Here is a 53,598-nt window from a genome sequence, read left to right on the forward strand (position 1 = left end):
GATGAAAGGGTCAGAGGCTGGCTGCGACCATCCGCGCGATGTCGGCCAGCCGGCAGGCATAGCCCCATTCGTTGTCGTACCAGGCATAGATTTTCACCTGGGTGCCGCCCGTGACCATGGTCGAAGGGCCATCGACGATCGAGGACCGCGGGTCGTTGGTGAAATCGCAGGACACGAGGGAGCGCGTCTCGTAGCCGAGGATCCCCTTCAGCGGGCCTTCGGCAGCGGCGGCGAAGAGGGCGTTGACCTCTTCCGCCGTGGTGGGCCGTTCGACCTCGAACACGCAATCGGTCAGCGAGGCGTTCAAGAGCGGCACCCGCACGGCATGGCCGTTCAGGCGCCCCTTGAGTTCCGGGTAGATCAGCGTGATCGCGGTGGCGCTGCCCGTGGTGGTAGGGATCAGGTTCATCAGCGCCGAACGCGCCCGGCGCATGTCCTTGGCGGGGCGGTCCACGATGGTCTGGGTGTTGGTCACGTCATGGATCGTGGTGATCGAGCCGTGCCGGATGCCAAGGCTTTCATGGATCACCTTGACCACCGGCGCGAGGCAGTTCGTCGTGCAGGAGGCCGCCGTCACCAGCGCCTGCGACCCGTCGTAGAGGTGGTGGTTCACCCCATAGACCAGGTTCAAGGCGCCGCCGTCCTTGACCGGGGCAGAGACGACGACCTTCTTCACCCCGGCGGCGTAATAGGGCGCGACCTTTGCGCCCGTCTTGAAGACCCCGGTGCAGTCGATCACCAGATCGACGCCAAGCTCGGCCAGCGGCAGGGCCTCGATGGTCTTCTCATGCGTCAGGCGGATGGATCGGCCATTGAGCAACAGCGCGCCTTCCCCGGCCGAAACCGGGGTGCGCCAGCGTCCGTGGACAGAGTCGAACTCCATCAGCAGCGCGTGCTGTTCGGCATCGCCGACCGGATCGTTCAGCAGCACGATCTCTCCGCCCGCGCCGGTATCGATCAGGTCGCGGAGGGCAAGTTTTCCGATCCGGCCAAGGCCGTTGAGCGCAATTCGGGGCATCTTTCAGGCCTTCGCTTCGGTATCGGCACCGATGGCATCCACGCGGGCCTGCAAGGACAGGCGGCTGAGGCTTTCGAACGGCAGTTCGACGAAGGCCGCGATCCGGCGGCGCAGGGCGGCATAGGTCTGGGCGAAGACCAGTGCCTTTTCCGCATCGGTCCCGGTCGCCTTCACCGGGTCGGGCAGGCCCCAGTGGCCGGTGATCGGCTGGCCCGGCCAGGGCGGACATTCCTCGGCCGCCGCCGTGTCGCAGACGGTGAAGACGAAATCCATCACGATGGAACCGGGTTTCTGGAACTCCGAGATATGCTTGGACCGCAGGCCCGAGATGTCATGGCCGTTGCGCTTGAGGATCTCGATGGCGAAGGGGTTCAGCTCGGTGCCGGGCCTGTAGCCGGCCGAGAAGGCCTGGAACCTGCCCTTGCCCAGGTCGCGCAAGAGCGCCTCGGCGAAGATCGACCGGGCCGAGTTGCCCGAGCAGATGAATAGCACGTCGAAATCGGTGTCACGCATGGCAGGATCCTTCTGCGCGGGGAAAAGGGGGGCGATGAGTTCGGGGCGGGCGCGGCCGACATCCAGCGCGAGGTAGCCGATCAGCGCCTCGGTCGCGTCAAGGTCGGCGGCGTAGAACAGCGACCGGCCGTCGCGGGTGACATGGACAAGCCCCGCCGAGGTCAGATCAGCCAGATGGTGCGACAGGGTGTTCTGTTTCAGGCCCAGCGCCTCGGCGATCTCGGTAGGACGCACGCCGCGCGGGGCAAAGCGCATCAGCAGCCGGAACACGACCAGTCGGCCGGGATGGCCAAGCGTCGCAAAGGCATGGACGGCGCGATTCTGTTCCATGTTTCCAGAAATCCGGAAACATCGCGCGCTGTCGAGTGAAGTTTTCATGACAGGCCGGGGCTGCCCGGCCATGGGTCAGGGTTCGACGCCGCCCAGCCGGCAGATGATCTGCCATTCCTCGGGGCGCACGGGCTGTACCGACAGGCGGGTGTTGTTGACCAGCACCATCTGTTCCAGCCCCGGCGTGACCTTGCATTCTTCAAGGCTGATCGGGCGCTGCAAGGGCTTGACCGCCTTGATCCAGACGCAGTCCCAGCGCGGGTCGTCGGTGGTGCTGTCCGGGGCGCTTTCGCGGCAGACCTCGACGATCCCGACGATCTCCTTCCCGATGTTGGAGTGGTAGAAGAAGCCCCGGTCGCCCAGCTTCATCGCCCGCATGTTGTTGCGCGCCTGATAGTTGCGCACGCCATGCCATTCCTCGCCGGCCTCGCCCTTGGCGACCTGATGCTCCCAGCCCCAGACATCGGGTTCGGACTTGAACAGCCAGTAGTTCATCCGATCACCCGCTTCCATTCCTGCACCATCACCGACTGGAACAGGCCCGCCTTGGCATAGGGATCGCCCGCCGCCCAGGCATCGGCCTCGGCCTTGGACCCGACCGACAGGATGATGAGGCTGCCGCACATCTGGCCGGCGGCGTCGATGAAGGGGCCGGCCTGCTCGACCGCGCCGGTGGCCTGTATATACTCCAGATGCGCCTGACGGTTCTCGGTCCGGGTCTGCAGGGCGTTCGGCTTGTCGATACAGATCAGGGCATAGCGCATGGTCATTCCTGTTTCAGCGGCCGGCTCATCAGCCGGGCGACGGCATCATCCAGCGCGATCCGGCCCGAGGCAAGGGCATCGACCATCGCCGTCACCGGCATGTCGATGCCCCGGCCCTCGGCCAGCCGCAGCACGGCGCGGGCGGTGGCAATGCCCTCGACCGTGACCCAGGGATCGAAGCCTTCGCCCCGGCCAAGCGCCTGGCCATAGCGGAAGTTGCGCGATTGCGTGGAGGTGCAGGTCAGGACCAGATCGCCCAGACCCGACAGGCCGGCCAGCGTCTCGGGCCGCGCCCCCAAAGCAGCCGACAACCGCAGCATCTCGGCATAGCCCCGCGTCATCAGCGCGGCCCGGGCGCTGTCGCCCAGACCCGCACCGATCACCACCCCGGCGGCGATGGCGATCACGTTCTTCAGTGCCCCGCCCAGTTCGGCCCCGACGATGTCGTCCGTCCGGTAGAGCCGCAGCGTCGGGGTGGACAGCAGATCCTGCAACGCCGCGCCCCGGTCGGTCGCGGCCAGCGTCAGGGCGGTCGGCAGGCCCCGGGCGATGTCGGCGGCAAAGCTCGGTCCGGTCAGGATCGCTGCGACGGCCCCCGGCCGCCGGTCCCGGATCAGCGCCACCGGGCCGCGCAGGCTGGTCAGATCCACGCCCTTGCAGCAGGCGACCAGCGGTTGCGCCTCGCCGATCTCAGGATGGCTGGACAAGAGCGACCCCAGAGCCTGCATCGGCACGGCCAGAAGCAGCGCCTCGCCGCCTGTCGTCTCGCCGATCTCCGCATGAACCGAGACGGCGTCCGGCAGATCGACACCCGGCAGCGCCCGGTCGTTGCGCCGTGTCCGGCGCATGTCGTCCACCTGCGCGGCATCCCGCGCCCAGAGCCGCACCTCCCGACCGGCCCGGCCCAGCGCCACCGCCAGCGCCGTCCCGAAGGCCCCCGCGCCAAGCACGCCGATCATGCCTTGGCCCCCTTCTTGCCAGAGCCGAGCAAGGCCGGCGCCGTCTGGTCCAGCGGCCAGCGCGGCCGCGCGACGAAATCGGGCGGGTTCTCCAGACCGGCGCGCATCCGTTCGATCCCCGCCCAGGCGATCATCGCCGCGTTGTCCGTGCACAGCCGCAGGGGCGGCGCGAGGAAGGGCAGCCCGGCCTGCTCCGACACGGTCTCTAGCATGGCCCGAATCGTCTTGTTTGCGGCCACCCCCCCGGCAACGGCAAGCGTGGTCGGATGCTCCCCCGCCACCATGGCCAGCGCGCGCGCAGTTTTCTCGGCCAGAACCTCGGCCACCGCCAGCTGGAACCCGGCGCAAAGGTCGCGGCGGTCCTGCACCGTGATCCCGCCCTTCTCCGCCACCAGCGCATCGCGCGCCCGCAAGAGCGCCGTCTTCAGCCCCGAAAAGGACATGTCGCAGCCCTCGCGGTCCAGGAGCGGCCTCGGGAAGCGGAACCGCGCGGGATCGCCCAGCGCCGCCTCGGCCTCGACCGAGGGGCCGCCCGGCTGCGGCAGGCCCAGAAGCTTGGCCGTCTTGTCGAAGGCCTCGCCCGGGGCGTCGTCGATCGTGCCGCCCAGCCGCCGGAAACTGTCGGCACCCATGACCAGCAGGAACTGGCAATGCCCGCCCGAGACCAGCAGCATCAGGTAGGGAAAGCCGATCCCGTCGGTCAGCCGCGGGGTCAGGGCATGTCCTGCCAGATGGTTCACCGCCACCAGCGGCAGCCCGCGCGCCGCTGCAAGGCCGCGGGCCAGCATCACCCCCGACAGGACGCCCCCGATCAACCCCGGCCCTGCCGTCACCGCGATCGCGTCGATTGCGCCCAGCCCGACCCCGGCGCGGGCGAGGGCCGTCTCGACCACCACATCCAGCCGCTCGGCATGCGCGCGCGCGGCGATCTCGGGCACCACGCCGCCATAGGCTTCGTGCAGCGCCGTCTGCCCCAGGACTTCGCTCGACAGGATCTCGGGTCCACCTTGTGCAGGTGCACGGACGACCGCGGCCGCGGTGTCGTCGCAGCTCGTCTCTATCCCCAGAAGTGTCAGCGTCCGGTCCATGGCCTGCCGTTGCGCGAAAGGTCATCGGCAGGTAACACCATGGGCATGGCGAGACAATCCGATGCGTCCCCCGATCTTTCCGGCGACCCGGTCTCGGCTGTCCCCGTGCTGGTCACCCGGCCCCGGGACCAGGCCGACTCCTTCGCGGCCCGTCTGATCGCCCGGTTCGACAGCCGGGTGCAGCCGGTCATCGCTCCGCTCATGGCGCCGGAATACCTTTCGCCCACGGTGCCTGAAGGCCGCTTTGCCGCCGTGGTCTTCACGTCCGCGCAGGGTGTCGCCGGCGCGGTCAGGCTGGGGGCAAGCTTGCCACGGCTGGCCTGGTGCGTCGGCCGTTCCACCGCAGCCGCCGCGGCCGCAGCCGGGTTCGAGACCCGGTCCGCCGATGGCGATGCAAAGGCCCTGATTGCCGCCATCCTGAAAGATCCGCCGGATGGCAGAATTCTATATCTACACGGCGTAGATACATCAGGAGATGTAGATAACCAATTGCAAAACAACGAGATTTCTACAGTATCTTTACAGGTGTATCTACAGAAGGCCATTCCTCTTGAGGGCGAGGCGACCCAGCTTCTGCGTCGACATGGCCCGGTGATCCTGCCCTTGTTCTCGCCCCGCAGCGCGCGATTGTTCCGCGCCGCAATGCCCGCCGACACGCGCGCCGACCTGCGGATCGCGGCGATGAGCGCCGCCGTCGCCGAAGCCTGCCTTGATATCCCCAGGTCCCGGCTGGTGATCGCCGCGCGACCGGATGCCGAGGCGATGCTGGATGCGGTCGAAAGCTTGCTTGCCGCACCCCCTCCGCCTTGAACCGACCGGCCGCCAGTGCTTAGGTTGGGACCAGCGAGGATGAAGGGCTGCAAGGGGCTGACGCATGACCAGACGCAAGGATCCCCCGCCCGAGGCAACGGCCGAACCGACCGCGCCCGAGACCGTCGAACCAGAGGCAGCGACGGTCGAGGCCGTCGAGTCCACCGTGACCGAACCGCCGCCCGCAGCGGTGGCGGACGCTCCTCCGCCCCGGACGCACCCGGCGCAGGCGCCGCGCCGTCCGGGTATCCTCGGCCCGCTCCTCGGCGGGGCCCTGGCAGCCGTCGGAGGCTTTGCGCTGTCGCATTTCAACCTGCTCGGCCTGAATGCGCCCGCCGTTCCGCAAGACCTTGCTGCGATCGAGAGCAGGATCGACGCTCTTGCGGTCGAACAGGCCCGATCGGCCGATGCCGTGACCGCCGAGGTCGCCACCCTCGCCGCGCGGATTTCGGCCCTGGAGTCTGCGCCCGGCCCCGCCGCTCCCGACCTCTCCCGGCTTGACGGTCTCGAGCAGAGACTGGCCGCAATCGAAGCCGTGCCGGCAGGTGGCACCGGCAGCACCGCCGCCCTCACCGCCAAGCTGGCCGAGATCGAACGCAAACTCGCCGCGCTTCCCGCAGGCGGAGCCTCGGCGGAGGTCCAGCAGCAACTGGACGAGGCTCTGGCCCGGCTGAATGCCGCGGAGTCCGAGGCCAAGGCGCGCGCCGCCGAAGCCGAGACCGCAGCGGCAGCCGCCCGTCGGGCTGCGGCGCTGGACGCCCTCACTGCCGCTGTCAGCGGGGGGCGCCCCTTCGCCGCCGAGCTTCAGGCGCTGGACGACCCCGACCTGTCGGCCGCGCTTGGCACCGTCGCGGAAACCGGAGTTCCCACGCTGGCCGCGCTACAGGAAGGCTTCCCCGATGCCGCCCGCGAAGCCCTGCAGATCGCCCGCGCCACCAGTGCCGAGGATGGCTGGACCGACCGGGTCCTCGACTTCCTCGCCGCGCAGACCGAGGCGCGCCCCCTGACACCGCAGGCCGGCACCACGCCGGACGCGATCCTGTCCCGGGCCGAATTCGCCTTGTCCGAGGGCCGCGTCGCCGACGCCCTGACCGAGCTTGCCGCGCTTGACCCCGCGGTAAAGGCACCACTGGAGGCCTGGATCGGCGCGGCCACCGCACATGTCGATGCCGCCGCCGCCCTGCGCTCGGCACGGGGGGAATGATGCTCTGGTCGCTGACAAAGGTCGTCCTCTTCGTGGTGCTCGTCGCCGGCCTTGCGCTTGGGGCGGGCCTTCTGGCGGAAAGCGGCGATTCGCTGCGCATCATCGTGGCCGGGTGGGAGTTCACCATCGGTCCGGTGCAGGCGCTGGTCCTGGGCCTGCTTCTGATCCTCGCGGTCTGGCTGCTGCTTAAGGCCCTGGGGCTGCTCGGCGCCACCTTCCGCTTCCTCAACGGCGACGAAACCGCGCTGTCGCGCTATTTCGACCGCAATCGCGAACGCAAGGGCTATCGTGCCCTGTCCGAGGCGATGATGGCGCTGGCCTCGGGCGAGCCGCGCCTTGCGCTCAGCCGCGCGCAGAACGCCGAGCGGCTGCTGGGCAAGCCGGAACTGACCACGCTTCTGGTGGCCCAGGCCGCCGAGGCCGCCGGCGACCGCAAGCGCGCGACCGAGGCCTACAAGACCCTGCTGTCCGACGATGCCACGCGCTTTGTCGGCGTCCGGGGCCTCTTGCAGCAGAAACTGGCCGAGGGCGACCGCGAGGTGGCACTGAAGCTGGCCGAGAAGGCATTCCAGCTGCGGCCGAAGCACGCGGAGACGCAGGATATCCTCCTGAAGCTGCAATCGGATGCCGGCGACTGGTCCGGCGCGCGCGAGACGCTGGGTGCCAAGCTGAAATCCGGCGGCCTGCCGAAGGATGTCTATCGCCGCCGCGATGCGGTTCTGGCGCTGCAACAGGCCAGGACGGTGTTCGACGATACCGCCAGCATCGAGGCCCGCGAGGCCGCCATCGAGGCGAACCGCCTGTCCCCCGACCTGATTCCCGCCGCCGCGATGGCCGCGCGCGGCTATATCGCCAAGGGCGATCGCAAGAATGCGACCCGGGTGTTGAAGAAGGCCTGGGAGGTCATGCCGCATCCCGACCTCGCAGCCGCCTTCGCAGAGATCGAGCCGGACGAGAGTCCGCAGGACCGCCTCAAACGGTTCCGCAACCTGACGAACCTGCGCCCGGACAACGACGAGACCCGGATGCTTCTGGCCGAGCTTCTGATTGCCGCCGAGGATTTTCCGGCGGCCCGCCGTGCGCTCGAAGATGTCGCAACCCGGGCGCCGACCCAACGGTCGCTGGCGATCCTGGCCGCCATCGCGCGCGGTGAAGGCGCAGACGATCTGATCGTGCGCGATCTTGTCGCCAAGGCAATTTCTGCCCCTCGCGGTCCGCAATGGGTTTGCGACAAGTGCCATGCGATCCATGACGGCTGGCAACCGGTCTGCGACAACTGCGGCAGCTTCGACACGCTGTCCTGGAAGACACCGCCGGCCAGTGCCACCACCTCGCCGGCTCTGGCTGAGCTCCTGCCGCTGATGGACGCCCGCCCCGAACCCGAACCCGGACCTGCTCTGCCCGAGCCAGAGCCCCTCGCACCGGACGAGATCGCACGCCGCGCAAATTAGGGCTACACAGTCCGGATGGGCGATGCTAATAGCCCGCCCAGGAAGAATGCCGGTGTAGCTCAGCTGGTAGAGCACGTCATTCGTAATGATGGGGTCGGGGGTTCGAGTCCCTTCACCGGCACCATTCTTCCAAGGCAAAGGCCGCCGGTCCATCGGACCTGGCGGCCTTGTCCTTTCTGACGTCTGTTCAAGAGCAAGACACCTCACCCCGCGCTTCCCTCCCCCTTGTGGGGAGGGAGAGGGTGGGGGGTTCCCGGCCCGATATCAGCGCTTCGGCCCTTTCGGCGGCACGAACCGCTTGGACGTATCCCGCGCATCCGCCCTGGGCTTGGCCGGACGATCCGACCCACCGGCCCGCTCGAACGGCTTCTTCGTCACGAAACTCTTGCCCGCCGGCTTGCCCGCGCCCTCGCGCTTCACATAGGGCCGCGCGTCGTCGCCCTTGGGCGCGTAGGTCTTCTTCGGCCGGTCGCCATCTTCCCGCGGCCGGAAGCCCTCGCCCTTCGGAGCATAAGGCTTCTTGGGCCGCTCGCCGTCTTCCCGGGGCTTGTACTCCCCGCGCGGCTTGTATCCTTCCGACTTGCCCGCATAAGGCTTCCGTGCCGGACGCTCGCCATCCTCGGTCCGCTCGCGCGGTTTCCAGCCCTCGGGCTTCGGCGCATAGGGCTTCTTCGGCCGATCCCCGTCCTCGCGCGGCTTCCAGCCCTCGGACTTGCCCTTGTAACCGCCCTCGCTGGCATGGCTCTTGTAGCCCGCCGCCCGACCGGGGCGGTCCGCCGACCCACCATGGCTCTTGTAGCCGGCCGACTTGGGCGCGGCCTTCTGGTCCGGCGACCAGCGCGGCTTGCGCGGACGCTCCTCTTCCCCCTCGGGACGGGGCGCCCGCTCCTGATAGGTCCGCGCCGGACGCTCGACCCGCTCGGGACGTGCTTCGGACGGCGTCACCCGGGGGCGTGGCTCGTACTTCGGCTTCGGCGCATCCTCCGCCGCATCCTCCTCCACTACCCGGGGCGGCTTCGGCGTATAGGCCGGTTTCTCGGCCCGCGCCGGACGCTCTGCCCGCTCCAGGCGCGCGGGGCGCTCGAACTTCGGCTTGTCAAGGCGCGGACGGTCAAAGTCCGGCTCACCCTCGATCCGCTCCATCAGCAGGCCCTTGTCGAGGTCGATCTGGCTGCGGAACTTTTCCGCCACGCCCTCGGCGATCTGGACGAAGGTCTCCTCCTCGCGCACCCGGATTGCGCCGATGGAATCCTTCCCGATCGACCCCGCATCGCAGATCTTCGGCAACAGCCACCGCGCCTCGGCCCGACCGGCCCGGCCCACATTGATGCGGAACCAGACCGAAGGCCCGAACTCCCCGCGTTCGCGCGGCGCGGCAGGCGCCGGCATCGGGTTGTCGGTGGACAAGACCTCGGGCGCCGACCGCCCCTCGCGCCACAGCCGCACGAAGGCCGCCGCCAGCGCCTCGGGGCCGAACTGCTCCAGAAGCTCTCCGGCAATCCCGGCCTCCTCGCCCAGGGGCGCCGTCAGCGCCGGATGTTCCAGGATCCGCAGGTCGTCCTTGGCCTGCACGTCATCCGCGCCGGGGGCCGCGCCCCATTCCGCCACGACCTTGGCGCCGGACAAGAGCCGCTGCGCCTTCTTGAACTCGGCCGGAGTCACGATCAGCGCCGAAACGCCCTTCTTCCCCGCGCGCCCCGTCCGGCCCGACCGGTGCAGCAGCGTTTCCGAGTTGGACGGAAGGTCGGCGTGAACTACCAGCTCCAGCCCCGGAAGGTCGATCCCCCGCGCGGCCACGTCCGTAGCGATACAGACCCGCGCCCGCCCGTCCCGCAGCGCCTGAAGCGCATGGGTCCGCTCCTGCTGGCTCAACTCGCCCGACAGCGCAACGACCTGGAACCCACGGTTGCCCATCCGCGCCAGAAGGTGGTTCACGTTCACCCGCGTCTTGCAGAAGACGATGGCCGTCCGCGCCTCGTAGAACCGCAGCACGTTGAAGATCGCATGCTCCCGGTCGCGCACCGCCACCGAGAATGCCTTGTACTCGATGTCCACATGCTGCTTCGCCTCGCCCTGCGCCACGATCCGCAGCGCGTCCTTCTGGAACTCACCGGCCAGCTTCTCGATCTCCTTCGGCACGGTGGCCGAAAACATCAGCGTCCGCCGATCCTCGGGCGCGGCGGCCAGGATGAACTCCAGATCCTCCGCGAACCCGAGGTCCAGCATCTCGTCCGCCTCGTCCAGCACCACGGCCCGGAGGCCCGACAGGTCCAGCGACCCCCGCTCGATATGGTCGCGCAGACGCCCCGGAGTGCCGACGACGATATGCGCCCCGCGCTCCAGCGCCCGCCGCTCCGTCCGGTAGTCCATCCCGCCGACGCAGGTCGCAAGCTTGGCCTGAGCGCCCGCATACAGCCACTCCAACTCGCGCGCGACCTGCAAGGCCAGCTCCCGCGTGGGGGCAATCGCCAGCGCGATGGGCTTGTCGGCGTAAAGCAGCACGTCCTGCCCGCCCAGGATCTCGGGTGCGATGGCAAGGCCAAAGGCCACCGTCTTGCCCGACCCCGTCTGCGCAGAAACCAGCGCATCACGCCCCGCCACGCCTTCGGCCAGCACGGCCTCCTGCACCGAAGTCAGCGCTTCATAGCCCTTCAGGGCCAAAGCCTGCGCCAGCGGCGCGGCCACGTTTTCAATCGTCATGATGTCTTTCCAAAGGGGGCGAAGCCATGCGCCCATCAAAGCCAAACGGCCTCTGTCCCCTCGGGTCGCGGGCCTCCTCGCCCGCAGTCGCAGGAATCTCGACCGTGGGGCGCACCTATCCCAGATCGGGCGGCCTGTATAGACCTAACCCCTGAGGCGCGCCAAAGCCTCGGCATGCAGGCCCGCAGGCAGCGCCAGCACCCCCTTCGCCTGCGCGCCCGGGCTGTTGAACGTCAGCGCGGCCCCGGTCTGGTCGGTCACCACCGCCCCCGCCCGCTCCGCGATCAGGGCGCCGGCCGCGATGTCCCACTCCCAGGCATCGCGCAGCGTCAGCATCCCGTCGAACCGCCCCTCCGCCGCCAGACACATCCGGTATGCCAGCGAGGCGCGAAAGCCGCGGATGATCTCCGGCACCCCGCCGGGCCACTTCTCCGGCGCCATGTTTGCCTTTGTCGTCAGGATGTTGGCCCCTTCCAGCCGGTCCCGACCGCTGCACCGGATCACCTGACCGTCCCGCATCGGCTCCGAGCTCAGCGAGGCCGTGTATATACGGTCCAGCGCCGGCAGATGCACCACCCCCGCCGTCACCTTGCCCTTGTGCGCCACGGCCAGCGAATGCGCCCAGGTTTCCTCGCCCGCGATGAAGGCGCGCGTGCCGTCGATGGGGTCCAGGATGAACACCGTATCTACGGCCAGCCGGTCGGTGGAATCCGGCGTCTCCTCCGACAGCCAGCCATAGTCCGGCCGCGCGTCCATCAGCCGCGCCTTCAGCATGTCGTTGACCGCGAGGTCCGCCTCGCTGACCGGCCCATGCTCGCCGCCCTTGTCCCAGACCTTCGGGTCCTTGCGCCAATAGCGCAGCGCGATCCGCCCCGCCTCGCGCGCCGCCTCGGTCAGAAGGGCCAGGTCACGCGCCGGCAAGGGTCATCCCGTCCACAAGGATCGACGGCACCCGCGTCGAAAGATGCGGCCGCGCGTCATTGGCCGGGATGATCCGCAGCAGCATGTCGCGCAGGTTCCCCGCGATGGTGCATTCATGCACCGGATAGGCGAGTTCCCCATTCTCCACCCAGAAGCCACTCGCCCCGCGCGAATAATCCCCGGTCGTCGGGTTAATGGTGGACCCGATCATCGAGGTCACCAGGAGCCCCGTCCCCATCTGCTTCAAGAGGTCCGCGCGGCCAATAACCCCTTGCGTCAGGTCGATATTCGTCGTGGATGGCGAAGGCGGCGCCGAAGTCCCCCGCGAGGCATTTGCCGTGGACGGCATCCCCAGCTTTCGCCCTGTCGCCAGGTCCAGCACCCAGCCGGTGAGCACCCCGTCAGCCACGATCTCGCGCCGCCGCGTCGCCAACCCCTCGCCGTCGAACGGCCGGGACGACCCGATCCGCACCCGATGCGGGTCCTCGACCAGCGACAGACCCTTGGGCAGCACCTGCTTGCCCAGAAGATCCCGCGCCCAGCTTGACCCCCGCGCGATCGAGGTCCCGTTGATCGCCGACAACAGATGCCCGACCAGCGAGGCCGCCACCCGTTCGTCATAGACCACCGGATAGGTCCCCGTCCGCGGCTTCACCGACCCGACCCGCGCCAGGGTCCGCTCTGCCGCCAGCCGCCCGATTTCCTCGGCACTGGGCATGTCGGAGGCGTATATACGCCCCTCCCCGGCATAGTCCCGCTGCATCTCGGTGCCTTGTCCGGTGAAGGCCACCGCCGACAGGCTGGTCGAGGTCCGCCCATACCCGCCCGAAAAACCGTTCGTCGCCGCCAGGTGCAGCGCCCGCTGGCTGTAGCTCGCCGCCGCCTCGACCTGGGTGATGCCTTTGGCCTCCAGCGCCGCCGCCTCGACCGCCCGGGCCTGCGCCTCCAGCGCCGCCGCCCCCGGCTCACCGGCCGGATCGGCCAGGTCCAGCGCGGCCGCGTCCCAGCCCTGCGCCAGTTGACCGGGGTCGGCCAGCCCGACCGTCGCATCCTCCGGCGCTTCCCGCGCCATCGCGACCGCCCGTTCGGCCAGCGCCCGGATCGTCGCCTCCGAAGTGTCGGAGGCCGACACGCAGGCCTGCCGCCGCCCGATCAGCACGCGCAGCCCGATCTCCACGTTCTCCGACCGCTCCGCCGTCTCCAGCGCGCCCTTGCGGATTTCGATCGACACCGCCGTGCCCGCCACGGCCAGCGCGTCGGCTGCGTCGGCGCCAGCCTTGCGGGCGGCGTCCAGAAGGGCATGGCTCAGGTCGGCAAGGTTGGGCGTCATTGCGGGGTTCCCTGTGATCTGCCGATCAGGTAGCCCCACCCGCGACCCTACGCAAGGTCGCGGGAGATTTCGGCGTCGCTACTGCAGCCGCTGGCCATTGGCGAACAGGCCGCCCTCCTTGAACTCGATCTCCGAGGTCAGCTCGTCCGGCCCGGCCCCCGGCCGCGCGAACATCGCCAGCCCCATGCGGAAACCCATCGCGTCGTCCTCGCTCAGGATGCCCAGCGCGATCAGATTCTCGACCAGCTTGTTCGCCCCCTTGATCCCGATGCTGATCTTGCCATCCGGCCGCGGCATGCCAGCGAAGGTCGTCATGTCGCTGTTGTCGAAGGTCAGCCCGCCGGTCGCCGAAACCTCGGCGCCGGCCGCCTTGGCCAGCACCTGCGTCACGTCCAGGCTGTTCAGCTCGCCCGGAGGCTCGGCCCCGTCCATCTGCACCGCGGGATCCATGATGTCCTGCTTCCACTTGCCGGTGCCCTTCAGGTCCACGATCACCGTCGCCGGTTCGCGCGACAGCGTGGCACCGGGATCGACCATGGCCCAGATATCCTCGGACACGGTGAAATCGACGAACTTGGTCAGGAAGGCGAAATCCTGCGGGCTGTCCGATTTCGATACCGGCATCAGCAGGTTGAAGCCGCTTTCGGCAAAGGCCATCTCGACCTGCGGGAAGGGGATCTCCGGTCCCGAGACGGTGAACCTCCCGCCGTTCAGCGAGGTCCCGTAGTTCATCCGGGTCTTGTCCATCGCCAGCACGAAGCCGCCACCCGTGGCAGTCGCCCCCACCTTGGTCGGGCCCGCCGCCTCCTCGACATCGACGTTCATTGTCATGGCGCCGAAGTTGAACGACGAGTCCATCGTGAAGCCGGAATTCAGCGCGACCGCCATGTTGGCCATCACGTCGGCGCCCAGGAAGGTGCCCTTGGTCGCACCGCTCAGGTCCGACAGCTTCAGCGCAAGTGTGCCGCGGCCGCCGCCCTCGTCCTCCATGTCCGCGCCCGAAAGGTTGAACTGCATCGAGTCCGCCTGGAAGCTCGAATCCAGATTGGTCTTGTCGCCGTCCAGCGCCACCAGATAGCGGGCCGTCATCCCGGCCACCGTCAGATCGCCCTTGGTGTCCAGCACCTTGCCGTCCTCGTCGGTGATCTCGTCCAGCGTCACGGTGACACTGGGCGCGGCGAAGTCATAGCTGGTCTCGGTCGCGCTGCCCCCCGCCACGATCTTCATGCCGGGCTGCGCGACGGTCAGCTTCAGCGAGCCCGGTCCGTCGCCCTCGGCCGGGAAGGCCATCTGCAGCGGGTAACTCTCCGGCATCGTCACCGTCACCGTGCCGTCGCCATTGGCCGCGAAGCTCAGCTTGTCGAACGAGACCGAGGCGCTGCCGCCCATCTGGTCCTTGAAGGCCACCACCACGCCGGTCACGTCCACCGTGTTCCCGCTGTCGGCGGTGTTGCCGACCGTCAGCTCCTGCCCGGCAGAGGTCAGCATGGCCTGCCAGCTTGCCCAGACCTCCTGCGGGGTCACATCGGCGCCGGCCGAGGTTGCAAGGAAAACAAGACCGATCGCGGAGGAACAGGTGAGCGCGCGGGACATGGCTTGTGCCTTTCGGGTTGAATTCGCGGGCGCAACCTTTCTATCTCGTCCGGCGTGCGTCAAGGGATTCTCGAAGGCCAGGGCGCGCGGGTCGGGAATGTCGGACGGGGGACGGATGATACGGGTCGAAGACCGGGGCGATTGCCGCACAATCACGCTCGCCCGTCCCGAAAAGGCGAACGCGCTGACCGAGCCGATGCTGCACGACATCGCCGCCGCCGTCTCGCAGAGCACCGCCAGGGTCCTGATCCTGACCGGCGAGGGCCGCGTCTTCTCTGCCGGGGCCGACCTCGACGGGATGAAGGCGGGCCTTGGCCTCTCGCCTGCTTGGGAGGCCGCCTCGGGCGCCATCGCCGCCTTCCCCGGCCTCTCCATCGCCGCGCTGAACGGCACGCTCGCCGGGGGTGCCATGGGGGCGGCGCTGGCCTGCGACATCCGCATCGCCGTGCCTGGGGCGACCTTCTTCTACCCCGTCATGCGGCTGGGCTACCGCCCGCAACCCTCGGACCCCGGACGCCTCGCCGCCCTGATCGGCCCGTCGCGCGCGAAGATGATCCTCCTCGCCGGCCAAAGGATCGACGCCGAGACCGCGCTTGGCTGGGGCCTGATCGACCGGATCTGCGAGGCCCAGGCTCTGATCGACTCCGCCATGTCGCTCGCCGAACATGCGCTTTCCGCCGATCCGAGGCATGTTGCCGCCCTGAAACGCATGACCAACGGGGATACGCCATGACCAACGCCTACGACAAAGGCCGCCTGAACCTGCCCTTCGTCGGTATCCCGACCTTCGGCAAGAACCCCTACCAGCCCGACTGGTCAGCCATCGACGCCGACTTCGCCATTCTCGGCGCTCCCTTCGACTTCGGCACCCAGTTCCGCGCCGGAGCCCGCTTCGGCCCCCGCGCCATACGCGAGGCCTCGACCCTCTTCTCCTTCGGCCACGCCGGGGCCTACGACCACGAGGACGACGTGACCTACCTCGAAGGTGTCCGCATCCTCGACATCGGCGATGCCGACATCGTCCACACCGACACCGAAACCTCGCACGCCAACATCGAAACCGGCGTCCGCGCCATCCTCGCCGCCGGGGCCGTCCCCGTGGTCCTTGGCGGCGACCACTCCATCAACATCCCCTGCATCCGCGCCTTCGCGGGCCGGCCCCTGCACATCGTCCAGATCGACGCCCACCTCGATTTCGTCGATGTCCGCCACGGCGTCCGCCACGGCCACGGCAACCCGATGCGCCGCGCCGCCGAACAGGACCACGTCAAGGGCATCACCGCGCTGGGCATCCGCAACGTCTCCTCCACCGCCAAGGACGGGTATGAGGCCGCCCGCGCCATGGGCGACGACATCCTCTCGGTCCGCCAGGTCCGCAAGCTGGGGGTCGAAGCCACCCTCGCCCGCATCCCCAAGGGCGTGGACTACTACCTCACCCTCGACATCGACGGCTTCGACCCCTCGATCGCGCCGGGCACCGGAACCCCCTCGCACGGCGGGTTCCTCTATTACGAGGTCCTCGAACTGATCGACGGCCTGACCAAGCAGGGCAACATCATCGGCATCGACCTGGTCGAGGTCGCCCCCGACTACGACCACACCGGCACAACCGCGATCCTTGCCGCGCAAGTCCTGCTCAACACCATCGGGCGCATCGCCCATAACCGGAGGTAAGCCTTGGACCGGCTGCAACTCTGGCTGCAAGAGGCGGTGGACATCGCGCTCGGCTGGCTCTCCTCGCCGCCCGCGCTGATGCAGTTCGGCCTTCTGATCGCCGCCTACATCCTTGCCACCCTCCTGTCCCGCCGCCTGACGCCCGCCCTCGAGCGCACCCTCACCCCGAAGCCCGAGGCGACGCACCCCATCGCCCGCCTCCGCCGCTTTGCGCTGCAATTCCTGCCGCTGCTCCTGCCCCTCCTCGCCTATGCCCTGACCGCCGTGGGTGAGGGGCTGACCCGCGCCACCTTCGGCACGGGCGAGGTCATCGCCTTCGGCAAGCGCGTCTTCCTCTTCCTCGCCGCCCTCGAACTCGTCCGCCGCATCCTGCCCCCCGGCCTCCTGAAATTCATGGGCCGCTACATCCTTTTGCCCGTCATGGCGCTGAACGCGCTGGGCGTGCTGGACGAGGTCACAGCCTGGCTCGACGCCGCGCAGGTAAACCTCGGAGACATCCGTTTCACCGCGCTGGGCCTGATCCGCGGCGCCATCGCCGGTGCGCTTCTCTTCTGGCTCGGCTCCTGGTCGAACCGGCAAAGCTCGGGCTACATCAAGGCCCAGGCCGACCTGCGCCCCGCCACCCGCGAACTGGCGATCAAGGCCTCCGAAGTCGCCATCTTCGGCGCGGCCTTCCTTCTGCTCATGTCGATCATGGGCATCGACCTGACTGCCGTCGCCGTCCTAGGCGGTGCCCTCGGCGTCGGGATCGGCCTTGGCCTGCAACAGATCGCCGCAAACTTCGTCTCCGGCATCATCCTCCTCCTCGAAGGCCAGACCACCGTGGGCGACTACGTCGAACTCGACGGGGGCGAGAAGGGCACCATCGTCAAGATGACCGCCCGCGCCTGCGTGCTGGAAACCTTCGACGGCAAATGGATCGTCGTCCCGAACGAACATTTCATCACCAGCCGCGTCGTCAACTACTCCGACCAGGGCAGCGCCAACCGCTACGAGGCCGAGTTTTCAGTGAGTTACGACATCGACATCAACATCGTGCCCGATATAATCGAGCGCGCGGTATCGCAGCTTCCCTTCGTCCTGCAACAGCCCGACGGCCCCGACTGCGAGCTGCGCGGCTTTGGCGAATCCTCGGTGGACTTCGCGGTGGAATACTGGGTCTCGGGCATAGACGACGGCAAGAACAAGTATGGCTCGGCCGTCCTCTTCGCGATCTGGAACGCGCTGAAGGAGGCCGGGATCCAGATGCCCTATCCCCACCGCGTCGTCGAACTGCGCAATGCCGCCACCTAACGTCGCCCCGGATGCCCTCGTCATCGGCGCAGGTCCCGCCGGCCTGATGGCCGCCGAGGAACTTGTGAAGTCCGGCGCACAAGTCGTTGTCATTGAGGCCAAACCCACCGTCGCCCGCAAGTTCCTGATGGCCGGGAAGTCCGGCCTGAACGTCACCAAGGACGAGGATTGGGAGACCTTCGTCTCCCGCTACGACTGCCCCCACCTCCGCCCGATCCTGCAAGACTTCGGCCCAAAGGAGGTGCAGGCCTGGTGCCGCGCCCTCGGACAGGAGGTATATACAGGCTCCTCCGGCCGCGTCTTCCCCGTCGCGATGAAGGCCTCGCCCCTTCTCCGCGCCTGGCTGCAACGCCTGACCTCCCGGGGTGTCGAGATCAGCACCCGCTGGCGCTGGACCGGGTTCGACGGCAGCGCCCTCACTTTCGACACCCCCGCCGGCCCGCATACCCTTGCCCCCAAGGTCACGATCCTCGCCCTCGGCGGCGCCAGCTGGTCCCGCCTCGGTTCCGACGGCGCCTGGGTCCCCTGGCTGCGCGAGAAGGGCGTCGAGGTCACCGACTGGCAGCCCGCCAACATGGGTTTCCGCGTGGACTGGTCGTCGCACATGACCCCGTACTTCGGCCAGCCCGTCAAGGGCGTCGCCCTCAAGGTCTGCTCGTCGAGGATTTCATCCACTCCTCGCACCACCCCTCCGCGAGGAGTGCACGAAGTGCTCGACGAGCAGCGCGGAGAATTCGTCATCTCCGCCAAGGGGTTGGAGGGCGGCGGCATTTACAGTATATACAAGTATCTACGCGACGCATATACACTCTCCATCGACCTCCTCCCCGACCTCGGCCAGGACGAGATCACCCGCCGCCTGTCGAAAATAAAACCCGGCGACAGCGTCACCAACCGCTTGCGCAAGCTCGGCCTCGACCCCACCCGGATCGCCCTGGTGATGGAGTTCTCTCGCGCCGAGCCCTTCGCCCACCTGAAAAACCTGCCCATCCCCCTGCAAGGCCCGCGCCCGCTGGACGAGGCGATCAGCGTCGCCGGCGGCATCGCCTGGGACGCCCTCACCCCCGACCTGGAACTGAAGGCCCTCCCGGGCATCTTCGCCGCCGGGGAAATGCTGGACTGGGAGGCCCCGACCGGCGGCTACCTTCTCACCGCCGCCTGGGCCACCGGCCGCTGGGCCGGCCAGGCAGCGGCACGGCGCTTGCAGGAAACCCCGCCCCGGACTTGATCCGGGGCCTCGTGGTTGCGGGAGGCCCCGGATCAAGTCCGGGGCGGGTGGTCCTGATGCAAGGCCTCGAACCAGGGCAGCACCTGCTCGCGCAGGATGTCCACCGCCTGATCCAGGCAATCTGGCCGCTCCAGCACATCGACAAAGGCCAGCGTCCCGGGATCGCTGGCCGCCTGCTCGAAGAACGCGGCCAGCGCCACATCCTCGCCGCCCGGCCAGTCGGGATGATCCGGCACCTCGCCATCGGGCGTCACGAACCGCAGCACGATCCGCACGTCCCAACCATAGCGGTCCCGCTGCAGATGCACCGCCGACTTCCCCGCCGCCGTCACCCTGTTCCAGGTCGTCCGCGCCAGCACATAGCCCGCTGGCCCCAGCACCCCGTCCAGCGCCGCGACGATCCGGCCCCAGGCTTCCTCGCGCTGCGCCGGAAAGGCCGGATCATTCGCGGCCCGATACTTGCGCGCTGAAAGGTCCGGGTCCTCCATTCAGGCAGAAAGTCCGCCCGCCAGGTCCGGCACGTCCAGCGCGCTGAACCCGTAGTGCCTGAGCCAGCGCAGATCGGCCTCGAAGAAGGCCCGCAGGTCCGGGATGCCATATTTCAGCATCGCGATCCGGTCGATCCCCATGCCGAAGGCAAAGCCCTGCCATTGGGTCGGATCGACCCCCGCCGCCGTCAGCACCTTGGGATGCACCATCCCGGACCCCAGGATCTCCATCCACTTGTCGCCCTCGCCGATCTTCAGCTGGCCACCGACGTTGGAATAGCGGATGTCCACCTCGGCCGAGGGCTCCGTGAACGGGAAATGGCTGGCGCGGAACCGCAGCTCGACCTTGTCCACCTCGAAGAAGGCGCGGCAGAACTCCTCCAGCGTCCATTTCAGGTTCGCCATGGAAATCGACCGATCGATCGCCAGCCCCTCGACCTGGTGGAACATCGGCGTATGCGTCTGGTCCATGTCCATCCGGTAGACCCGGCCCGGCGCGATCACCCGGATCGGCGCGCCCTGCGCCATCATCGCCCGGATCTGCACCGGAGACGTGTGCGTCCGCAGCACATGCGGCGGGCGGCTGTCGCCCTCGGCGCGGGCCATGAAGAACGTGTCATGTTCCTGCCGCGCGGGGTGTTCCGGCGGGATGTTCAGGGCGTCGAAGTTGTACCAGTCGCTTTCGACCTGCGGCCCCTCGGCCACCGAAAAGCCCATGTCGGCGAAGATCGCGGTCAGCTCTTCCATGACCTGCGATACCGGGTGGATCGTCCCCCGCGGCCGGGGCCGCCCCGGCAGCGTCACGTCCAGCCACTCCGACTTCAGCCGCTCGTCCAAAGCCGCATCGGCCAGCGCCACCTTGCGCGCGCGCAGGGCCGCGTCGATCTCGTCCTTCAGCGCGTTCAGGCTCGCCCCCGCCGCCTTCCGCGCCTCGGGGTCCATCTTCCCCAGCCCCGCCATCAGCGCCGAGATCTCGCCTTTCTTGCCCAAGGCACCCACGCGGACCTCTTCCAGCCCGGCCTCGTCCGCCGCACCGGCCACCGCCGCCAGATACTTGGCCTTCAGCGTGTCGATCCCGTCCATCGCGCCTCTCCTGCGAAACCGCCCCTCTGCTAAAGGCGAAGCCCCCGCAATGCAAGGTTCAGAAGATCGACCGCCGCCCCCGGATCTCCAGCATCCTGCGCGACCGCGTGACCTTCCCACACTGCGCCGTGATCGAGACCGGCGGCTCCTTCAATCGTTTCTCGATCACCACCAGGCTGTCGTGGAACCGGATCGACCCGATCTCGCGCGCCAGGGGATGCAGCGGAAAGCCCGCGTCGTCTTCGGTGTACCAGGAATGCATCCGGTCGATCAGGTCCTTGGCGAATTCGATGAAACTCGCGGGCTCGCGGAACCCGCCGCCGAAGCCCGGCCAATAGCTCGTGTGCACATCCTCGACGATGTACAGCCCCCGGTCGCGCAGCCGGGGCCAGAGATGGCGGAAACTGGCGATCTGCTGGTGCATCTTGTGCCCGCCGTCATCCACGATCAGGTCGAAGGGCCCGTGGTGGCGGCCGACCCGCTCCAGGAACTCCGGATCCGCCTGATCGCCGATCTCGACCGAGGTGCCCGGCAGCGCCAGCTCGCGGCAGGCCGGGTCGATGTCCAGGAACACCAGCCGCGACGCCGGCCCGAGGAACCCCTGCCACAGCGGCAGCGACCCGCCCTTGAAGATCCCGATCTCCAGGAAGGACACATCGCGCCCCTGCCAATCGGCCAGAAGCTCGTCATAGACCTCCAGGTAATGCTCCATCTTCAAGAGCATCCGGGCGCCGCTGCGGGCGGGAAAGTCTCGGAAATAGCGCGTGGTCGCCATGGATGCCCCCTCCGGACCGGACCTGCCATCCTGCTAGCCGGTCCAGCGCGCCCGAGGCAAGGCTACATGATCGGCGCGTCCGAGGTCTCGAAGACCAGAGCCGCGCCCGCCGCCGACCCCTCGCCCGGGGCCGGGCGGGTCACGATCAGCCGCTGGCTCCAGATCGTCTTCCGGTCCGACTGGGCGACCAGCCGCAGCTTCAGATGGGCGCGGTCCTCGCTCCAGGCGCCCTCGATCTGCAGGTCCAGCCCCTCGGGCCGCTCGCCCCGCGATGCCCCGAAGGCCGCGGCCCTGTCGCGCAACAGGTACTCGGCCGCAAGTCGCGCGACGGCTTCGCCAAGATCGCGGGCCAGCTCGGCCCCGGTGCCTTCCGGCATGGCTCCGATCCGCAGACGGAACGGCTGGCTGGCCGCGCGGCCCGGGCCACCCGCCTCGGCTGCGCCGAACTGCCGGGCCAGGCGCTGGCGTTCCTCGGCCAGCCAGGCGCAGAACGCCGGGTCGATCACGTCGATCCCCTCCAGGAACTCGCGTCCGGCGGCAAGCGCCAGCTGCACGGCCCGGGGATCGCCTTCGATATCGGTGGTGAACCCGGACAGGGCCACGCAGTCGCGGTCGCTGTGCAGGTGCGATGCCAGCGGCCCAAGGCTCTTGCGCAACTCGGTCAGCGCCTGGCGCAAGCTGCCCGAGGCCTGCTCCTGTCCGCGATCCGACCAGAGCCGGCTTTCCAGCCAGCGCCGAGGGCGACTGTGGCCGGGCGTCTGGCACAGAAGCGCCAGCATGGCCCGCGCCTTCGCGCCGCGGGGCGTAAGGTCGCGCCCCTCTGCATCCTGCACCTGGAACAGCCCTATCAGCCGGATGAACATCGTCTTGGCCCCGCTTTTTCTTGCCTGTCGTGGTTCGGGACGACTTTCCGGGGGCCAGCGTGAAATCTTCGTCAATCGCCGCGGCCGGCTCTTGGCGCTCGCCAGAAAATCGTGAAATCGCGTGAAAACCCGGCCTTCCCGGGGCCCGGTCGGCCGTCGATTCGCGGGTCTCGGGCGGCCTCGGGCGGGCCAGATCTCGGAAACGGGGCGTTTCACGGGGAATTAACGCGCGTTTCTCCCCCTTGATCCCAGGCTTGCTGCACGCCGTGCGGTCCAGCCGCCGCCAGTAACCGATTCGCGAACCCGCAGGAGGCGACGACATGCCAGGACCAGTGCCTTCCCCCCGGTTCCTCTCGGGCCGCGCCGAAGCCGACAGCCTGTTCCATCTGCCGGGGGACGGGCCCGCCCATGACCGCACCGCGGCAAACCTGTCGCCTCAGGGGCCGCGGTTCGATTTCGTCACCCGCGATCCGCTTGGGCTGCGCGATCTCTCCCTGTCCGACATCGTCCGGCCCGGAGCCGAAACCGATCCGGTCGATGCGCTCCGGTCCGTCCTGACGGCGGAACTCGGGGCTGCCGGCGCCCTGGTCTTTCCGTCTGCCGCCGATGCCATCCGCGGCACGCTGCCGGCGTTCCTCGGACCCGGCGACGACGTGCTGGTCGATTCCTGCGCGGATCCCGTCCTGTTCGAGACCGTTGCCCTGACCGGCGCCCGGCTGCACCGCTATCCCTCCGCTTCGCTGGACGGGGTCGAGCGTCGCCTGCGCCGGCTGGCCCGAAACCTTGGCGCGGGCCGGTTGGTGATCGTCGCGCCGGCCGTCTCGGCGCGCTGCGCGCGGGTCACGGACGTGGCGGGGCTCGTCGAGCTCGCCCGTCAGCACGGGGCCGCGCTGGTGGTGGACGTGGCGGAGGATTTCGGGGTCATGGGCCAGGACGGGCGCGGCGTGATGGAGATCCAGTCCTGCCTCGGTCGTGTCGATCTTGTGCTCGGCTGCCTCGCAGGAGCGTTCGGCACGACCGGAGGTTTCGTGGCCTGGGGCGATGCGGGCCGCGATGCCGGACTGCGCCGGAGCCGGCCGGCATCCGCGTCCCTGCCCGCCGACCGCGCCCGCACCGCGCTGGCCGCCGCGACGCTGGTGTTCGGCGCAGAGGGCCGCCGGCGGCGGCGGCGGCTGCACGGCCTGTCGCTGCGGCTCCGCAATCAGCTGAAGGCCGCCGGGTTGCGGGTGCCCGGCGGGGCCGTGCCCTTCGTTCCGGTGCTGCTGCCGTTGCAGACGGCCCTGCCGCGGACCGCGCTTCTGGAAAGTGCCGGCCCGAGGGTCGGCCTGCTCATGGCGCCGAAGGTTCCCCTGCACGCCCCGCGCTGGCGGATCGAACTGTCCGCCCTGCACGGCCTTGCCGATATCGACGACCTGGCCGAGCTGATCCGCGATGTCTCGCGCGCGTTCGACCGGATCCCCGGCGAGAGCCGCGTTCCTGCCTAGGGCTTCACCGAGGCGGTGACGTAGTTGCAGCTCAGATCGCGGTCCGACAGGCCCCAGCGCCAGGTCACCGGGTTGAACACCATGCCCTTGCGGTCCACCGGGCGCAGCCCCGCCTTCTCGATCAGCGCGTAAAGCTCGTCCGGCGTGATGAACTTCGCCCAGTCGTGCGTGCCCTTCGGCAGCCAGCGCATCACCCATTCCGCGCCGATGATCGCCATCAGGAAGGACTTCGGGTTCCGGTTCAGCGTGGAACAGATCATCAGCCCGCCCGGCTTCAGCAGCTCCTGGCAGGCGGTCAGATAGGCCTGCGGGTCGGCGACATGCTCGACCACTTCCATGTTCAGCACCACGTCGAACCGCTCGCCCGCCGCGGCCAGCGCCTCGGCCGTGGTGTGGCGATAGTCGATCGCCAGCCCCGACTGCTCGGCATGAACCCGCGCCACCGGAATGTTCCGCTCCGCCGCATCCGCGCCCACCACGTCGGCGCCAAGCCGCGCCATGGGCTCGGACAAGAGACCCCCGCCGCAGCCGATGTCGAGGATCCGCAACCCCTTGAACGGCGCCGGCCCCGCCAGGTCGCGCCCGAACTCGGCGGCGATCTGGCGAGTGATGTAGTCCAGCCGGCAGGGGTTCAGCATGTGCAGCGGCTTGAACTTGCCCTCCGGATCCCACCATTCGGCGGCCATCGCCTCGAACTTGGCCACCTCTGCCGGGTCAACCGTGTCCACCGTCATCGCCGTCTCCCGTCCGTCCACCGATTGCCCTTCGACTCCGGGCCTTCCCATGGCTATATAGGTCGAACATGGATCAGAGATCAGGTCAAAAGCGCGCAGTCGAATACCTTTACCCGCCGATCGATCCCTTCGATCAGCGCGTGATCGACGTGGGCGACGGCCACCGCGTCTATGTCGAGCAATGCGGCAACCCCGAAGGCATCCCCGTCTTCGTCTTCCACGGCGGCCCCGGCGGCGGCTGCTCTCCCGCGATGCGGCGCTATTTCGACCCCCGCGCCTTCCGCGTCGTCCTCTTCGACCAGCGCGGCTGCGGCCGGTCGCGTCCCCATGCCAGCGTCACCGCCAACACCACCTGGCACCTCGTCCAGGATGTCGAGACCATCCGCTCCACCCTCGGCATCGACCGCTTCGTCGGCTTCGGCGGCAGCTGGGGCGCAACGCTGGCGCTGATCTACGCGATCACCCATCCCGACCGCGTTTCCCACCTCGTCCTGCGCGGTGTCTTCCTCGCCACCCGTGCCGAGCTCACCTGGTTCTACGGCGGCGGCGCCGGGGCCTTCTTCCCCGACCTCTGGTCGCGCTTTGTCGAAGCCATCCCCGAGGCGGAACGCGGCGACCTGATCGCCGCCTATCACCGCCGGCTCTTTTCCGGCAACCTGGTCGAGGAAACCCGCTTCGGCCGGATCTGGGCCAACTGGGAAAACGCCCTTGCCTCGATCCAGAACGAAGGCGCGCTGGGCGAGAGCCCGTCCGATTACGCCCGCGCCTTCGCACGGCTGGAGAACCACTATTTCCAGAACGCGGGCTTTCTGGAATGCGACGGCTGGATCCTGCGCGAACGCCGCCGGATCGAACACATCCCGACGACCATCGTCCAGGGCCGCTACGACATGATCTGCCCGCCGCAATCGGCCTGGTCGCTGTCGCGGGGCTGGGCGAAATGCGAGCTGAAGATGATCCCCATGGCCGGCCATGCGCTGTCCGAACCGGGGATCAGCGAGGCGCTGGTGCGGGTGATGGACACGCTCCGCCAGGCATAGTCCCCGCGCGCGGGTCAGGCCCGACCCCCGCCCTCCGGCGTCGTCCGGCGCCGGCGCAGCCGTCGCAGCGCCGTCATCAGCTCAAGGGCGACCGCCCCGCTGACGAAGGGCAGTTCCAGGACCCGGTGCCGCGCGCCTTTCGCCGCGACCTTGTGGCCCAGGACGACCAGCATCGCCCCGATCTCGTCCAGCCGCTCGACCAGTCCGGACCGTGCCAGGTCCAGCGGCGACAGGTTTACGAAGGCGATGTCGATCCGCTGACGGCGCAGGATCTCAAGCGCCGCCTCTGCCGTCGTCGCCACCGATACCGGCGTTCCCGGCAGCGTGTCCTCGATGATCGCCACAAGGTCGTCCGCGACCAGCGCGACGGGTTCCAGCACCAGGCATGTCAGTCGGTTTGCGTTTTCCACACCGCATATGGAACGGAACGCCGGCGATCCGCATTAACCTGCGTTAAGTCCGACGAGGTTCCCGATGCAGATGACTGACTGCGCCGCCTGCCCGCTGCACAGCAAGCGGATGTTCCTGCCCCTGACCCCGGAAGAGATCGCCTTCATGCGCGCCTTCAAGACCGGCGAGGTGCTGGTGCAACCCGGCGAGACGCTTCTGGCGCAGGGCGAACGCTCCGACCGGCTCTACACCGTGCTCGAAGGCTTCGCGACCCGCTCGATCCAGCTCGAGGACGGGCGCCGCCAGGTGGTGAACTTCGTCTTTCCCGGCGATTTCCTCGGGCTTCAGGCGGGGATCATGGGCGAGATGCGCCACTCCGTGCAGGCCTCCACGCCGATGCGGGTCTGCATCTTTCAACGCAGCCGGCTGTGGGACCTGTTCCGCGACCGGCCGGACCGCGCCTATGACCTGACCTGGATCGCCGCCGTCGAGGAGCACTTCCTGGGCGAGACCATCGCCACCCTCGGCCAGCGCGACGCCACCGAACGGGTCGCCTGGGCGCTGGCGCGGATCTGGCAGCGGCTGTCCGCGCTGGGCCATGTGACGCCCGACGGCGTGCCGCTGCCCTTCCGCCAGCACGAGCTTGCCGACGCGCTGGGCCTCTCGACCGTCCATACCAGCCGCACCGTCTCGCATCTGCGCGGGCTCGGCCTTCTGGTCTGGCGGCGCGGGCGGCTGAACATGCCGGAGCCCGCCCGGCTCTTCGCGCTCGCCGGACTGCCGATGGAGCGCGAGGAACAGCGCCCGCTGATCTAGGCGGCAGGCGGTGGCCGCACGCCGGCGGGCTCACCCTTCCGGATCGGCGAAATAGTCCTCGTCCACGCTGCGGATGACATAGGACACCCGGTCGCGCACACCCACGCCATGCCGGATCATCAGCCGCGCCAGCTCCCGCCCGCCGATCAGCTTGACCCGGTGCTGCACCTTGGAGAGGTATCCATGCGCCGCGGCCGAGAAATCCGAGGTGGTGACGAACACCCCCCTTCGTCGCCCCCTCTTCGGTCAGGCTGCCGATGAACTGCTGGATCGCCGGGCGCCCGACCTTGGTCTCGGCCTGATAGCGTTTCGCCTGGATATAGACCGCATCCAGCCCCAGCGCGTCCTCGTGGATGATCCCGTCGATCCCCCCGTCGCCGCTGGCCTTGGTCATCTCGTGCTTGCCGAACGAGCCGGCACCGTAGCCCATGACTTTCAGAAGATCGAGGATCAGGCGCTCGAAGCGGATGGGATTCATCCGGTAAAGTCGCTGCAACAGGTCTTCGATAAGCCCGGCCTCGGCGTCCTTCGAGGCCCGCTCGATCAGGTCTTCCGGGGTCTCGTCGGGCAGGTCCGCAACGTCGCGCGACAGACTCGGGGCAGCCTCCCTAGATGCATTCCTTTCGGCGGCCTCGGCCATCGCCGCCTGATGGGTCGGGATCGACTTGATGATCCGCCAGTCCAGCGGCTTTGCCGCCGCCAGCCACGCCCGTCCCTCAGCCGAGGCACGATAGACCCAGCGTTCTGGCCTTTCGACCAGCCCCGCCTTCAGCAGATGAAACACCGCCCAGTCCGCCCGGTCAAACACGCGGGTGCGGGTGCCGCTGTTCAGCATCTCAGCCATGTCGTCGTCCGTCAGCCCGAACTCGACCTTCAGCGCGGGCAGTCAGTCCCGCGTGTTCCGCGCATCGGCCGCCAAAGGCCGCAGGCAGGGCGACAGGAATTCACCCATCGTCGGAATTGGCATCTCACCCCCGGTTCAGCAGCCTCGCAGATCATCGCGAAAAGGGGTTAACACCACCTTAACAGCTGCAAGCCTTTTCAAGATAAATCAACAGTTTGGCGGATTTGTCCACCGTGGACACTCACGCCCTCTTCCCCACCACCGCGACGCCCAGCGCCTCCAGCACCCTGGCCTCGATATGCCCCGCATCCAGCCCCGCGACCCGGTACATCGCTTCCGGAGAGGCCTGATCGATGAAGATGTCCGGCAGGATCAGGCTGCGGAACTTCAGCCCCCGGTCGAACACCCCTTCCTCGGCCAGAAGCTGCGCGACATGGGACCCAAAGCCCCCCACCGCGCCTTCCTCGACCGTCACCAGCGCCTCGTGCCCCGCCGCCAGTTGCAGGACCAGGTCCCGGTCCAGCGGTTTGGCAAACCGGGCATCCGCCACCGTCACCGACACGCCACGAGAGGCCAGGGCCTCCGCCGCCTTCAAACTCTCCGACAGCCGCGTCCCGAAGGACAGGATCGCCACCCGCGACCCCTCGCGGATCACCCGGCCCTTGCCGATCTCCAGCGGCTGGCCCCGCACAGGCATCTCCACCCCCACGCCCTCGCCCCTCGGATAGCGGAACGCGATCGGCCCCTCATCCCAGGCCGCCGCGGTGGCGACCATATGAACCAGTTCCGCCTCGTCGGCGGCCGCCATCACCACCATCCCCGGCAGGTTCGCGAGGAAGGCCACGTCGAAGGCCCCCGCATGGGTCGCCCCGTCCGCCCCCACCAGCCCCGCCCGGTCGATGGCAAAGCGCACCGGCAGGCGCTGGATCGCCACGTCATGCACGACCTGATCGTAGCCACGCTGGAGGAAGGTCGAGTAGATCGCGCAGAACGGCTTCATCCCCCCCGCCGCGAGGCCGGCCGAGAACGTCACCGCATGCTGCTCGGCGATCCCCACGTCGAAACACCGCTTCGGGAACCGCGCGGCGAAGAGGTCCAGCCCCGTCCCGTCCGGCATCGCCGCCGTCACCGCGACGATCTTCTCGTCCCGCTCGGCCTCGGCCACCAGGCTTTGCGCGAAGACCTTGGTGTAGGACGGAGCATTCGACGCCGCCTTCACCTGCACCCCGGTCAGCACATCGAACTTTCCCGTCGCGTGCCCCTTGTCCCGCGCCGCCTCGGCCGGAGCGTATCCCTTGCCCTTCTTCGTCAGCACATGCAGCAGCACCGGCCCCGTCGCCCGCGCCTTCAACGTGCGCAGCACTGGCAGAAGCTGGTCCAGGTCATGCCCGTCGATAGGCCCGACATACTCGAACCCCAGCGATTCAAACAGTGTGCCCCCGACCGCCATGCCCTTCAGCATGTCCTTGGCCCGCTTCGCCCCCTCCTGGAACGGCGAGGGCAAAAGCCCCACGATCCCCTTCGCCACCTGCTTCAGATCCTGCATCGGCGCGGCGGCATAAAGCCCGCTCAGATAGGCCGACAGAGCCCCCACCGGCGGGGCAATCGACATCTCGTTGTCGTTCAGGATCACGAACAGCCGCTTGCCCAGATGGCCCGCGTTGTTCATCGCCTCGAACGCCATGCCCGCGCTCATCGCCCCGTCGCCGATCACGGCAATCGCGTCGCCCGGGTCGCCGCCCAGATCGGCCGCCATCGCAAAGCCCAGCGCCGCCGAGATCGAGGTCGAGGAATGCGCCGCCCCGAACGGGTCGTAGGGGGACTCGCTGCGCTTGGTGAAGCCCGACAGACCGCCCTCCATCCGCAGGGTCCTGATCCGGTCCCGCCGCCCGGTCAGGATCTTGTGCGGATAGCATTGGTGGCCCACGTCCCAGATCAGCTTGTCGCGTGGGGTATCGAACACCGCATGGAGCGCCACCGTCAGTTCGACGACCCCCAAACCGGCACCCAGATGACCGCCGGTCACGCTGACCGCCGAGATCGTCTCAGCCCGCAGTTCGTCGGCCAGTTGCCGCAGCTCGCGGTCGGACAGCGCCTTCAGGTCCGAGGGCAGCGTCACCCGGTCAAGCAGGGGGGTATTGGGTCGGTCTGGCACGGACGGGCCTCGGCTTGTTTCTGCTGATCTAGACCGAATTACCGCAGGGGGCAATCTTGTCCAGGGCGCAGACGGAAGTGATGCAGTTCTACCTCAGCGCCAATCGACCCGTTGCCGACACAACTTTAGCGAATATTGGTCACAATCTGATGGTTTTAAATCGGCAACCGGATGTGTCCGCCAGAGGAAGCAACGACCTCTGAGTTTTGTCCGGCTGAACCAGTTTCCAGGTCCGGCTCCCATCATTACAAGAGGAATATATGTGGCGCAGAACCCCTGAAGCAATTTTCGCCCGTCATCACTGCAACATCCGTCCTGTCCTTCGGTCCCTTGTCAGTGCTGTGGCGCTGGTAGTGACTTGTCAGGCCCAGGCCGGGACGCCCGATATCCTGCATCGTCCCGCAGCGCCCGTTGCCGTAACGACGCCGTATCGGGCCGTGAACGATGATACGGTCAGCTTGTTGACCGCCCTGATCGCGATCGAGCGTGACCTGCTCTTGGGTCAGTTGTTCCTGCACGACGGCATGGTCAACGCCGAAGGCTCGCATTTCACTCATCCCCGCAAGGAAACCATCCCGCAGATCAGGGATGCTCTTGCCGCACGCGGCGCGCCGGATCTGGAACCGTTGCTCATCGCGTTGGAAGAGGCAAAGGACGTGAAGGCGGCAGATGCTGCCTATCTCGCCGCCCTGGCCGGAGTGAAGCGGACCAAGGAGGCGCTGGCGCCCACAGGACAGGACGTGCTCAGGGCGGTGATCCACAGTGCCGAAGAGGCACATGCGATGCTGGACCCGTCGGGCACGACCGGCGTCACGGCCTATCAGGAAGCCTGGGGCATGCTGATGTCGGCGCGCGGAGAGCTCGATGCCCTCGCCTTCAGCAGCGATCCGGTCGTGAAGCAGAGCGCGGCAAAGATGGTAGTGGCCTTCGACGGTGTCGTTCTGCTGGCACCCGACCCGGCGGCCCGTGCTGCGGTGCAGTTCGATCCGGCGGTGGTCGCCGAACTGATTGCAACCATCAAAGGGCTGGTGGACTCTGTCTGAGCGTCAGCTTTCGCGTTCGATGACGAAACGGGCGGCGGCGCGCAGGTTCGCCGCCCTGACACCGTAAGGGCTCAGCGCCGCCTCGGCCTCTGCCACCAGAGCCCGCGCCCTGGACCACGCCGCGTCCAGCCCAAGGAGTGACACGAAGGTCGCCTTGCCGGCGGCTGCGTCCTTCTGCGCCCGCTTGCCCAGAGTGGCGCTGTCGCCCGTCACGTCCAGGATGTCGTCGGCGATCTGGAACGCGAGGCCCAGCGCGGCGGCATAGCGCCGCAATGGGCCCGGGTCGGCACCGGTGATGACCGCCCCGGCCTGGGCGGCAAAGCCGATGAGTGCGCCGGTCTTGCCAGCCTGCAAGGCCGTGATCTCCTCCAGCGTCAGCGGTCGATCCGCCGTTTCCGCCGCGATGTCCAGCGCCTGGCCCAGCACCATCCCGTCGATGCCAGAGGCGCGCGCCAGACCGGCAACCAGTTCCATCCGCACGTCCGCCGTCCCGAGAACCGGGTCGCACAGAAGTTCGAAAGCCAGCGTCTGCAAGGCATCCCCCGCCAGCACGGCAGTCGCCTCGTCCCATTTGCGGTGAACCGTGGGCTGCCCGCGCCGCAGGTCGTCGTCATCCATGCAGGGCAGGTCGTCATGCACCAGCGAATAGGCATGCAAGGCCTCGATCGCCGCCGCCGCGCTAAGCGCCCGCTCCTCGGCAACGCCCAGCATCCGCGCGCCTTCCAGCACAAGGAAGCCGCGCAACCGCTTCCCTCCGCGCAGGGCATAGCGCATGGCGTGGGTCACGGGCTGGTCGGCGCGGCCATCCAGCGCATGCATGAGACGCGCTTCGCACAGCGCCGCATCGGCCGCCAGCCGTTCGGGGAAGTTCACATTCCCTCCGCCGGTGTCGTGCCGACCGCTCGGCCTTCCTGGGCCCGGATCAGGTCCACCTTCTCCTCGGCCTCGGCCAGCTTCTTCGCGCAATGCGCCTTCAGCTGCGCGCCGCGCTCATACAGCGCGATCGACTGCTCCAGGGGCACCTCGCCGCGCTCCAAAGCCCCCACGACCTGCTCCAGGGCGGCCATCGCCTCCTCGAAGCTCATCGTCTCAACCGCCTTGTCGCTCATCGGCTCCGCTCCTCCAGCACGCCCACATGCGCGGCAACGCAAGCCGCCAGCGCGTCGAGATGATAGCCACCCTCCAGCGAGGATACCACCCGCCCCCCGGCGAAATCGCACAGGCGCTCGGTCAGCCAGCGATAGTCCTCCGCCTGCCATTCCAGCCCCGCCAGCGGATCGTCGACATGGGCATCGAACCCCGCCGATATGAGCAGCAACTCAGGTTCCCATGCCGCCAGCGCCGGAAACACGACACCCTCGTACACCGCCCGCATCTCGCGCCCGCCCGAGCCCGCCCGCAACGGCACATTCAGGATCTGCCCCTGCGCGCCCCGCTCCTCGGGCCGCCCGGTCCCGGGATAAAGCGGCATCTGGTGGCTGGAGACGAACAGACACCGACCCTCGTCCCATAACAGATCCTGGGTCCCGTTCCCGTGATGCACGTCGAAATCGACGATCGCGACACGGCCCAGCCCGTGATGATCCAGCGCCCGCTTCGCCCCGATGGCCACCGTCCCGAACAGGCAAAAGCCCATCGCCGTCTCGCGCTCGGCATGGTGCCCCGGGGGTCGTCCCACCACAAACGCCGTCTTCGCTTCCCCCGCGACGACAGCATCGACCGCCGCGCAGATCCCCCCGACCGCACGCAGTGCCGCCTGCATCGACCCCGGAGACAGGAAAGTATCTCCATCCAGTTGCGCCCACCCCTCGGTTGGCACCGCGGACTTCACGTGCGCGAAATAGCCCGGCGGATGACAACGAAGCACCTCGTCGTCGGCACCCATCGGACACGCCCGGCGCTGGACCGCCAGCCCGGCCAGCCCGCGCTCGACCGCCACCAGCCTATCCACCCGCTCGGGATGGCCCGGCGGCGTGACATGCCGTTCGCAGTCAGCATGGGTGTAGACGAAACAGGTCATCGCAATCCTCCTGCCGGACATCCTGCGCTTTCGCGGCGCACGTTCCAAGACGGCCATTTCTTCATGAGTTGATGCAGATCAACGACAACATATGCTTACATGCGATATCTTATATGTGTTAAATGGGGTGGTCGGCGGCGATCCCGAGTCAACGAGGAGAGAAAAGAGATAGCTAGTAAGAAGAATGGTAGTGTCGGTTACTTTGCTCTGAGTGCTGCTGCGGCCCTGTCGTTGGGCACCGCTGCCTTTGTCGCTCCGCAGTGGGCCGACGGATTTGCACCTGCCGCCTGGGCGCAGGAGGGCGAAGGTGGCAAGGGCGGTCAGGGTCAGGGCGGACCGGGAGACGATTCGGAAGGCAAGGTGCCGAAGGCGGGTGCTGCGGGCAATGCAGGTGGCAAGCCGGTCTGGGCCCAGGAAGGCATCCCCGAGGTCGAGCTCGGTCGGCTGAACGTCGCTCGATCGCCCGACAAGGTGCTGGATCAGGCGCTGGAAGAAGCCGTTGCGTCCCTTACACCCGAAATGATCGCATACTACGAACTCTCCCTCGCCTAAGCACAGGACGAGCTTTCGCTGAACTTCGACAACGTGGCCTTCATCGATTCTCCGCTGCAGAATCTGGCCCTGCTGAAAGACCTGCTGGCAGGGGGCACGGCACTGACCGGCGCGGGCGTGGACAACGACGAAACCCTGCTGGCGGCGATGTTGCTGGGTGCGGCCTCGGACAAGACGATCACGATCTCGACGGATACCGTCATTGCGGTGACCACGATCCTTGGCACCCCGGTGACCGGCGATGCCACCGCCGATCTCGCGGATCAGGCCGAGGATATCCGGGTTGCGATCTTGGCCGGGCACGGCTGAGCGGCAGAAGAGCAACACTGAACAAGGCAGGTCTCCGGCAACCATTGGTGGCCGGAGATTTTTCTGTAGGGATTGATATTCAGATTTCGATATCTGAAATGGCAGGGGTCGACATGAAGAATAGGGACTAGGCCGAGGGGATCTCCACGCGCATTCTTCTTGCGTCGGGGGTGTTCGGGTTGGCGCTCGGAGGGCTCGCGCCACTCTCGACGTTCCATGGCGCGGCCTGGGCGCAAGATGATGGGGGCCATGATGACGGCGGTGGCCACGGTGGCGGTGGTGGTCACGGAGGCGGCCACGGTGGCGCGCCGGTACCACCGGTCGCTCCGCCGGTGCTTCCGGGCGGCGACGGCAGCACTGCCGCGATGTCCGGGGGTGCGGGCGCGACGTCAGGCAACTATCTGCGTCTCGAGCTTGGCGCGGCCTTCGGCAGCGCCGGGGATGCCAACTGGCTTCCGCCCGTCTACCCATCTGACCCGCAGGTGTTCTTCGACCTTGATCTGGACACTGCGCCTATGGCCGCAATCGGCATCGGCCACGACTATGGCAGCGGCTGGCGCGGCGAGGTCTCGCTGAACCTGTTCGGCAAGAGCGATTTCTCCGGACCATGGAGCTACACGATTCCCGCCGATCCCGGCCCGCACGCCGATATGGAAGGCTCGGTCCGCTCGGCCGCCCTGATGGCGAACGGCTACCGCGATTTCGAGTCCGGCAGCGCCCTGACTCCCTTCGTGACCTTCGGCCTGGGCATCGCCCATAACACGATGGGTGAGTGGACCCGGATCAATCCGGACGCCGGCCGCGAGCGCCGCAGCTTCGAAGGCGGCAGCGACACCGGGCTGGCCTGGTCGATCGGCGCGGGTGTCTCGTGGGATGTGGGTCCGGTGATGGGCTCGGCCCCGGCGATGCTGGACCTGACCTGGCGCTACTTCGACCTGGGGTCTGTCAGCGGTGGCACCGAAGCGCTTCCGGGCAGCGGCGCGGGTGGAAGTCCGGTCGAGGGGCTGAACTTCGACGTGACCGACCACGTTCTTGCCTTGGGCCTGCGGATTCCGATGTAAAGCAAGGGGGGGAACACCCCCCCTCAGTCCGGCTGCAGCATGTATCCCTCGCCCCGCACCGTCTGAAGATAGCGCGGAGCCTTCGGGTCTTCCTCGATCTTGCGCCGCAGGCGCGTGATCTGCACGTCCACCGCCCGCTCCTGCGCCGCATCCTCGCCGCCCGTCTCACTCACCAGACGCTCGCGGCTCAGCGGAACGCCGGGCTGCGCTGCAAAGACCCGCATCAGCTGCGCCTCGGTCGCGGTCAGTCGCACCGGGATCTCGCCCCGCCACATCTCGCCCCGGTCGAGATCGTAGCGCACGGCGCCCAGATGCAGTATCTGCCGCACCGGCTCCGCCGGCTTGGCCACCGGCACACGCCGCAGGATGGCATTGATGCGTAGAAGCAGCTCCTTCGGCTCGAAGGGCTTGACCAGGTAGTCGTCCGCCCCGGCCTCGAGCCCCTCGATCCGGTTCGCCGCCTCTCCCCGCGCCGTCAGAAGCAGGATCGGCGTCGTCATTCGCTGGCGCAAATCGCGCGTCAGCGTGACGCCATCCTCGCCCGGCATCATCACATCCATGACGATCAGGTCGAACTCCAGGCCCGACAGGATCCGGCGCGCCTGTGAAGCATCGCGCGCGACAGATACCAGGAAACCGTTTCGTATCAGGAACTTCTGCAACAGACTCCGGATACGTTCGTCATCGTCGACGATCAGCAGATGCGCGTCCGGGACCATCACCCACCCTCCTTCAGGCGGTTGTACTGGCGCCGCATCTCGGGATCCATCATCGCTTCCAGCACCTGCCGGAAGCCAGCCACCGCCTGCGGCCCCGCCGCCCGATAGGCCGCCCGCATCCGCGCCCGCTGCGCGTCCGACAGTTCCCGTTCCAGCATCTGTCCCTTGTCCGTCAAATGCAGATGCCGTTCCCGTGCATCCACCTTGCCCTTTTCACTGCGAACAAGGCCATCCTCGATCAGGGTGCGCAACACACGATTCAACGACTGCTTTGTAACACCCAGGATCGACAGCAGGTTGGAAACCGTCGTTCCGGGAGAGCGGTGGATGAAATGGATCGCCCGGTGATGCGCCCGGCCGTAGTTCATTCCCTCCAGGATCCGGTCCGGGTCCGCCGTAAATCCGCGATAGGCGAAGAACATCGCCTCGATCCCCTTGCGCAGTTGCTCATCCGTCAGGAACAGCAGGTTCTCGCCGCCGGGTGCCTCTGCCATCACCACCTCCATTTCGGCGGAATTTACGTCAGCCTTGTTGACTTTCCAAGTATGAACCCGTAACTCTCGGCCGATTTCGCGCAAGAATCTGTCCGGAACGGACCTTTCGGGCGCAACATTCGCAAAACCGGAGGCGGAAATGGCAGGCTACGACGATCGCGACGGGTTCATCTGGATGGATGGCAAGCTGGTGGAATGGCGCTCCGCCAAGGTCCACATCCTGACCCATGCGCTGCATTACGCCTCTTCGGTGTTCGAGGGTGAACGGTGCTACAACGGCAGGATCTTCAAGAGCCACGAGCATTCCCTGCGCCTCCTGCGCTCGGGTGAGCTCTTGGACATGCCGATCCCGTGGACGGCGGAACAGATCGACGCCGCCAAGGACGAGGTGCTGAAGGCCAACGGCCTGACCGACGCCTATGTCCGCGCCATCGCCTTCCGCGGCGCGGGGGACGAGATGGGCGTCGCATCCCTCGGCAACCCGGTCCGTCTTGCCATCGCCTGCTGGTCCTGGGGCGCCTATTACGGCGACGCCAAGATGAAGGGCGCCAAGCTCGACATCGCCAAGTGGAAGCGCCCCTCGCCCGAAACCATCCCGTCCGAGGCCAAGGCCGCCGGTCTCTACATGATCTGCACCATGTCCAAGCATGCCGCCATGGCCAAGGGCTGCTCGGACGCGATGATGCTGGACTATCGCGGCTATGTGGCCGAGGCGACGGGTGCGAACATCTTCTTCGTCAAGGACGGAGAGGTGCATACACCCAAGCCGGACTGCTTCCTGAACGGCATCACCCGCCAGACCGTGATCGGGATGCTGCGCGACATGCAGATCAAGGTGCACGAACGCCACATCCTGCCGGAAGAGCTGGAGGGCTTCGAGCAGTGCTGGCTGACCGGCACGGCGGCCGAGGTCACCCCGGTCGGCCAGATCGGCGATTACACGTTCGAAGTGGGCGAAATGACCCGCCGCGTGGCCACCGAATACGAGCGCCTCGTCCGCGCCTGATTTACATGAGGCAAGGAAGGTCGGGCCGCGGGGCCCGGCCTTCTGCATTTGTTCGGGGGGTCAGAGGATTTCCGTCACCACCTCGATGTTGCCCTTGGTCGCGTGGGAATAGGGGCAGATGAAATGCCCGCGCTCGGCGATCCGTTCCGCCACGGCCCGGTCCACGCCCGGCATCGACACCACCAGCCGCACCTTCAGACCAAAGCCGCCCTCGCTGCGACCGCCGATCCCGACATGGGCGGTGACGGTGGCCGCCTCCGGCACCGTGCCCAGCTTCTCGCTCGCTGCTGCAAACCGCATCGCCCCCAGATAGCAGGCGCTGTAACCCAGCGCGAACAGCTCCTCCGGGTTGTGACCAAGACCGGATCCGCCCAGTTCCTTCGGGCTGGCGTGGGTGATGGTCAGTTGTCCGTTCGCGAGGGTGGCAACCCCGTTGCGCCCGCCGCCAGTTGCCTTTGCTTCAGTCCAGTATTTCGCGTCCACAGTCATTTCAAGTATCCTTCAGTTACGATTAAATCGTCCACGATTCAGAAATCACGCCAGGTCTCCCGGGTCAAGCCTGTCTGCAAACGGTTGCGTTTAGATCGCTTGCGACCTATCATTTTGCCATGACCCTGCCGCCATCCGACATGCTCTGCTTTGCGCTGCACTCCACTGCCCACGCAGTGCATGCCGCCTACGCCCCGCTGTTGCATCCGCTGGGCCTGACCTACCCGCAATATCTGGCCATCTCGGCGCTCAGCGCCCGGGACGGAATGACCGTCAGCCAACTCGGCGCCGAATTGCGGCTGGAGTCCAACACGCTGACTCCATTGCTCAAGCGGATGGAAGCTGCCGGCTGGCTGACCCGAAGCCGCGACACCCGCGACGAGCGGCAGGTGCGCCTGTCCCTGACCGACGCTGGCCGCGACCTTGCCGAACGCGCGGCCGAGGTGCCCCGCGCCTTTGCGCAAAAGACAGGGCTCCAGATGTCCGAGATCGCTGACCTGCGGGACATTCTCGCCGCCCTGCGGGACAAGCTGAAGCCTGCAAAACCCTGACGAAGTGTTAACGCGGACAGGGAAGCCCTTGAAAGGACTTGCCCCGGGATCCTGTCCACGCTGGACAGCTCAGACGGTTCGGCCCCGCTCGATCCGCAGGAACTGGACCAGCCGGGCGGCACCCGAAGCCCCCCTGGCGCGCAGCCAGGTGTCACGGGGCGTGCGGGACAGGCGCAGGAAATGCTTGACGCGGGCTCCGGTGGACCGGGCGCGATGGTCGGCAAGATGACGGCTCATGCTCTCCTCCCAGAAGTCTGCAGGACTGACAGCATGCACCCGAATCGCCCAGTCGCCAACCTTTTCGAGAGCTCGTTCCGCGTGATCTTGCCAGTCCACCGTCCGGGCGGCTAGCCTGCGCTCGGCACCCAGTTTTCGACCCGGACAAAGGACACGCAATGAAATTGCTGAGATACGGGCCCAAGGGCAAGGAGAAGCCTGGCCTCCTCGACGCGGCCGGCCGCATTCGCGACCTCTCGGCCCATGTCGCGGATATCGGCGGCGAGGCCCTGTCCCCCGCCAGTCTGCAACGGCTGGCCGCGCTGGATCCGGGCAGTCTCCCCCTCGTCCCCGGCATCCCGCAGCAGGACATCCGCCTTGGCCCCTGTGTCGGCGGCACTCGGAAATTCGTCTGCATCGGACTGAATTACGCCGACCACGCCGCCGAGACCGGCGCGGCGATCCCCACCGAGCCTGTCGTCTTCAACAAGTGGATCACCGCCATGTGCGGCCCTGACGACGATGTCGAGATCCCGCGCGGCTCGGTCAAGACCGACTGGGAGGTCGAACTGGGCGTCGTGATCGGCACAGGCGGCAAGTATATCGCCGAGGCCAACGCCCTGGACCATGTCGCCGGCTATTGCGTGGTCAACGATGTGTCCGAACGCGAATACCAGACCGAACGCGGCGGCACCTGGGACAAGGGCAAGGGCTGCGACACCTTCGGTCCGACCGGCCCCTGGCTGGTCACGAAGGACGAGGCCGGCGACATCGGAAATCTCAAGATGTGGCTCGAGGTGGACGGCCATCGCTACCAGAACGGCTCGACCGCGACGATGATCTTCGGCGTGGCCCACATCGTCTCCTATCTCTCGCAGTTCATGTCGCTGGAACCCGGAGACGTGATCTCGACCGGCACCCCGCCCGGCGTCGGCCTGGGGCAGAAACCCCCGGTCTACCTGAAGGGTGGCGAGGTCATGCGGCTGGGGATCGACGGGCTGGGCGTGCAGACCCAGCGCGTGGTGCGGACCTAAGTTCCGGCGGCCCCGGTCAGCCGCCGCACGGCCCAGGCCGCCGCATCCGCCACCGCGGGATCGGGGTCGTCCAGCCGCTCCGCGGCCACGACGGCCAACCCCGGCAAACGCGAGTTCCCGATCGCATACAGCACGTTCCGCACCAGCCGATCGCGCCCGATCCGCTTGATCGGACTGCCCGCGAACATCTCCCGGAATCCGGCATCGTCCAGCCGCGCGAGGCTGGACAGTTCCGGCAATCCGACCCGGGGCTGATACCCCATGTCCCGCGCGGCGACGGCGAACTTGTTCCAGGGACAGACGGCGAGACAGTCGTCGCAGCCATAGATCCGGTTGCCCATCAACCCGCGCAACTCCTCGTCCACCGGCCCGAGGAGCTCGATGGTCAGGTAGGAAATGCAACGCCGCGCATCCAGCTGATAAGGCGCGGGGAAGGCTGCCGTCGGGCAGATGTCCAGACAGGCGGTGCAACTGCCGCAATGGGTGACTTCCGCCGCGTCGGGCTCCAGCTCCAGCGTGGTGAAGATCGCGCCCAGAAACACCCAGTTCCCCAGATCGCGGCCCAGGAGGTTGGTATGCTTGCCCTGCCAGCCCAGCCCCGCCGCCTGGGCCAGCGGCTTTTCCATCACCGGCGCCGTGTCGACAAAGACCTTTATCTCGCAGTCCGTCTCCTGCCGGGCCGCCTCCTCGATCAGCCAGCGCCCCAGCCGCTTCAACCGGCGCTTCACCAGGTCATGATAATCCTTCCCCTGGGCATAGACCGACACCACCCCCCGGTCGCTCTGCGTCAATCCCGCCATAGGATCGGTTTCGGGCGAATAGGCCTCGGCCAGCATGATGACCGACCGCGCCTCCGGCCACAAGGCGGGGGGAGACCCGCGCCAGGCCTCCCGATCCGCCATCCAGCCCATCTGCCCATGGCGACCTTCGGCGAGGAACCGCCGCAGCCGCCCGGCCGCCTCGGGCACAGCGTCGGGCCGGCAGACCCCGGCCTTCACGAACCCTTCCTCCAGCGCGCGCGCGATCAGGCGGGCCTTCAAACCCTGCATGGGCTTGCCCTTTTCCGAAATACTCCGGGGGTCCGGGGGCTGGCCCCCGGCCGACGCCAGCCCCTAGAAATCCAGGTCGGCATAATGCGGCGCCGGCGGAAAGCCCGAGATCTGGTCCGCGAGCAAGGGCCGGAACGAGGGCCGCGACTTGATCTTCGCATACCAGTCCTTCAGCACGGCATGCCGGTTCCAGTCGACATCGCTGATGTAGTCCAGACAGCTGAGATGCGCCGCCGCGGTGAAATCCGCCAGCGTCATCACATCCCCCGCCAGCCAGCGCCGCTGGTCCAGCAGCCAGGCCATGTAGTCGAGGTGATACTTGATCCGGGTCGAGCCCATCTTGACGTTGCGGGAGTCAGGATAGCCCTGCCCGGTGACCTTCTTGTTCACCCGTTCATACAGCAGTTTCGACGTGACCTCGTGGTGAAACTTGTCGTCGAACCAGGCGCAAAGCCGCCGCACCTCATAACGCCCGTCGGCATCCTTCGGCATCAGCGGGACCTGCGGCGCGATCTCTTCCAGGTATTCGCAGATCGCCTGGCTTTCGCTCATCACCCGGTTGCCCATCTTCAGGATCGGCACCTTGCCCGCGGGGTTCCGGCGCAGGAAATCCGGCGAGGGCTCCCAGTACCGCTCTTCCACCAGCTCGGCCTCGATCTTCTTCTCCGCCAGCGTCAGGCGCACCTTGCGGCAGAACGGCGACAGCGGAACATGATAGAGGCGGTTCGAGGCACGGTTCATCGGGCGGACATCTCCGGTCTTTCCCCTCATTGCCGCGCCGGGGGGCGGAATTCAATCCCCGCGCGGGCTCAGCCCTCGAAACAGGCGGATCTGCCGTCTGCAGCGATGGTTTCGGCGCCCAACATGATCGCCCGTGTCCGGCTGCGTACAAAGGTCGACGGCTTGGAGGCGCTGCGTCCTTTCGGGTCCGGCAGAACGGCAGCGAGCCGCGCGGCCTGCAGGGCGGTCAGGTCGCGGGCATCGACGCCAAAATAGTGCTGCGCCGCGGCCTGCACGCCGAACACGCCTTCGTCGAACTCGGCAACGTTCAGATAGACCTCCAGAATACGCTGCTTGGACCATGCCAGCTCGACGACGGGCGTCAGGATCGCCTCCAGAGATTTGCGGAGCCAGCTGCGCTCATGCCAGAGGAACACGTTCTTCGTCACCTGCTGGCTGATGGTCGAGGCCCCGCGGTTGCTGCCGGACTCGATGGCTTGACGGATGGCCGCCATGTCGAAGCCCCAGTGATTGCAGAAGTTCGCGTCTTCGGCCGCGACCGCCGACCTGCCCATCACCGGGGCGATCTCGTCCCAGCTGACCCAGTCCTTCTCGATCCCGCCCAACCGCCAGGACTCGCCCAGTTGATACAGATTGATCGGCGGCGGCAGAAAGGCGAACAGCAGGATCAGAACCGCGTAGAAGCCAGCGACAGCGACACCGGCGCGGGCAAGCCACCGCAGACCAAGACGCAACATCGACGGCCGCGCGGGCGGCGCCTCCTTTGCGGCAGCCTTCCGCTTCCGCGCGCTTGTGGGCGGCTTGGCCGCGGTCCTGTCTGCTGATTTGTCGTTCATTCCGCCACAAGGCCGCAGGCACGACGCGCCCGTCAAGCCGTAAGTCTGTCAGTCTGCGGGCAGTTCACGGGGCCGGCCCAGCGCAGCCTGCGGAATCTGACCTATCATGTCGGTCAAGGCCTCCTCGGTTCGCGCATCGAGACGGGTCCAGTGAATCCGGGGTGAACCTTGCAGGCTGTCCAGTTTCGCCATGACCCTTTCCTTGCCCAGCAGCCGAACCCGCATCCCGACAGCGGCACCTCCCTTCATCAGCGACTCCACCACATCGGCAAGGAAGGTCCGGTCCAGGCCGGCGGCCACCAGTTGTGCCGCAAGACCCTGGCTCTCGGACCTCGGATCGCGCCCATCCAGGAACATCAGGCCGATCAGAACGCCCCAGCCCCCGCCGCCCAGTGGAGCGCCGGTGGAAAGGTCGATCGACTGGTTGATGGCGATGCGCCCCGCCGAGTTGCGCGAAACGACGACGATATCCTCCGGCTCGGTTCCGGCCGCCTGCTGCAAGGCCGCAAGCTGTTCGCCAGCCGCAAAGGCAGCAGCCTGGTTGCGAAAGACGGAAATGATCAGATCGGACACCTGGCGTTCTCTGGTTGGGGCCGCTCGGCACCTATCTAGTCGGCGCGGTGCACGCGCGACAAGCGGATTTCAGGTCGGTCTTGCGTCGCTCGCGGCATATCGGCAAGAACTCGAACCGACCGGGAGTGAGGAGGGCTTGACCCCGCAACCGGGCGGGGTTTGCCTCGGGCCGCTCCCTGCCGGAGAGGCGGGACCGATACGACAGGCCCGTCGCCCGAAGTCTGGCATCCACAGGAAGAGACATGGGATTGATTTCGCGCACTCATTCGGAAAACGGCACCGCGTCCGAGGCGGTCTATTCCGAGTGCGGGCAGTATCGCTATCTCCTGACCCGGACCTGGGGATCGGGGCCACGGGCCCTGTTCGTCATGCTGAACCCCTCGACCGCGACCGAGATCCAGAACGATCCGACGGTCGAGCGATGCCAGCGGCGCGCCATGGCGCTGGGGTTCGGGTCCTTCCGGGTGACCAACATCTTCGCCTTCCGCGCCACCGATCCAAGAGAGATGCGCGCCCAGCCCGACCCGGTCGGGCCGGACAATGACTCTGCTATTGTGGACAGCGTTCCCTGGGCCGACCTGGTGCTCTGCGCCTGGGGGAACCACGGCATCCACCTGGACCGTGGCGCAACTGTGAGAGCAATGTTGCGGCAGGCCGGGGCACAGCTCTTTCATCTTGGGCTGACCGGTCAGAACCAGCCCCGCCACCCCCTGTATGTCGGGTATGACCAGAGGCCGCTGCCGTGGTAAGCGTCAGGAAGCCATCAGCCTGATGTCCGACACCCCGAACGGCGCTCCACTGACAACGGCAATCTTCGCACCGTCAAGATAGACTGCCTGGCCCTGACCGCCCTCGTTCGGGCCAACCGTCACGACCGGATCGGCATGTACCTCGGGATCATAGACGATGACCAGGGTGTCCTCGGCCGGGTCATAATCCATGATCCGGGTGACCGAGGTCTCCGGAAGCCAATTGTCCAGAACGAATTCGTCTGCACCGCTGCCACCTGTGGCGATGTCTCCGGCGCCGAGGATCAGCCGGTCGCTGCCGGCACCGCCGTTGATGTAGTCCAGCTCCTGCCCGCCCGGCCCCGTCTCGACCCCCGAAATCCGGTCGTCTCCGCTGCCGCCGTCAAGAATGTCGCTGCCCTGGCCCCCGTCCAGCGCATCGTTGCCAGCACTGCCGACCAGCCAGTCTTCGTCCTCGCCGCCATCAAGCCAGTCGTCGCCCTCTCCGCCGATCAGGGTGTCACGACCGGCGCCGCCCTCCACGCTGTCATTGCCCTCGCAACCGGCAAGACTGTCGTGACCCGACCCGCCAAGCAGCGCATCGTCCCCCGCTTGCCCCTGAACACTGTCGGTCCCGTCGCCACCGAGGATCGTGTCGGCGCCGTCGCCGGCCCAGACCGCGTCATTTCCGCCGCCGGCGTCGATCCGGTCATCTCCGGCTCGACCGTCGATCACGTCGTCTCCGCCGTCGGCATGAATGGCATCGTCACCAGACCCGCCAGACAGGGCATCGGCATTGTCGGTGCCATCGACCGTCAACGGATCGTCCCCCGCGTCGGGAAGGTCGTCCGACGTAGGGACGCCGGGCTCGAGGATCACGAGGTCCAGAATGTCGCTGTCGCCTTCGGGCACATCATCTTGCGGGGCCCCGTCCTCCGCCGACCCGTCCTCGGCGCCGGCAGCTTCACCACGGCCGAACAGCATGGCATCGGCCGCAAGGCCGGCCGCGAGGGCCCCGAACAGTCCGATCAGTGCCAGCAACTTGTCAACTCCCTGTCTGAGGCGGCAGGACCACTGCACACGAACTCAAATCATTAGTCTATTGTTAAAGAACGGAAAATCCTGAAAAGGATACCACGATGCGCGCCGCTGCCCAAGCCTTTCCCGCACCTTCGTGCCTAGAGATTGATGTCTTGGTTAAACAGTCATGAGCGATATCGCCGCAAAGCCCCTTCCCATCGCAGGCGAATCCGCCTATACGCCCGCATCCGCCACCGTGGCGGAGACTCCAAGGGCCCTGCTGGACGACATCCCGGCTTGTGCCATAACCCCATTCACAGGAGACCACGATGTCGATCACCGTTGAAGAGAAGGCCCGCGTCATCAAGGAATACGCGACCAAGGAAGGCGACACCGGCTCGCCCGAAGTCCAGGTCGCCATCCTGTCCTCGCGGATCGCCACCCTGACCGAGCATTTCAAGAGCCACAAGAACGACAACCATTCGCGTCGTGGCCTTCTCATGCTCGTCGCCCAGCGCCGCAAGCTGCTGGACTACCTGAAAAAGACGGACGAAGCGCGGTACTCCTCGCTGATCACCCGCCTCGGCCTGCGCCGCTGATCCGATCCAGGATCGCCAGGAACGCCCGCGCCCCCGAGGCGCGGGTTTTTTCGTTTGACTTGAGCCTCACGACTACCGCCGCCATATAGGGACAAATGGAGGGCAAGATGGCCGACGAAAGGTTTCCGGGCTGGCACGGCACCACGATCCTTGCGGTCCGCCGCGGCGGCGAGGTCGTTGTCGCCGGCGACGGCCAGGTTTCGCTGGGCCAGACCGTCATCAAGGGCACTGCCCGGAAGGTGCGCCGCCTGTCCCCCGGGGGGCACGACGTGGTGGTCGGCTTCGCCGGATCGACCGCCGACGCCTTCACGCTTCTGGAACGGCTGGAAAAGAAGCTTGAGACGGCCCCCGGCCAACTGGCCCGCGCCTGCGTCGATCTTGCGAAGGACTGGCGCATGGACAAGTACCTGCGCAATCTCGAAGCCATGCTGATCGTCACCGATGGCAGCGCGCTTTACGTCATCACCGGTGCAGGCGACGTGCTGGAGCCGGAACACGACGTGGCCGCCATCGGCTCGGGCGGCAACTTCGCCCTCGCCGCGGCCCGCGGCCTGATGCTGACCGACCTATCCGCCGAGGAGATCGCACGTCGCGCCATGGCCATCGCGGCCGACATCTGCGTCTATACCAACGGCAACCTGACCGTCGAACGGATCGGCCAGCCGGTCAGCCCTGGCCCATCTCCTTCTTGACCTGCATGTAGGCTTGGAGGACGGCGTTCATCCGGGTCTGGTAGCCGGGACCTTGCGCCTTGAAGAACTCCAGGACCGCCGGATCGACCCGCAGAGAGATCAGTTTCTTCCGCGCCTGTTCGGGAAGGACAGCATCGGTCCAGTGGCCCTCGGCCAGAATCTCGTCCGGCCGGTCCTCGACCTGACTGCGGGCACCGAGTACCAGTGTGCCGTTCATCGCTCGCTTCTCGGCGATGCTCAACCGCTTCGGGCCTTCTTCCAACATTCACTCACTCCCACGAAAAGCGACTGACATTCTGTTATTCTTCTTTTTCAGGCTCTTGCAAGCCAATCTGCAAATATATACATCGTGTAATTACACTTTTCTGATGTATATACCATAGTAGATACCAGAATACCCGACTTGGTTTGCCGCCACAAACCCCTTATCTGAGGTTGAACGGTTTCCTGCCGAAGAAGGTTCCGAATGACCCCTGAAGATCTGCGCGCCGCCGTTGCCGCCGGAATTGTCAGCGAAGCGCAGGCCGCCTCGCTTGCCACCTTGGCCAACCAGCGTGCAGGCAAACGCGCCACACTGCCCCAGGAAGACGAACCGTTCGAGTTCTTCCGCGGCTTCTCGGAAATCTTCATCTCGGTCGGCCTGGTGATCCTGCTGTCCGGCGTCACTGCCCTGCTCGCAGCCTTCGGAGGCTTTGCCCTCCTGACCCTGGTGCCGCTCGCGACGGCGGCGATCGCGTGGTGGTGGGCAGGCTACTTCACGCTGAAACGCCGGATGACCCTGCCTTCCATGGTCCTTGCCAGCGCGTTCGGCGCCGGAGTCATGCTCTTCGTCTTTTCTGTCCTGCGTCAGGTCGGGCTTGACGCCCGCGCCCTCGGTATCCTGGGTTTCCTCGCCTCGGCCGTCGCGCTGATGCTGTGGTACCGGCGCTTCCGCCTGCCCTTCGCGGCCTTCCTGACCGGGGCCGCGCTGCTGGGGGCGATCTACTCCCTTACCGCATCGGCCTCCAACCTCATCGGTCTTGCCGGCCCCGAAGGCTATCGCGCCATGTTCGACCTGAGCGAAAGCCCGGCCTTCGCCACCGCCACCCTCGCCTTCGGCATCGGCGCCTTCCTCGTCGGAATGTGGTTCGACACGCGCGATCCGCACCGCCTGGGCCGCCATTCCGCCACCGCCTTCTGGTGCCACCTGCTCGCCGCGCCGGCGCTGGTGAACACTGTCGCCGTGACGCTCTTGAACGGCGGCGGAACCGGGGCACTCGCCGTCGCCCTGGTCCTGATCGCGATCCTGGCCCTCGTCATCGACCGCCGCAGCTTCCTGACCGCCGCCATCGTCTACATCGCCATCGTAATCGCCTGGCTGATGGGCGAAGGCGGCGGCACCAGCTGGATCTTCGTCCTCCTCCTGCTTGGCGCCTTCATCACGGCAATCGGCACCTGGTGGGTCCAGCTGCGCGCCAGGGTCATGCAGATGCTGCCCGATTTCCCCGGCAAATCCCGCCTGCCGCCATACGGATCCACCGAATGACCGACCTCACCCCCCGCGAAATCGTCTCGGAGCTTGACCGCTTCATCATCGGCCAGAGGGAAGCCAAGCGCGCCGTCGCCGTCGCACTGCGCAACCGCTGGCGCCGCAAGCGCCTTGGCGACGACCTGCGCGACGAGGTCTATCCGAAGAACATCCTGATGATCGGCCCGACCGGCGTCGGCAAGACCGAGATCAGCCGCCGTCTTGCCAAGCTGGCCAAGGCGCCCTTCCTCAAGGTCGAGGCGACCAAGTTCACCGAGGTTGGCTATGTCGGCCGCGACGTGGATTCCATCGTGCGCGATCTTGTCGATGTCGCAATCAACGACACCCGCGCCCGGATGCGTGACGACGTGAAGGCCAGGGCCCAGAAGTCGGCCGAGGATCGGGTGATCGACGCCATCGCCGGCAAGGACGCCCGCGAACAGACGCGCGAGACCTTCCGCGGCAAGCTGAAGCGCGGCGAACTCGACGACACGATGATCGAGATCGAGGTCGCCGACGCCGCCCCCGCCATGCCGCTCGGCTTCGGGATGCCCGGCATGGAAACCCAGATGCAGGGCTTGCAGGACCTGTTCAAGGCCTTTGGCGGCCGTTCCTCCCGCAAGCGGATGACTGTCGCGCAAAGCTACGAGGTGCTGATCGGACAGGAAGCCGACAAGCTGCTCGACGACGAGGCCGTGCGGGCCGCGGCGCTGGAGGCGGTGCAGGAAAACGGCATCGTCTTCCTCGACGAGATCGACAAGATCTGCGCCCGGTCCGACGCCCGCGGCGCCGATGTCAGCCGCGAGGGCGTCCAGCGCGACCTCCTGCCACTGATCGAGGGCACGACCGTTTCCACCAAGCACGGCCCGGTCAAGACCGACCATATCCTGTTCATCGCCTCGGGCGCCTTCCACATCGCCAAACCCTCGGACCTGCTGCCCGAACTCCAGGGCCGCCTGCCGATCCGCGTGGAGCTGGCGCCGCTGACCGAAGAAGATTTCGTCCGCATCCTGACCGAGACCGACAATGCCCTGACCCGGCAATACGCCGCGCTGATGGCGACCGAGGACGTGAAGGTTGATTTCACCCCCGATGGCATCGCAGCCCTGGCCCGCATCGCCGCCGAGGTGAACCGCAGCGTGGAAAACATCGGCGCCCGGCGGCTTTACACGGTGATGGAACGTGTGTTCGAGGAGCTGTCCTTCGACGCCCCCGACCGATCCGGCGCCTCGGTCGTGGTAGATGCCGCCTTCGTCGAGACCAACATCGGCGCCCTCGCCCGCTCTGCCGACATCTCGCGCTACGTCCTCTAGCCGCTTGCCCTTTGCCCAAATACTCCCGCCGGAGGCTCCACCCGCAGCCAGATGCTGCGCCCTTTCCCACTTGCAGCGCAAAGGGTAGTCTCTGCGGACCAAGCGGAGAGCAGACGTGACCGACGACGCCGTGACGCCGATGATGGCGCAGTATCTGGAGATCAAGGCCCAGAACCCCGGCGCGTTGCTGTTCTACCGGATGGGCGATTTCTACGAGATGTTCTTCGACGACGCGGTGGCCGCCGCCGCCGCGCTCGACATCGCGCTGACCAAGCGCGGCCTGCATCTGGGCGAACCGATCCCGATGTGCGGCGTTCCGGTCCATTCGGCCGAGGGCTATCTCCTCACCCTGATCCGCAAGGGCTTTCGCGTCGCCATCGCCGAACAGCTGGAAGACCCGGCCGAAGCGAAGAAACGCGGCTCAAAGGCCGTGGTCCGGCGTGATGTCGTCCGCCTCGTCACCCCCGGCACCCTGACCGAGGATTCGCTTCTCGAAGCCCGCCGCCACAACTTCCTTGCCGCCTTCTCCGAGGTCCGCGACCAGGGGGCATTGGCCTGGGCCGACATCTCGACCGGCGAGTTCCGGGTCATGCAATCCTCGCTGACCCGCCTTGGCCCGGACCTCGCGCGCATTGCCCCTCGCGAATTGTTGCTGAACGAGGCGCGGGAACGCGACATCGTGCCGGCCCTCGGAGATGCCGGTCTTTCGATCACGCCGCTGTCGCGCGGCAGCTTCGATTCCACCAACGCGGAACGGCGGCTCTGCGATCTCTTCGGCGTCGCCTCGCTGGATGCCTTCGGCACGTTCGACCGGGCCGAGGTTTCGGCCATGGGCGCGCTGGTCGATTACCTGCACCTCACCCAGCGGGGGAAGATGCCGCGCCTTTCGCCCCCGGTGCGCGAGACGACGGGCGGGGTCATGCAGATCGACGCCGCAACCCGGCGGAACCTGGAACTTACACAGGCCCTCTCCGGTGGCCGGGAAGGCTCGCTGCTCGCAGCAATCGACCGGACCGTCACTGCCGGCGGCGCGCGCCTTCTCGAACGCCGCCTCTCCTCGCCTTCGCTCGACCTGCAGGTCATCCACGCCCGCCAGGAAGCGCTGGATTTCCTGCTGGAAAGGGCCGCTCTGCGCGACCGGCTGCGCGAGGCGTTGCGCCGCGTCCCCGACATCGACCGCGCGCTTTCACGCCTTGCGCTCGACCGCGACGGCCCCCGTGACCTGGCCGCGATCCGTGCTGGCCTTGAACAGGCCGGCCAGATTGCCGCCCTGCTGGCCGAGGCCCCGCCCCTCCTGTCCGAGGCCGCCGGCGCGCTGGTCGGGCATGACTCCCTCGTCGCGCTCCTGACGCGCGCGCTGGTGGCCGAGCCGCCGCTTCTGACCCGCGACGGCGGCTATATTGCACCCGGCTACGACCCCGAACTCGACGAGACGCGCAGCCTGCGCGACGAAGGCCGCGGCGTCATCGCCCGGATGCAGGCCGAGTATGTCGAGGCAACCGGCATCGCCAGCCTGAAGATCAAGCACAACAACGTGCTGGGCTATTTCATCGAGACGACGACCACCCACGAAGAGCGCATGCGCGCCATGCCCGAGCTCTTCATCCACCGGCAGACCACCGCCGGCCAGGTCCGCTTCACCACGCTTGCGCTGTCGGACCTCGAAACCCGGATCCTGAACTCGGCCAACCATGCGCTGGAGCTCGAGAAGCGGCACTATTCCGCCCTCAAGGCCGAAATCCTCGACGCCTCCGCCCCCATTGCGCTGGCCGCCCGGGCACTGGCCGAGATCGACCTCGCCGCCGCCTTCGCCGATCTCTCCGCCGAGGAAAACTGGTGCGCCCCCGTGGTGGACGACAGCCGCGCCTTCCAGATAACCGGCGGCCGGCATCCGGTGGTCGAGCGTGCCCTCAGGCGCGAGGGTCAGCCCTTCGTCGCCAATGACTGGGCGCTGACCGACCGGGATACGCCCGCCATCTGGCTGCTGACCGGCCCGAACATGGCCGGGAAATCCACCTTCCTGCGCCAGAACGCTCTGATCGCCCTTCTGGCGCAAGCGGGCTCCCATGTCCCCGCCACGTCAGCCCGGATAGGCCTCGTCTCGCAACTGTTCAGCCGGGTCGGCGCGTCGGACGATCTCGCCCGGGGCCGCTCCACCTTCATGGTCGAGATGGTCGAAACCGCCGCGATCCTGAACCAGGCCGACGACCGCGCGCTGGTGATCCTGGACGAGATCGGCCGCGGCACAGCGACCTACGACGGCCTCTCCATCGCCTGGGCCACGCTGGAACACCTGCACGAGGTCAACCGCTGCCGCGCTCTGTTCGCCACGCATTATCACGAGATGACGGCGCTTGCGGGCAAGCTGCCGGGGGTCAGGAACGCGACCGTTGCGGTGAAGGAATGGGAAGGCGAAGTGATCTTCCTGCACGAAGTGCGCGAAGGCGCCGCCGACCGCAGCTATGGCGTCCAGGTCGCGCGGCTGGCGGGCCTGCCGCCGTCCGTCATCGAACGCGCGAAAGTCGTGCTCGAGGCGCTGGAGAAGGGCGACCGCGAGGGCGGCAACGAGGCCACGCTGATCGACGACCTGCCCCTTTTTCGTGCGGCACCGCCTGCACCCTCGCCGCAAAAGCAGAAGGTCTCAGCGGTCGAGGAAAGGCTGAAGGGCGTCCATCCGGATGAACTCACCCCGATGGACGCCTTGAAACTGGTCTATGAACTCAAAGGCTTGTCGTAGGGTGTGCTACAGCGCACCCAACACGTCATTCCGCCGTGTTCGACGACACGCCGACCTGCGCCGGGCGCAAGAGCCGGTCATGCAGCAGGAACCCTTCCGTCGCCACCTGGATGATCTGCCCGGCCTTCGTCCCCGGCAACGGGGCCTCGAACATCGCCTGATGCAGCTGCGGGTCGAACTGGTCGCCCACGGCGGGCGAGATCATCGTGATCCCGTGCTTCGTCATCACATTGGTCAGCTCGCGCAGGGTCAGCTCGACCCCCTCGATCAGCGCCGCCGAGGCCGCACGGCTTTCCTCAGGGATCGCCTGGAGCGCGCGGTTCAGGTTGTCATAGACCGGCAGCAGATCGCGCGCGAGCTTCGTCCCGCCGTACATTTCAGCCTCTTTCCGGTCGCGCTCGGCCCGCTTGCGGCTGTTCTCGGCATCGGCCAGTACCCGCATGAACTTGTCGCGCAGCTCGTCGCGCTCGGCCCGGAGGGCCTCCAGCTCATCGACTTCCGGGGTTTCAAACTGTTCAAGCTCCACCTGCGAAGCGGTGGTTTCTTCCTGCGACATCGTCACGTCCTTCTGTCACGCCTTGCCGCGGTCACTGACCAGGCGGCCCACCAGCTGGGCGGTGTAATCGACGATCGGGACGATGCGGCCATAGTTCAGCCGAGTCGGACCGATGACGCCCACCGCGCCGATGATCTTCCGATCCGCGTTCATATAGGGAGAAACCACCAGACTTGAACCGGAAAGTGAGAAAAGCTTGTTCTCCGACCCGATAAAAATGCGCACACCCTCGCCGGCCTCGGTCAGGTTCAAGAATTCGGCAATGTCCCGCTTGCGCTCCAGGTCGTCGAACAGGACGCGGATCCGTTCGATCTCGGCCTGATCCGCCACGTTGTCGATGAGGTTCGCCCGACCCCGCACGATCAGCCGCTCCGAAGGCTCCCCCGCGTTCTCCCACAGCGCCAGCCCGCTTTCGACCAGGTCCTGCGCGAGCGAATCGATCTCCTGCCGGCGCCGGGCGATTTCGGTCGCCATGCTGGCCCGCAGTTCCGACAGCGTCCGCCCCTCGGCAAGGGCGTTCAGGAAATTGGCCGCCTCCCGCATCGAGGATGGAGTTTGTCCCGGCGGCGGAACGAAAACGCGGTTTTCCACCTGTCCATCGGCAAAGACGAGCACCACCAGCGCGCGATCGGGGCCAAGACTCACGAACTCGATATGCCGGATTGCCGCTTCGCGCTTTGGCGCCAGCACCACGCTCGCCCCGCGGGTAATCACCGACAGCGCCGCCCCAACCTCATCCAGCAGCGTAGTCACATCCTGATCGTTGATCCCCAGCGTCGCGTCGATCTTCTCCTGATCCTCCGGCGCGACCTGGCCCACTTCCAGCAGGCTGTCCACGAACATCCTGAGGCCCAGCTGCGTCGGCACCCGACCTGCCGACACATGCGGACTGTCCAACAGGCCCAGATATTCCAGATCCTGCATAACATTCCGCACCGTAGCGGCCGAGACCTTCTCGGACAGGGTCCGGGTCAACGTGCGCGACCCGACCGGCTCGCCCGAGGACAAATACCCTTCGACCACCCGCCGAAACACCTCGCGCGTCCGGTCGTTCATGTCGCTGAGCATGGACTGGCTGGTCATGGTAATCGGGGTTGCATCCCTGGGCACTGGTTGCATATGTGGCCGCATCCCAGTGAAAGGTCCGGCAATGCGTCCGTCAGGCAGAAAATTAAGCGATCTTCGGGCGGTTTCAATCGAAACCAACGTGATGAAACATGCCGAGGGCTCTTGCCTCATCAAGATGGGCGAGACGCATGTGCTGTGTTCCGCCACGATCGAGGACAAAGCGCCGCCCTTCCTGAAGAACACCGGCCAGGGCTGGGTCACCGCCGAATACGGCATGCTGCCGCGCGCGACAAACTCGCGCACGAGGCGTGAGGCCGCAGCGGGCAAACAATCGGGCCGCACGCAAGAGATTCAACGGCTTATCGGTCGCTCGCTCCGCGCCGGCGTGGACCGGCAGGCGCTTGGCGAACGCCAGATCGTCGTGGACTGCGACGTGATCCAGGCCGATGGAGGCACCCGCTGCGCCTCGATCACCGGCGGCTGGGTTGCGCTGCGCCTTGCGGTCAACAAGCTGCTGACCTCGGGCGTCATCACCTCTGACCCGATCCTCGACCACGTCTCCGCCGTCTCTTGCGGCATCTACGCTGGCCAGCCTGTCCTCGACCTCGATTATGCCGAGGATTCGGCCGCCGGGACCGACGGCAATTTCGTCATGACCGGCGCGGGCAAGCTGATCGAGGTGCAGATGTCCGCCGAGGGCTCCGCCTTCAGCCAGGACGAGCTCCTCCATCTCCTCGACCTCGCCCGCCAGGGCAACGCCGCCCTGGTCGCGGCGCAGCGCGCGGCCTTGGGGCTGTAATGCTGCACCGCGGGGATCGCCTTCTCGTCGCCACGCACAACCGTGGCAAGCTGGAAGAGATCGCCGATCTTCTGGCCCCCTACGGCGTGACCGTCATAGGCGCCGGCGACCTCGGCCTGCCCGAACCCGAGGAGACCGAGACCACCTTCGTCGGCAACGCCCGCCTCAAGGCCCATGCCGCCGCCAAAGCCTCGGGCCTTATCGCGCTGGCCGACGACTCCGGCCTTGCCGTCGATGCCCTGGGCGGCGCGCCCGGGGTCTTCACCGCCGACTGGGCCACCACCGCCAAAGGCCGCGACTTCAAGGTCGGCATGGAGCGGGTCTGGCGCGAGTTGGAG

58 protein-coding genes, 1 tRNA gene and 1 pseudogene (1 of these 60 only partly in view) are annotated in these 53,598 nt (G+C 67.3%); 26 read left to right on the forward strand and 34 right to left on the reverse strand.

Annotation, left to right across the window (positions count from 1 at the left end):
• Window positions 1-10 precede the first annotated feature (10 nt).
• The 6 genes from ACK4IU_RS02865 to tsaD all read right to left on the reverse strand — a co-directional run bounded on the left by ACK4IU_RS02865 (window position 11) and on the right by tsaD (window position 4,672).
• On the reverse strand, window positions 11-1,018 hold the full coding sequence (locus ACK4IU_RS02865) for an ArsJ-associated glyceraldehyde-3-phosphate dehydrogenase (RefSeq protein WP_409731449.1): 1,008 nt from the start codon (window positions 1,016-1,018) through the stop codon (window positions 11-13).
• Window positions 1,019-1,021: 3 nt separating this feature from the next.
• A complete protein-coding gene (locus ACK4IU_RS02870; protein ID WP_409731452.1) occupies window positions 1,022-1,861 on the reverse strand; it encodes a metalloregulator ArsR/SmtB family transcription factor in 840 nt (279 codons plus the stop codon).
• 75 nt (window positions 1,862-1,936) lie between these two features.
• Complete coding sequence (locus ACK4IU_RS02875) at window positions 1,937-2,356, reverse strand: EVE domain-containing protein (protein WP_409731715.1); 420 nt, start codon at window positions 2,354-2,356, stop codon at window positions 1,937-1,939.
• On the reverse strand, window positions 2,353-2,625 hold the full coding sequence (locus ACK4IU_RS02880; RefSeq protein WP_409731717.1) for a YciI family protein: 273 nt from the start codon (window positions 2,623-2,625) through the stop codon (window positions 2,353-2,355). Before ACK4IU_RS02880 ends, ACK4IU_RS02875 begins: the two co-directional genes overlap by 4 nt.
• 2 nt (window positions 2,626-2,627) lie before the next feature.
• Window positions 2,628-3,584 carry an NAD(P)H-dependent glycerol-3-phosphate dehydrogenase gene (locus ACK4IU_RS02885; RefSeq protein ID WP_409731455.1) on the reverse strand — a complete coding sequence of 319 codons (957 nt, stop codon included), beginning with the start codon at window positions 3,582-3,584 and terminating at the stop codon, window positions 2,628-2,630.
• The gene (gene tsaD / locus ACK4IU_RS02890) at window positions 3,581-4,672 is read right to left on the reverse strand and encodes a tRNA (adenosine(37)-N6)-threonylcarbamoyltransferase complex transferase subunit TsaD (protein ID WP_409731458.1); all 1,092 of its coding nucleotides are present in this window, start codon (window positions 4,670-4,672) and stop codon (window positions 3,581-3,583) included. The genes ACK4IU_RS02885 and tsaD overlap by 4 nt, the downstream gene beginning before the upstream one ends.
• A gap of 45 nt (window positions 4,673-4,717) precedes the next feature.
• On the opposite strand from tsaD, the gene ACK4IU_RS02895 reads away from it, so the two are divergent.
• From ACK4IU_RS02895 to ACK4IU_RS02910, 4 genes are all read left to right on the forward strand, one after another.
• Window positions 4,718-5,482 carry a uroporphyrinogen-III synthase gene (locus ACK4IU_RS02895; protein WP_409731461.1) on the forward strand — a complete coding sequence of 255 codons (765 nt, stop codon included), beginning with the start codon at window positions 4,718-4,720 and terminating at the stop codon, window positions 5,480-5,482.
• Between the two features lie 64 nt (window positions 5,483-5,546).
• A complete protein-coding gene (locus ACK4IU_RS02900) occupies window positions 5,547-6,686 on the forward strand; it encodes a COG4223 family protein (RefSeq protein ID WP_409731464.1) in 1,140 nt (379 codons plus the stop codon).
• On the forward strand, window positions 6,686-8,137 hold the full coding sequence (locus ACK4IU_RS02905; protein ID WP_409731719.1) for a heme biosynthesis protein HemY: 1,452 nt from the start codon (window positions 6,686-6,688) through the stop codon (window positions 8,135-8,137). Before ACK4IU_RS02900 ends, ACK4IU_RS02905 begins: the two co-directional genes overlap by 1 nt.
• Before the next feature lie 48 nt (window positions 8,138-8,185).
• Window positions 8,186-8,261, forward strand: a tRNA-Thr gene (locus ACK4IU_RS02910).
• Window positions 8,262-8,401: 140 nt separating this feature from the next.
• Here ACK4IU_RS02910 and ACK4IU_RS02915 read toward each other — a convergent pair.
• The 4 genes from ACK4IU_RS02915 to ACK4IU_RS02930 all read right to left on the reverse strand — a co-directional run bounded on the left by ACK4IU_RS02915 (window position 8,402) and on the right by ACK4IU_RS02930 (window position 14,681).
• Window positions 8,402-10,837: a DEAD/DEAH box helicase gene (locus ACK4IU_RS02915; RefSeq protein WP_409731467.1), complete on the reverse strand. Its 2,436-nt coding sequence runs from the start codon at window positions 10,835-10,837 to the stop codon at window positions 8,402-8,404.
• A 144-nt stretch (window positions 10,838-10,981) separates the two neighbouring features.
• Window positions 10,982-11,758, reverse strand: coding sequence for an inositol monophosphatase family protein (locus ACK4IU_RS02920; protein WP_409731469.1), 777 nt, complete (start codon window positions 11,756-11,758; stop codon window positions 10,982-10,984).
• Window positions 11,745-13,088, reverse strand: coding sequence for a TldD/PmbA family protein (locus tag ACK4IU_RS02925; RefSeq protein WP_409731471.1), 1,344 nt, complete (start codon window positions 13,086-13,088; stop codon window positions 11,745-11,747). Before ACK4IU_RS02925 ends, ACK4IU_RS02920 begins: the two co-directional genes overlap by 14 nt.
• Window positions 13,089-13,166: 78 nt before the next feature.
• Window positions 13,167-14,681 carry a DUF2125 domain-containing protein gene (locus tag ACK4IU_RS02930; protein WP_409731474.1) on the reverse strand — a complete coding sequence of 505 codons (1,515 nt, stop codon included), beginning with the start codon at window positions 14,679-14,681 and terminating at the stop codon, window positions 13,167-13,169.
• Window positions 14,682-14,796: 115 nt separating this feature from the next.
• Between ACK4IU_RS02930 and ACK4IU_RS02935 the strand changes: the two genes are divergently transcribed.
• The 4 genes from ACK4IU_RS02935 to ACK4IU_RS02950 are packed head-to-tail and all read left to right on the forward strand — an operon-like array spanning window position 14,797 to window position 18,876.
• Window positions 14,797-15,414, forward strand: a complete 618-nt coding sequence (locus ACK4IU_RS02935) for an enoyl-CoA hydratase/isomerase family protein (RefSeq protein WP_409731477.1) — start codon at window positions 14,797-14,799, stop codon at window positions 15,412-15,414.
• On the forward strand, window positions 15,411-16,355 hold the full coding sequence (speB, locus tag ACK4IU_RS02940; RefSeq protein ID WP_409731480.1) for an agmatinase: 945 nt from the start codon (window positions 15,411-15,413) through the stop codon (window positions 16,353-16,355). The genes ACK4IU_RS02935 and speB overlap by 4 nt, the downstream gene beginning before the upstream one ends.
• A gap of 3 nt (window positions 16,356-16,358) precedes the next feature.
• Window positions 16,359-17,648, forward strand: coding sequence for a mechanosensitive ion channel family protein (locus tag ACK4IU_RS02945; RefSeq protein ID WP_409731483.1), 1,290 nt, complete (start codon window positions 16,359-16,361; stop codon window positions 17,646-17,648).
• Window positions 17,635-18,876, forward strand: a complete 1,242-nt coding sequence (locus ACK4IU_RS02950; protein ID WP_409731486.1) for an NAD(P)/FAD-dependent oxidoreductase — start codon at window positions 17,635-17,637, stop codon at window positions 18,874-18,876. Before ACK4IU_RS02945 ends, ACK4IU_RS02950 begins: the two co-directional genes overlap by 14 nt.
• Window positions 18,877-18,908: 32 nt before the next feature.
• On the opposite strand, the gene ACK4IU_RS02955 is transcribed toward ACK4IU_RS02950, so the two are convergent.
• From ACK4IU_RS02955 to ACK4IU_RS02970, 4 genes are all read right to left on the reverse strand, one after another.
• A complete protein-coding gene (locus ACK4IU_RS02955) occupies window positions 18,909-19,364 on the reverse strand; it encodes a hypothetical protein (RefSeq protein WP_409731489.1) in 456 nt (151 codons plus the stop codon).
• Window positions 19,365-20,447 carry a phenylalanine--tRNA ligase subunit alpha gene (pheS, locus tag ACK4IU_RS02960; RefSeq protein WP_409731492.1) on the reverse strand — a complete coding sequence of 361 codons (1,083 nt, stop codon included), beginning with the start codon at window positions 20,445-20,447 and terminating at the stop codon, window positions 19,365-19,367.
• Window positions 20,448-20,505: 58 nt separating this feature from the next.
• A complete protein-coding gene (locus tag ACK4IU_RS02965; RefSeq protein WP_409731495.1) occupies window positions 20,506-21,222 on the reverse strand; it encodes a class I SAM-dependent methyltransferase in 717 nt (238 codons plus the stop codon).
• Between the two features lie 62 nt (window positions 21,223-21,284).
• A complete protein-coding gene (locus ACK4IU_RS02970; protein ID WP_409731498.1) occupies window positions 21,285-22,085 on the reverse strand; it encodes a hypothetical protein in 801 nt (266 codons plus the stop codon).
• 320 nt (window positions 22,086-22,405) lie between these two features.
• Between ACK4IU_RS02970 and ACK4IU_RS02975 the strand changes: the two genes are divergently transcribed.
• On the forward strand, window positions 22,406-23,569 hold the full coding sequence (locus tag ACK4IU_RS02975; RefSeq protein WP_409731501.1) for an aminotransferase class I/II-fold pyridoxal phosphate-dependent enzyme: 1,164 nt from the start codon (window positions 22,406-22,408) through the stop codon (window positions 23,567-23,569).
• On the opposite strand, the gene ubiG is transcribed toward ACK4IU_RS02975, so the two are convergent.
• A complete protein-coding gene (ubiG, locus tag ACK4IU_RS02980; RefSeq protein WP_409731721.1) occupies window positions 23,566-24,303 on the reverse strand; it encodes a bifunctional 2-polyprenyl-6-hydroxyphenol methylase/3-demethylubiquinol 3-O-methyltransferase UbiG in 738 nt (245 codons plus the stop codon). The two genes, ACK4IU_RS02975 and ubiG, sit on opposite strands and share 4 nt — an antisense overlap.
• Before the next feature lie 68 nt (window positions 24,304-24,371).
• Between ubiG and pip the strand changes: the two genes are divergently transcribed.
• On the forward strand, window positions 24,372-25,343 hold the full coding sequence (gene pip / locus ACK4IU_RS02985; protein ID WP_409731504.1) for a prolyl aminopeptidase: 972 nt from the start codon (window positions 24,372-24,374) through the stop codon (window positions 25,341-25,343).
• Between the two features lie 14 nt (window positions 25,344-25,357).
• Here the strand turns inward: pip and ACK4IU_RS02990 are convergent, their stop codons facing one another.
• Window positions 25,358-25,723 carry a hypothetical protein gene (locus tag ACK4IU_RS02990; RefSeq protein WP_409731507.1) on the reverse strand — a complete coding sequence of 122 codons (366 nt, stop codon included), beginning with the start codon at window positions 25,721-25,723 and terminating at the stop codon, window positions 25,358-25,360.
• Between the two features lie 94 nt (window positions 25,724-25,817).
• Here ACK4IU_RS02990 and ACK4IU_RS02995 point away from each other — a divergent pair, with 94 nt between their 5' ends.
• Complete coding sequence (locus tag ACK4IU_RS02995) at window positions 25,818-26,549, forward strand: Crp/Fnr family transcriptional regulator (protein ID WP_409731509.1); 732 nt, start codon at window positions 25,818-25,820, stop codon at window positions 26,547-26,549.
• Window positions 26,550-26,579: 30 nt separating this feature from the next.
• Here ACK4IU_RS02995 and ACK4IU_RS03000 read toward each other — a convergent pair whose 3' ends face one another.
• The 3 genes and pseudogenes from ACK4IU_RS03000 to dxs all read right to left on the reverse strand — a co-directional run bounded on the left by ACK4IU_RS03000 (window position 26,580) and on the right by dxs (window position 29,548).
• A complete protein-coding gene (locus ACK4IU_RS03000) occupies window positions 26,580-26,771 on the reverse strand; it encodes a restriction endonuclease (RefSeq protein WP_409731512.1) in 192 nt (63 codons plus the stop codon).
• 55 nt (window positions 26,772-26,826) lie between these two features.
• A pseudogene (locus ACK4IU_RS03005) lies at window positions 26,827-27,393 on the reverse strand (restriction endonuclease); the annotation flags it as partial.
• Between the two features lie 241 nt (window positions 27,394-27,634).
• Window positions 27,635-29,548 (reverse strand): 1-deoxy-D-xylulose-5-phosphate synthase, encoded by a 1,914-nt coding sequence (gene dxs / locus ACK4IU_RS03010; RefSeq protein ID WP_409731515.1) that lies wholly within the window; start codon window positions 29,546-29,548, stop codon window positions 27,635-27,637.
• A gap of 260 nt (window positions 29,549-29,808) precedes the next feature.
• Between dxs and ACK4IU_RS03015 the strand changes: the two genes are divergently transcribed.
• On the forward strand, window positions 29,809-30,591 hold the full coding sequence (locus ACK4IU_RS03015) for a hypothetical protein (protein ID WP_409731518.1): 783 nt from the start codon (window positions 29,809-29,811) through the stop codon (window positions 30,589-30,591).
• Window positions 30,592-30,594: 3 nt separating this feature from the next.
• Here ACK4IU_RS03015 and ACK4IU_RS03020 read toward each other — a convergent pair whose 3' ends face one another.
• From ACK4IU_RS03020 to ACK4IU_RS03030, 3 genes are read right to left on the reverse strand one after another with little or no spacing between them, the layout of a single operon-like run.
• Window positions 30,595-31,464, reverse strand: coding sequence for a polyprenyl synthetase family protein (locus ACK4IU_RS03020; RefSeq protein ID WP_409731521.1), 870 nt, complete (start codon window positions 31,462-31,464; stop codon window positions 30,595-30,597).
• A complete protein-coding gene (locus tag ACK4IU_RS03025; protein ID WP_409731524.1) occupies window positions 31,461-31,700 on the reverse strand; it encodes an exodeoxyribonuclease VII small subunit in 240 nt (79 codons plus the stop codon). The genes ACK4IU_RS03020 and ACK4IU_RS03025 overlap by 4 nt, the downstream gene beginning before the upstream one ends.
• A complete protein-coding gene (locus tag ACK4IU_RS03030) occupies window positions 31,697-32,611 on the reverse strand; it encodes a histone deacetylase family protein (protein ID WP_409731527.1) in 915 nt (304 codons plus the stop codon). Before ACK4IU_RS03030 ends, ACK4IU_RS03025 begins: the two co-directional genes overlap by 4 nt.
• Before the next feature lie 99 nt (window positions 32,612-32,710).
• On the opposite strand from ACK4IU_RS03030, the gene ACK4IU_RS03035 reads away from it, so the two are divergent.
• The 3 genes from ACK4IU_RS03035 (at window position 32,711) to ACK4IU_RS03045 (ending at window position 34,533) form a co-directional block, all read left to right on the forward strand.
• Window positions 32,711-33,163 (forward strand): hypothetical protein, encoded by a 453-nt coding sequence (locus ACK4IU_RS03035; RefSeq protein WP_409731530.1) that lies wholly within the window; start codon window positions 32,711-32,713, stop codon window positions 33,161-33,163.
• Between the two features lie 33 nt (window positions 33,164-33,196).
• Complete coding sequence (locus ACK4IU_RS03040) at window positions 33,197-33,472, forward strand: hypothetical protein (RefSeq protein ID WP_409731533.1); 276 nt, start codon at window positions 33,197-33,199, stop codon at window positions 33,470-33,472.
• A 365-nt stretch (window positions 33,473-33,837) separates the two neighbouring features.
• On the forward strand, window positions 33,838-34,533 hold the full coding sequence (locus tag ACK4IU_RS03045) for an outer membrane protein (protein ID WP_409731535.1): 696 nt from the start codon (window positions 33,838-33,840) through the stop codon (window positions 34,531-34,533).
• 23 nt (window positions 34,534-34,556) lie between these two features.
• On the opposite strand, the gene ACK4IU_RS03050 is transcribed toward ACK4IU_RS03045, so the two are convergent.
• Window positions 34,557-35,255 (reverse strand): response regulator, encoded by a 699-nt coding sequence (locus ACK4IU_RS03050; RefSeq protein ID WP_409731538.1) that lies wholly within the window; start codon window positions 35,253-35,255, stop codon window positions 34,557-34,559.
• Window positions 35,252-35,746 (reverse strand): MarR family winged helix-turn-helix transcriptional regulator, encoded by a 495-nt coding sequence (locus ACK4IU_RS03055; protein WP_149587245.1) that lies wholly within the window; start codon window positions 35,744-35,746, stop codon window positions 35,252-35,254. Before ACK4IU_RS03055 ends, ACK4IU_RS03050 begins: the two co-directional genes overlap by 4 nt.
• 139 nt (window positions 35,747-35,885) lie before the next feature.
• On the opposite strand from ACK4IU_RS03055, the gene ACK4IU_RS03060 reads away from it, so the two are divergent.
• Window positions 35,886-36,752, forward strand: a complete 867-nt coding sequence (locus ACK4IU_RS03060) for a branched-chain amino acid aminotransferase (protein ID WP_409731542.1) — start codon at window positions 35,886-35,888, stop codon at window positions 36,750-36,752.
• Between the two features lie 60 nt (window positions 36,753-36,812).
• On the opposite strand, the gene ACK4IU_RS03065 is transcribed toward ACK4IU_RS03060, so the two are convergent.
• Window positions 36,813-37,241, reverse strand: a complete 429-nt coding sequence (locus ACK4IU_RS03065; RefSeq protein ID WP_409731545.1) for an organic hydroperoxide resistance protein — start codon at window positions 37,239-37,241, stop codon at window positions 36,813-36,815.
• Between the two features lie 119 nt (window positions 37,242-37,360).
• Between ACK4IU_RS03065 and ACK4IU_RS03070 the strand changes: the two genes are divergently transcribed.
• Window positions 37,361-37,792 (forward strand): MarR family winged helix-turn-helix transcriptional regulator, encoded by a 432-nt coding sequence (locus tag ACK4IU_RS03070; protein ID WP_409731548.1) that lies wholly within the window; start codon window positions 37,361-37,363, stop codon window positions 37,790-37,792.
• 69 nt (window positions 37,793-37,861) lie between these two features.
• On the opposite strand, the gene ACK4IU_RS03075 is transcribed toward ACK4IU_RS03070, so the two are convergent.
• Window positions 37,862-38,029, reverse strand: coding sequence for a hypothetical protein (locus ACK4IU_RS03075; RefSeq protein ID WP_200833871.1), 168 nt, complete (start codon window positions 38,027-38,029; stop codon window positions 37,862-37,864).
• Window positions 38,030-38,187: 158 nt separating this feature from the next.
• Here ACK4IU_RS03075 and ACK4IU_RS03080 point away from each other — a divergent pair, with 158 nt between their 5' ends.
• Window positions 38,188-39,042: a fumarylacetoacetate hydrolase family protein gene (locus ACK4IU_RS03080; protein WP_409731551.1), complete on the forward strand. Its 855-nt coding sequence runs from the start codon at window positions 38,188-38,190 to the stop codon at window positions 39,040-39,042.
• Here ACK4IU_RS03080 and queG read toward each other — a convergent pair.
• From queG to ACK4IU_RS03100, 4 genes are all read right to left on the reverse strand, one after another.
• Window positions 39,039-40,091 (reverse strand): tRNA epoxyqueuosine(34) reductase QueG, encoded by a 1,053-nt coding sequence (gene queG, locus ACK4IU_RS03085; protein ID WP_409731554.1) that lies wholly within the window; start codon window positions 40,089-40,091, stop codon window positions 39,039-39,041. The two genes, ACK4IU_RS03080 and queG, sit on opposite strands and share 4 nt — an antisense overlap.
• Before the next feature lie 63 nt (window positions 40,092-40,154).
• Complete coding sequence (locus ACK4IU_RS03090) at window positions 40,155-40,832, reverse strand: glutathione S-transferase family protein (RefSeq protein ID WP_409731557.1); 678 nt, start codon at window positions 40,830-40,832, stop codon at window positions 40,155-40,157.
• A 68-nt stretch (window positions 40,833-40,900) separates the two neighbouring features.
• Window positions 40,901-41,668, reverse strand: a complete 768-nt coding sequence (mtgA, locus tag ACK4IU_RS03095) for a monofunctional biosynthetic peptidoglycan transglycosylase (protein WP_409731560.1) — start codon at window positions 41,666-41,668, stop codon at window positions 40,901-40,903.
• A gap of 48 nt (window positions 41,669-41,716) precedes the next feature.
• Window positions 41,717-42,241 (reverse strand): DUF1269 domain-containing protein, encoded by a 525-nt coding sequence (locus tag ACK4IU_RS03100; protein WP_409731562.1) that lies wholly within the window; start codon window positions 42,239-42,241, stop codon window positions 41,717-41,719.
• 242 nt (window positions 42,242-42,483) lie between these two features.
• On the opposite strand from ACK4IU_RS03100, the gene ACK4IU_RS03105 reads away from it, so the two are divergent.
• Complete coding sequence (locus tag ACK4IU_RS03105; RefSeq protein WP_409731565.1) at window positions 42,484-42,990, forward strand: DUF1643 domain-containing protein; 507 nt, start codon at window positions 42,484-42,486, stop codon at window positions 42,988-42,990.
• Window positions 42,991-42,993: 3 nt separating this feature from the next.
• Here the strand turns inward: ACK4IU_RS03105 and ACK4IU_RS03110 are convergent, their stop codons facing one another.
• Window positions 42,994-44,010: a calcium-binding protein gene (locus ACK4IU_RS03110; protein WP_409731568.1), complete on the reverse strand. Its 1,017-nt coding sequence runs from the start codon at window positions 44,008-44,010 to the stop codon at window positions 42,994-42,996.
• A gap of 308 nt (window positions 44,011-44,318) precedes the next feature.
• On the opposite strand from ACK4IU_RS03110, the gene rpsO reads away from it, so the two are divergent.
• Window positions 44,319-44,588 (forward strand): 30S ribosomal protein S15, encoded by a 270-nt coding sequence (rpsO, locus tag ACK4IU_RS03115; RefSeq protein ID WP_409731571.1) that lies wholly within the window; start codon window positions 44,319-44,321, stop codon window positions 44,586-44,588.
• A 107-nt stretch (window positions 44,589-44,695) separates the two neighbouring features.
• Window positions 44,696-45,280: an ATP-dependent protease subunit HslV gene (gene hslV, locus ACK4IU_RS03120; RefSeq protein WP_409731573.1), complete on the forward strand. Its 585-nt coding sequence runs from the start codon at window positions 44,696-44,698 to the stop codon at window positions 45,278-45,280.
• Here the strand turns inward: hslV and ACK4IU_RS03125 are convergent.
• Window positions 45,255-45,545 (reverse strand): BrnA antitoxin family protein, encoded by a 291-nt coding sequence (locus ACK4IU_RS03125; RefSeq protein WP_409731575.1) that lies wholly within the window; start codon window positions 45,543-45,545, stop codon window positions 45,255-45,257. The genes hslV and ACK4IU_RS03125 overlap by 26 nt on opposite strands.
• A 201-nt stretch (window positions 45,546-45,746) precedes the next feature.
• Here ACK4IU_RS03125 and ACK4IU_RS03130 point away from each other — a divergent pair, with 201 nt between their 5' ends.
• The 3 genes from ACK4IU_RS03130 to mutS all read left to right on the forward strand — a co-directional run bounded on the left by ACK4IU_RS03130 (window position 45,747) and on the right by mutS (window position 50,837).
• The gene (locus ACK4IU_RS03130; RefSeq protein ID WP_409731577.1) at window positions 45,747-46,805 is read left to right on the forward strand and encodes a hypothetical protein; all 1,059 of its coding nucleotides are present in this window, start codon (window positions 45,747-45,749) and stop codon (window positions 46,803-46,805) included.
• Window positions 46,802-48,100 (forward strand): ATP-dependent protease ATPase subunit HslU, encoded by a 1,299-nt coding sequence (gene hslU / locus ACK4IU_RS03135; RefSeq protein WP_409731579.1) that lies wholly within the window; start codon window positions 46,802-46,804, stop codon window positions 48,098-48,100. The genes ACK4IU_RS03130 and hslU overlap by 4 nt, the downstream gene beginning before the upstream one ends.
• A gap of 115 nt (window positions 48,101-48,215) precedes the next feature.
• Window positions 48,216-50,837, forward strand: a complete 2,622-nt coding sequence (gene mutS, locus ACK4IU_RS03140; protein ID WP_409731581.1) for a DNA mismatch repair protein MutS — start codon at window positions 48,216-48,218, stop codon at window positions 50,835-50,837.
• A 25-nt stretch (window positions 50,838-50,862) separates the two neighbouring features.
• Here mutS and ACK4IU_RS03145 read toward each other — a convergent pair whose 3' ends face one another.
• Complete coding sequence (locus tag ACK4IU_RS03145) at window positions 50,863-51,393, reverse strand: nucleotide exchange factor GrpE (RefSeq protein WP_409731583.1); 531 nt, start codon at window positions 51,391-51,393, stop codon at window positions 50,863-50,865.
• 15 nt (window positions 51,394-51,408) lie between these two features.
• Window positions 51,409-52,476, reverse strand: a complete 1,068-nt coding sequence (hrcA, locus tag ACK4IU_RS03150) for a heat-inducible transcriptional repressor HrcA (RefSeq protein WP_409731585.1) — start codon at window positions 52,474-52,476, stop codon at window positions 51,409-51,411.
• Between the two features lie 67 nt (window positions 52,477-52,543).
• Here hrcA and rph point away from each other — a divergent pair, with 67 nt between their 5' ends.
• Together rph and rdgB are read left to right on the forward strand one after the other, a co-directional pair.
• Entirely contained in the window at window positions 52,544-53,260 is a 717-nt protein-coding gene (gene rph, locus ACK4IU_RS03155) for a ribonuclease PH (RefSeq protein WP_409731587.1), read from the forward strand.
• On the forward strand, window positions 53,260-53,598 hold the 5' portion of the coding sequence (gene rdgB, locus ACK4IU_RS03160) for an RdgB/HAM1 family non-canonical purine NTP pyrophosphatase (RefSeq protein WP_409731589.1). It continues 267 nt past the right edge of the window; only the first 339 of its 606 coding nucleotides appear in the window; it begins with the start codon at window positions 53,260-53,262; its stop codon lies off the right edge, out of view. The genes rph and rdgB overlap by 1 nt, the downstream gene beginning before the upstream one ends.

Origin of the sequence: Tabrizicola flagellatus (assembly GCF_046295235.1) — a bacterium.
GTDB classification, from domain to species: Bacteria; Pseudomonadota; Alphaproteobacteria; order Rhodobacterales; family Rhodobacteraceae; genus Tabrizicola; species Tabrizicola flagellata_A.

Excerpts from the sequence above, each read along its gene's own strand:
- ACK4IU_RS02865 (WP_409731449.1), bottom strand. The coding sequence starts at position 1,018 with ATGCCCCGAATTGCGCTCAACGGCCTTGGCCGGATCGGAAAACTTGCC.
- ACK4IU_RS02870 (WP_409731452.1), bottom strand. The coding sequence starts at position 1,861 with ATGGAACAGAATCGCGCCGTCCATGCCTTTGCGACGCTTGGCCATCCC.
- ACK4IU_RS02875 (WP_409731715.1), bottom strand. The coding sequence starts at position 2,356 with ATGAACTACTGGCTGTTCAAGTCCGAACCCGATGTCTGGGGCTGGGAG.
- ACK4IU_RS02880 (WP_409731717.1), bottom strand. The coding sequence starts at position 2,625 with ATGCGCTATGCCCTGATCTGTATCGACAAGCCGAACGCCCTGCAGACC.
- ACK4IU_RS02885 (WP_409731455.1), bottom strand. The coding sequence starts at position 3,584 with ATGATCGGCGTGCTTGGCGCGGGGGCCTTCGGGACGGCGCTGGCGGTG.
- tsaD (WP_409731458.1), bottom strand. The coding sequence starts at position 4,672 with ATGGACCGGACGCTGACACTTCTGGGGATAGAGACGAGCTGCGACGAC.
- ACK4IU_RS02895 (WP_409731461.1), top strand. The coding sequence starts at position 4,718 with ATGGCGAGACAATCCGATGCGTCCCCCGATCTTTCCGGCGACCCGGTC.
- ACK4IU_RS02900 (WP_409731464.1), top strand. The coding sequence starts at position 5,547 with ATGACCAGACGCAAGGATCCCCCGCCCGAGGCAACGGCCGAACCGACC.
- ACK4IU_RS02905 (WP_409731719.1), top strand. The coding sequence starts at position 6,686 with ATGCTCTGGTCGCTGACAAAGGTCGTCCTCTTCGTGGTGCTCGTCGCC.
- ACK4IU_RS02915 (WP_409731467.1), bottom strand. The coding sequence starts at position 10,837 with ATGACGATTGAAAACGTGGCCGCGCCGCTGGCGCAGGCTTTGGCCCTG.
- ACK4IU_RS02925 (WP_409731471.1), bottom strand. The coding sequence starts at position 13,088 with ATGACGCCCAACCTTGCCGACCTGAGCCATGCCCTTCTGGACGCCGCC.
- ACK4IU_RS02930 (WP_409731474.1), bottom strand. The coding sequence starts at position 14,681 with ATGTCCCGCGCGCTCACCTGTTCCTCCGCGATCGGTCTTGTTTTCCTT.
- ACK4IU_RS02935 (WP_409731477.1), top strand. The coding sequence starts at position 14,797 with ATGATACGGGTCGAAGACCGGGGCGATTGCCGCACAATCACGCTCGCC.
- speB (WP_409731480.1), top strand. The coding sequence starts at position 15,411 with ATGACCAACGCCTACGACAAAGGCCGCCTGAACCTGCCCTTCGTCGGT.
- ACK4IU_RS02950 (WP_409731486.1), top strand. The coding sequence starts at position 17,635 with ATGCCGCCACCTAACGTCGCCCCGGATGCCCTCGTCATCGGCGCAGGT.
- ACK4IU_RS02955 (WP_409731489.1), bottom strand. The coding sequence starts at position 19,364 with ATGGAGGACCCGGACCTTTCAGCGCGCAAGTATCGGGCCGCGAATGAT.
- pheS (WP_409731492.1), bottom strand. The coding sequence starts at position 20,447 with ATGGACGGGATCGACACGCTGAAGGCCAAGTATCTGGCGGCGGTGGCC.
- ACK4IU_RS02965 (WP_409731495.1), bottom strand. The coding sequence starts at position 21,222 with ATGGCGACCACGCGCTATTTCCGAGACTTTCCCGCCCGCAGCGGCGCC.
- ACK4IU_RS02970 (WP_409731498.1), bottom strand. The coding sequence starts at position 22,085 with ATGTTCATCCGGCTGATAGGGCTGTTCCAGGTGCAGGATGCAGAGGGG.
- ACK4IU_RS02975 (WP_409731501.1), top strand. The coding sequence starts at position 22,406 with ATGCCAGGACCAGTGCCTTCCCCCCGGTTCCTCTCGGGCCGCGCCGAA.
- ubiG (WP_409731721.1), bottom strand. The coding sequence starts at position 24,303 with ATGACGGTGGACACGGTTGACCCGGCAGAGGTGGCCAAGTTCGAGGCG.
- pip (WP_409731504.1), top strand. The coding sequence starts at position 24,372 with ATGGATCAGAGATCAGGTCAAAAGCGCGCAGTCGAATACCTTTACCCG.
- ACK4IU_RS02995 (WP_409731509.1), top strand. The coding sequence starts at position 25,818 with ATGCAGATGACTGACTGCGCCGCCTGCCCGCTGCACAGCAAGCGGATG.
- ACK4IU_RS03015 (WP_409731518.1), top strand. The coding sequence starts at position 29,809 with ATGTGGCGCAGAACCCCTGAAGCAATTTTCGCCCGTCATCACTGCAAC.
- ACK4IU_RS03025 (WP_409731524.1), bottom strand. The coding sequence starts at position 31,700 with ATGAGCGACAAGGCGGTTGAGACGATGAGCTTCGAGGAGGCGATGGCC.
- ACK4IU_RS03030 (WP_409731527.1), bottom strand. The coding sequence starts at position 32,611 with ATGACCTGTTTCGTCTACACCCATGCTGACTGCGAACGGCATGTCACG.
- ACK4IU_RS03035 (WP_409731530.1), top strand. The coding sequence starts at position 32,711 with ATGCGATATCTTATATGTGTTAAATGGGGTGGTCGGCGGCGATCCCGA.
- ACK4IU_RS03045 (WP_409731535.1), top strand. The coding sequence starts at position 33,838 with ATGTCCGGGGGTGCGGGCGCGACGTCAGGCAACTATCTGCGTCTCGAG.
- ACK4IU_RS03055 (WP_149587245.1), bottom strand. The coding sequence starts at position 35,746 with ATGGCAGAGGCACCCGGCGGCGAGAACCTGCTGTTCCTGACGGATGAG.
- ACK4IU_RS03060 (WP_409731542.1), top strand. The coding sequence starts at position 35,886 with ATGGCAGGCTACGACGATCGCGACGGGTTCATCTGGATGGATGGCAAG.
- ACK4IU_RS03065 (WP_409731545.1), bottom strand. The coding sequence starts at position 37,241 with ATGACTGTGGACGCGAAATACTGGACTGAAGCAAAGGCAACTGGCGGC.
- ACK4IU_RS03070 (WP_409731548.1), top strand. The coding sequence starts at position 37,361 with ATGACCCTGCCGCCATCCGACATGCTCTGCTTTGCGCTGCACTCCACT.
- ACK4IU_RS03075 (WP_200833871.1), bottom strand. The coding sequence starts at position 38,029 with ATGAGCCGTCATCTTGCCGACCATCGCGCCCGGTCCACCGGAGCCCGC.
- ACK4IU_RS03080 (WP_409731551.1), top strand. The coding sequence starts at position 38,188 with ATGAAATTGCTGAGATACGGGCCCAAGGGCAAGGAGAAGCCTGGCCTC.
- queG (WP_409731554.1), bottom strand. The coding sequence starts at position 40,091 with ATGCAGGGTTTGAAGGCCCGCCTGATCGCGCGCGCGCTGGAGGAAGGG.
- ACK4IU_RS03090 (WP_409731557.1), bottom strand. The coding sequence starts at position 40,832 with ATGAACCGTGCCTCGAACCGCCTCTATCATGTTCCGCTGTCGCCGTTC.
- mtgA (WP_409731560.1), bottom strand. The coding sequence starts at position 41,668 with ATGAACGACAAATCAGCAGACAGGACCGCGGCCAAGCCGCCCACAAGC.
- ACK4IU_RS03105 (WP_409731565.1), top strand. The coding sequence starts at position 42,484 with ATGGGATTGATTTCGCGCACTCATTCGGAAAACGGCACCGCGTCCGAG.
- rpsO (WP_409731571.1), top strand. The coding sequence starts at position 44,319 with ATGTCGATCACCGTTGAAGAGAAGGCCCGCGTCATCAAGGAATACGCG.
- hslV (WP_409731573.1), top strand. The coding sequence starts at position 44,696 with ATGGCCGACGAAAGGTTTCCGGGCTGGCACGGCACCACGATCCTTGCG.
- ACK4IU_RS03125 (WP_409731575.1), bottom strand. The coding sequence starts at position 45,545 with ATGTTGGAAGAAGGCCCGAAGCGGTTGAGCATCGCCGAGAAGCGAGCG.
- ACK4IU_RS03130 (WP_409731577.1), top strand. The coding sequence starts at position 45,747 with ATGACCCCTGAAGATCTGCGCGCCGCCGTTGCCGCCGGAATTGTCAGC.
- hslU (WP_409731579.1), top strand. The coding sequence starts at position 46,802 with ATGACCGACCTCACCCCCCGCGAAATCGTCTCGGAGCTTGACCGCTTC.
- ACK4IU_RS03145 (WP_409731583.1), bottom strand. The coding sequence starts at position 51,393 with ATGTCGCAGGAAGAAACCACCGCTTCGCAGGTGGAGCTTGAACAGTTT.
- hrcA (WP_409731585.1), bottom strand. The coding sequence starts at position 52,476 with ATGACCAGCCAGTCCATGCTCAGCGACATGAACGACCGGACGCGCGAG.
- rph (WP_409731587.1), top strand. The coding sequence starts at position 52,544 with ATGCGTCCGTCAGGCAGAAAATTAAGCGATCTTCGGGCGGTTTCAATC.